The organism is Enterococcus sp. 2201sp1_2201st1_C11_2201SCRN_220225, from assembly GCF_040925905.1.
Lineage (GTDB): Bacteria > Bacillota > Bacilli > Lactobacillales > Enterococcaceae > Enterococcus_C > Enterococcus_C asini_A.
This window is the reverse complement of record NZ_JBCOJC010000014.1, coordinates 1-52,683: the sequence shown is the minus strand read 5'-3', so window position 1 is coordinate 52,683 and position 52,683 is coordinate 1. Positions and strand designations below refer to the sequence as shown.

44 protein-coding genes, 1 other RNA gene and 2 pseudogenes are annotated in these 52,683 nt (G+C 40.6%); 14 read left to right on the top strand and 33 right to left on the bottom strand.

Annotated elements, in window-relative coordinates; translation table 11 throughout:
- Positions 1-340: 340 nt before the first annotated feature.
- Both AB5754_RS05650 and AB5754_RS05645 read right to left on the bottom strand, forming a co-directional pair.
- Complete coding sequence (locus AB5754_RS05650) at positions 341-703, bottom strand: hypothetical protein (protein WP_311834263.1); 363 nt, start codon at positions 701-703, stop codon at positions 341-343.
- A gap of 63 nt (positions 704-766) precedes the next feature.
- Positions 767-1,147 carry a CvfD/Ygs/GSP13 family RNA-binding post-transcriptional regulator gene (locus AB5754_RS05645; protein WP_311834264.1) on the bottom strand — a complete coding sequence of 127 codons (381 nt, stop codon included), beginning with the start codon at positions 1,145-1,147 and terminating at the stop codon, positions 767-769.
- 230 nt (positions 1,148-1,377) lie between these two features.
- Here AB5754_RS05645 and AB5754_RS05640 point away from each other — a divergent pair, with 230 nt between their 5' ends.
- Positions 1,378-2,547, top strand: a complete 1,170-nt coding sequence (locus AB5754_RS05640; RefSeq protein WP_368250797.1) for a MalY/PatB family protein — start codon at positions 1,378-1,380, stop codon at positions 2,545-2,547.
- Between the two features lie 86 nt (positions 2,548-2,633).
- Here the strand turns inward: AB5754_RS05640 and AB5754_RS05635 are convergent, their stop codons facing one another.
- Entirely contained in the window at positions 2,634-3,221 is a 588-nt protein-coding gene (locus AB5754_RS05635; RefSeq protein ID WP_368250795.1) for a peptidylprolyl isomerase, read from the bottom strand.
- 138 nt (positions 3,222-3,359) lie between these two features.
- Between AB5754_RS05635 and AB5754_RS05630 the strand changes: the two genes are divergently transcribed.
- On the top strand, positions 3,360-4,331 hold the full coding sequence (locus AB5754_RS05630) for an NAD(P)/FAD-dependent oxidoreductase (protein ID WP_368250793.1): 972 nt from the start codon (positions 3,360-3,362) through the stop codon (positions 4,329-4,331).
- Between the two features lie 69 nt (positions 4,332-4,400).
- Entirely contained in the window at positions 4,401-4,910 is a 510-nt protein-coding gene (locus AB5754_RS05625; RefSeq protein ID WP_311834268.1) for a phosphatidylglycerophosphatase A, read from the top strand.
- A gap of 426 nt (positions 4,911-5,336) precedes the next feature.
- Here the strand turns inward: AB5754_RS05625 and AB5754_RS05620 are convergent, their stop codons facing one another.
- Both AB5754_RS05620 and AB5754_RS05615 read right to left on the bottom strand, forming a co-directional pair.
- Positions 5,337-6,821, bottom strand: coding sequence for a glycoside hydrolase family 1 protein (locus tag AB5754_RS05620; RefSeq protein WP_368250791.1), 1,485 nt, complete (start codon positions 6,819-6,821; stop codon positions 5,337-5,339).
- Between the two features lies 1 nt (position 6,822).
- A pseudogene (locus AB5754_RS05615) lies at positions 6,823-7,961 on the bottom strand (PTS sugar transporter subunit IIC).
- Between the two features lie 210 nt (positions 7,962-8,171).
- Here AB5754_RS05615 and AB5754_RS05610 point away from each other — a divergent pair.
- Positions 8,172-9,053, top strand: a complete 882-nt coding sequence (locus AB5754_RS05610; RefSeq protein WP_368250789.1) for an AraC family transcriptional regulator — start codon at positions 8,172-8,174, stop codon at positions 9,051-9,053.
- A gap of 319 nt (positions 9,054-9,372) precedes the next feature.
- On the opposite strand, the gene yicI is transcribed toward AB5754_RS05610, so the two are convergent.
- From yicI to AB5754_RS05590, 4 genes are read right to left on the bottom strand one after another with little or no spacing between them, the layout of a single operon-like run.
- Positions 9,373-11,625 carry an alpha-xylosidase gene (yicI, locus tag AB5754_RS05605; protein ID WP_368250787.1) on the bottom strand — a complete coding sequence of 751 codons (2,253 nt, stop codon included), beginning with the start codon at positions 11,623-11,625 and terminating at the stop codon, positions 9,373-9,375.
- A 12-nt stretch (positions 11,626-11,637) separates the two neighbouring features.
- Positions 11,638-12,462: a carbohydrate ABC transporter permease gene (locus AB5754_RS05600; protein WP_368250785.1), complete on the bottom strand. Its 825-nt coding sequence runs from the start codon at positions 12,460-12,462 to the stop codon at positions 11,638-11,640.
- On the bottom strand, positions 12,462-13,328 hold the full coding sequence (locus tag AB5754_RS05595; protein WP_368250783.1) for a carbohydrate ABC transporter permease: 867 nt from the start codon (positions 13,326-13,328) through the stop codon (positions 12,462-12,464). Before AB5754_RS05595 ends, AB5754_RS05600 begins: the two co-directional genes overlap by 1 nt.
- A gap of 55 nt (positions 13,329-13,383) precedes the next feature.
- The gene (locus tag AB5754_RS05590) at positions 13,384-14,658 is read right to left on the bottom strand and encodes an ABC transporter substrate-binding protein (protein WP_368250781.1); all 1,275 of its coding nucleotides are present in this window, start codon (positions 14,656-14,658) and stop codon (positions 13,384-13,386) included.
- Positions 14,659-14,786: 128 nt separating this feature from the next.
- Between AB5754_RS05590 and AB5754_RS05585 the strand changes: the two genes are divergently transcribed.
- Positions 14,787-15,728, top strand: coding sequence for an AraC family transcriptional regulator (locus AB5754_RS05585; RefSeq protein WP_368250779.1), 942 nt, complete (start codon positions 14,787-14,789; stop codon positions 15,726-15,728).
- Positions 15,729-15,808: 80 nt separating this feature from the next.
- Here AB5754_RS05585 and AB5754_RS05580 read toward each other — a convergent pair whose 3' ends face one another.
- The 5 genes from AB5754_RS05580 to AB5754_RS05560 all read right to left on the bottom strand — a co-directional run bounded on the left by AB5754_RS05580 (position 15,809) and on the right by AB5754_RS05560 (position 25,533).
- Positions 15,809-16,474 carry a TIGR01906 family membrane protein gene (locus AB5754_RS05580; protein WP_368259501.1) on the bottom strand — a complete coding sequence of 222 codons (666 nt, stop codon included), beginning with the start codon at positions 16,472-16,474 and terminating at the stop codon, positions 15,809-15,811.
- Positions 16,467-17,237: a TIGR01457 family HAD-type hydrolase gene (locus AB5754_RS05575; RefSeq protein ID WP_368259500.1), complete on the bottom strand. Its 771-nt coding sequence runs from the start codon at positions 17,235-17,237 to the stop codon at positions 16,467-16,469. The genes AB5754_RS05580 and AB5754_RS05575 overlap by 8 nt, the downstream gene beginning before the upstream one ends.
- Before the next feature lie 5 nt (positions 17,238-17,242).
- A complete protein-coding gene (locus AB5754_RS05570; protein WP_368250773.1) occupies positions 17,243-18,043 on the bottom strand; it encodes a YutD family protein in 801 nt (266 codons plus the stop codon).
- Between the two features lie 37 nt (positions 18,044-18,080).
- Positions 18,081-19,457 carry a bifunctional UDP-sugar hydrolase/5'-nucleotidase gene (locus tag AB5754_RS05565; protein ID WP_368250771.1) on the bottom strand — a complete coding sequence of 459 codons (1,377 nt, stop codon included), beginning with the start codon at positions 19,455-19,457 and terminating at the stop codon, positions 18,081-18,083.
- A gap of 439 nt (positions 19,458-19,896) precedes the next feature.
- Entirely contained in the window at positions 19,897-25,533 is a 5,637-nt protein-coding gene (locus AB5754_RS05560; protein WP_368250769.1) for an LPXTG cell wall anchor domain-containing protein, read from the bottom strand.
- 291 nt (positions 25,534-25,824) lie between these two features.
- On the opposite strand from AB5754_RS05560, the gene AB5754_RS05555 reads away from it, so the two are divergent.
- The gene (locus AB5754_RS05555; RefSeq protein ID WP_368250767.1) at positions 25,825-26,286 is read left to right on the top strand and encodes a hypothetical protein; all 462 of its coding nucleotides are present in this window, start codon (positions 25,825-25,827) and stop codon (positions 26,284-26,286) included.
- A gap of 117 nt (positions 26,287-26,403) precedes the next feature.
- Here the strand turns inward: AB5754_RS05555 and ffs are convergent.
- From ffs to AB5754_RS05540, 3 genes are all read right to left on the bottom strand, one after another.
- Positions 26,404-26,488: signal recognition particle sRNA small type (ffs, locus tag AB5754_RS05550), an RNA gene on the bottom strand.
- A 59-nt stretch (positions 26,489-26,547) separates the two neighbouring features.
- The gene (gene tadA, locus AB5754_RS05545) at positions 26,548-27,108 is read right to left on the bottom strand and encodes a tRNA adenosine(34) deaminase TadA (protein WP_368250765.1); all 561 of its coding nucleotides are present in this window, start codon (positions 27,106-27,108) and stop codon (positions 26,548-26,550) included.
- A 98-nt stretch (positions 27,109-27,206) separates the two neighbouring features.
- The gene (locus AB5754_RS05540) at positions 27,207-27,644 is read right to left on the bottom strand and encodes a MarR family winged helix-turn-helix transcriptional regulator (RefSeq protein WP_368250763.1); all 438 of its coding nucleotides are present in this window, start codon (positions 27,642-27,644) and stop codon (positions 27,207-27,209) included.
- 181 nt (positions 27,645-27,825) lie between these two features.
- Here AB5754_RS05540 and AB5754_RS05535 point away from each other — a divergent pair, with 181 nt between their 5' ends.
- Entirely contained in the window at positions 27,826-29,655 is a 1,830-nt protein-coding gene (locus AB5754_RS05535) for an ABC transporter ATP-binding protein (RefSeq protein ID WP_368250761.1), read from the top strand.
- Positions 29,656-29,766: 111 nt separating this feature from the next.
- Positions 29,767-30,057 (top strand): hypothetical protein, encoded by a 291-nt coding sequence (locus tag AB5754_RS05530; RefSeq protein WP_368250759.1) that lies wholly within the window; start codon positions 29,767-29,769, stop codon positions 30,055-30,057.
- Positions 30,058-30,169: 112 nt separating this feature from the next.
- Here AB5754_RS05530 and AB5754_RS05525 read toward each other — a convergent pair whose 3' ends face one another.
- From AB5754_RS05525 to AB5754_RS05500, 6 genes are read right to left on the bottom strand one after another with little or no spacing between them, the layout of a single operon-like run.
- Positions 30,170-31,630 (bottom strand): family 1 glycosylhydrolase, encoded by a 1,461-nt coding sequence (locus AB5754_RS05525; RefSeq protein WP_368250757.1) that lies wholly within the window; start codon positions 31,628-31,630, stop codon positions 30,170-30,172.
- A gap of 11 nt (positions 31,631-31,641) precedes the next feature.
- A complete protein-coding gene (locus AB5754_RS05520) occupies positions 31,642-32,727 on the bottom strand; it encodes a tyrosine-protein phosphatase (RefSeq protein ID WP_368250755.1) in 1,086 nt (361 codons plus the stop codon).
- 12 nt (positions 32,728-32,739) lie between these two features.
- The gene (locus AB5754_RS05515) at positions 32,740-34,095 is read right to left on the bottom strand and encodes a PTS sugar transporter subunit IIC (RefSeq protein WP_368250753.1); all 1,356 of its coding nucleotides are present in this window, start codon (positions 34,093-34,095) and stop codon (positions 32,740-32,742) included.
- On the bottom strand, positions 34,092-34,403 hold the full coding sequence (locus tag AB5754_RS05510; protein ID WP_368250751.1) for a PTS sugar transporter subunit IIB: 312 nt from the start codon (positions 34,401-34,403) through the stop codon (positions 34,092-34,094). Before AB5754_RS05510 ends, AB5754_RS05515 begins: the two co-directional genes overlap by 4 nt.
- Positions 34,400-34,735, bottom strand: a complete 336-nt coding sequence (locus AB5754_RS05505; protein WP_311834283.1) for a PTS lactose/cellobiose transporter subunit IIA — start codon at positions 34,733-34,735, stop codon at positions 34,400-34,402. The genes AB5754_RS05510 and AB5754_RS05505 overlap by 4 nt, the downstream gene beginning before the upstream one ends.
- A 44-nt stretch (positions 34,736-34,779) precedes the next feature.
- Positions 34,780-36,702 carry a transcription antiterminator gene (locus AB5754_RS05500; RefSeq protein WP_368250749.1) on the bottom strand — a complete coding sequence of 641 codons (1,923 nt, stop codon included), beginning with the start codon at positions 36,700-36,702 and terminating at the stop codon, positions 34,780-34,782.
- A gap of 362 nt (positions 36,703-37,064) precedes the next feature.
- On the opposite strand from AB5754_RS05500, the gene AB5754_RS05495 reads away from it, so the two are divergent.
- Positions 37,065-37,475 carry a hypothetical protein gene (locus tag AB5754_RS05495; protein WP_368250747.1) on the top strand — a complete coding sequence of 137 codons (411 nt, stop codon included), beginning with the start codon at positions 37,065-37,067 and terminating at the stop codon, positions 37,473-37,475.
- 12 nt (positions 37,476-37,487) lie between these two features.
- Positions 37,488-38,915: a flotillin family protein gene (locus AB5754_RS05490; RefSeq protein ID WP_368250745.1), complete on the top strand. Its 1,428-nt coding sequence runs from the start codon at positions 37,488-37,490 to the stop codon at positions 38,913-38,915.
- Between the two features lie 78 nt (positions 38,916-38,993).
- Here AB5754_RS05490 and AB5754_RS05485 read toward each other — a convergent pair whose 3' ends face one another.
- A complete protein-coding gene (locus AB5754_RS05485) occupies positions 38,994-39,665 on the bottom strand; it encodes an HAD family hydrolase (RefSeq protein ID WP_368250743.1) in 672 nt (223 codons plus the stop codon).
- A 131-nt stretch (positions 39,666-39,796) separates the two neighbouring features.
- On the bottom strand, positions 39,797-41,266 hold the full coding sequence (locus AB5754_RS05480; protein WP_368250805.1) for an aldehyde dehydrogenase family protein: 1,470 nt from the start codon (positions 41,264-41,266) through the stop codon (positions 39,797-39,799).
- Between the two features lie 254 nt (positions 41,267-41,520).
- Here AB5754_RS05480 and rsxC point away from each other — a divergent pair, with 254 nt between their 5' ends.
- From rsxC to AB5754_RS05465, 3 genes are read left to right on the top strand one after another with little or no spacing between them, the layout of a single operon-like run.
- Positions 41,521-42,858, top strand: a complete 1,338-nt coding sequence (rsxC, locus tag AB5754_RS05475) for an electron transport complex subunit RsxC (RefSeq protein ID WP_368250740.1) — start codon at positions 41,521-41,523, stop codon at positions 42,856-42,858.
- Positions 42,845-43,855: an RnfABCDGE type electron transport complex subunit D gene (locus AB5754_RS05470; protein ID WP_368250738.1), complete on the top strand. Its 1,011-nt coding sequence runs from the start codon at positions 42,845-42,847 to the stop codon at positions 43,853-43,855. Before rsxC ends, AB5754_RS05470 begins: the two co-directional genes overlap by 14 nt.
- The gene (locus tag AB5754_RS05465) at positions 43,852-44,430 is read left to right on the top strand and encodes a hypothetical protein (protein WP_368250736.1); all 579 of its coding nucleotides are present in this window, start codon (positions 43,852-43,854) and stop codon (positions 44,428-44,430) included. The genes AB5754_RS05470 and AB5754_RS05465 overlap by 4 nt, the downstream gene beginning before the upstream one ends.
- Before the next feature lie 382 nt (positions 44,431-44,812).
- Here AB5754_RS05465 and AB5754_RS05460 read toward each other — a convergent pair whose 3' ends face one another.
- From AB5754_RS05460 to AB5754_RS05430, 7 genes are all read right to left on the bottom strand, one after another.
- Entirely contained in the window at positions 44,813-45,634 is an 822-nt protein-coding gene (locus AB5754_RS05460) for a MurR/RpiR family transcriptional regulator (protein ID WP_311834291.1), read from the bottom strand.
- 27 nt (positions 45,635-45,661) lie between these two features.
- A complete protein-coding gene (locus AB5754_RS05455; RefSeq protein ID WP_368250734.1) occupies positions 45,662-46,552 on the bottom strand; it encodes an ROK family protein in 891 nt (296 codons plus the stop codon).
- Positions 46,553-46,610: 58 nt separating this feature from the next.
- Complete coding sequence (locus AB5754_RS05450; protein ID WP_368250732.1) at positions 46,611-47,945, bottom strand: extracellular solute-binding protein; 1,335 nt, start codon at positions 47,943-47,945, stop codon at positions 46,611-46,613.
- A gap of 44 nt (positions 47,946-47,989) precedes the next feature.
- Positions 47,990-48,826, bottom strand: a complete 837-nt coding sequence (locus AB5754_RS05445; RefSeq protein WP_311834294.1) for a carbohydrate ABC transporter permease — start codon at positions 48,824-48,826, stop codon at positions 47,990-47,992.
- 12 nt (positions 48,827-48,838) lie between these two features.
- Complete coding sequence (locus tag AB5754_RS05440) at positions 48,839-49,735, bottom strand: sugar ABC transporter permease (RefSeq protein WP_311834429.1); 897 nt, start codon at positions 49,733-49,735, stop codon at positions 48,839-48,841.
- Positions 49,736-49,842: 107 nt separating this feature from the next.
- Complete coding sequence (locus tag AB5754_RS05435) at positions 49,843-50,550, bottom strand: N-acetylmannosamine-6-phosphate 2-epimerase (protein ID WP_368250729.1); 708 nt, start codon at positions 50,548-50,550, stop codon at positions 49,843-49,845.
- A gap of 15 nt (positions 50,551-50,565) precedes the next feature.
- A complete protein-coding gene (locus AB5754_RS05430; RefSeq protein ID WP_368250727.1) occupies positions 50,566-51,435 on the bottom strand; it encodes an N-acetylneuraminate lyase in 870 nt (289 codons plus the stop codon).
- A 266-nt stretch (positions 51,436-51,701) separates the two neighbouring features.
- On the opposite strand from AB5754_RS05430, the gene AB5754_RS05425 reads away from it, so the two are divergent.
- The gene (locus AB5754_RS05425; RefSeq protein WP_368250725.1) at positions 51,702-52,166 is read left to right on the top strand and encodes a YhcH/YjgK/YiaL family protein; all 465 of its coding nucleotides are present in this window, start codon (positions 51,702-51,704) and stop codon (positions 52,164-52,166) included.
- 64 nt (positions 52,167-52,230) lie between these two features.
- On the opposite strand, the pseudogene AB5754_RS05420 reads toward AB5754_RS05425, so the two are convergent.
- Positions 52,231-52,683: pseudogene (locus AB5754_RS05420) on the bottom strand (diaminopimelate epimerase); the annotation flags it as partial.

Sequence of the window (52,683 nt, the reverse complement as noted above, 5' to 3'; positions counted from 1 at the left end):
GCTGTTTTCCAAAGTTGTTTTCTCACTTGCAACGTTGTCTAATTTATCATTTCTTAAGAAGTTGGTCAAGGGTTTTGGGTAAGTTTTTTTCCTCACTATTTTAGAATAATTGCATTAGGCATGACACAATGTTCGCTGTTCTCTACATAAAACGATATAAAAACCCAATATCCAATAATTTGCAAAAGAAAAGCGAACGTTATTTCTGGAAATTCGCATTTTCGATTGGAATTAAAAAAATTATTTCCCAGTAATTCTATGCACTTTTTTATTCATCTTTGTAAAAAAAACCGCCTGTACAGCCCCTTGACTGGTCAGACGGTTTGGATTGAACTTCTTTTTAAAAGAACGGCATACCTTCAATATCGTAGTTACGAATAATTTCTTGAAACTTTTGAGCTTCCTCCCAATAGTACCCATCAGGCAATACGCTTTTTTGCGCTGCTTCTTCCGCTTCAAAGACAAACATGGGAACATTTTCCTGGTTAATCTGACCATTTGTTAGTTCCACTAGGTCAATCTTTTTCACATCAAGCTGGACAGTGCCTTTTAACAGCTCCAAAATATTGGCCAGTCCGGTTTTGCCTTCTGAAAAGTCCGCATAGGCGAGCTCCAGTGTACTTCCGGTTGAATGCAACAAAAAACGTTTGTCTCCGTCTTGCAAATGTAGCATGACGATTCCCGCGACTTTTCTGTTTTCCAAGGTACCACCTCTTATCTCTGTTTCATGTCCATATTCTATCATGATTTCAGAAAATGTACATAACTATTTTCTTAAGCTTTCATTATGTAGATTTTCTAAGGCTTCTTCAATCCAGGTGGGCAATTGCTGGGCGATACTGCGAAAGCCAATGCGTTTGTTTTTATTGGTAAAGTATCGCTTTCTAAAGTTGCGATGTTTCTCATAAACCGTCTCTAATGAGCGCTTGGATAAACTGATCTTTTGGGAATATTCATCAATGTCGATGATTTGAACGGTGACTGCTTCGCCGATTTTTACCACATCATTGATATTTTTCGTATAGCCAGACTGGATTTCTGATACGTGAATCAGTCCTTGGGTGTGTTCGTCTAAAGCTACAAATGCGCCATAGGGTTGGATACCAGTAATGGTCCCTTCAATGGTTTGGCCGATTTGATACGTCATGTCATTTCTCTCCTCTACCTTTCATATTATACTGTAAGTTTTTTATGAAGTCACCTTGAATCAACAATCCTCATCAGACAGCTCTTTTTCAATTGAAAAATTCAGGATGTAAAAACCTTTCTTCTATCCTAATGACTCTTTCTATCAATCTTTTTCGTTTTTGATTATACTGAAATAAAAATCATCGGCATTTTAAGAAAATCGCTTAAAAGGCCTAAGGAGGACGTAATATGCAATCTTTTGACCAAATTTTTCCCCGTAAAAATACCAATAGCGTAAAATGGGACAGCATTAAAGTCACCTACAATAAAGAAGATTTACTGCCATTATGGGTGGCAGATATGGATTTTATGACGCCTCAGCCAGTCATTGACGCCTTGGCTACCTACACTCGCCAAGGGATTTTTGGTTATTCTGTGGTGCCCGAAACCTTATACCAAGCCATTCAAGACTGGGAACAGACTCACTATAATTACCAACTGACAAAAGAAGACATTCTCTTTTCTCCCGGCGTTGTGCCTTCCATTGGCGTGGCCATTCAAGCTTACACGAAAGCTGGCGAAAGCGTGTTGATCCACGATCCGGTTTATCACCCTTTTGCCAATATGGTGAAAGCCAACCAACGCAACTTGGTCACCAGCTCCTTAAAAATTAAAGACGGCCACTTTGTCATGGACTTAGTTGATATGGAAGAAAAAATTAAAGACCAGCACGTAAAAATGCTGATTTTATGTAACCCTCACAATCCAGGAGGTCGAGTTTGGACCAAAGAAGAGTTAATTGCCTGTGGACGCCTTTGCCAAAAATACGGTGTCATTGTCATTTCCGATGAAATTCACCAAGATTTGATCTTTGCCCCTCACCAACATCATTCTTTCCATACCCTGGATCCGGAGTTTGCTGAGTTTTCGATTATTTTAACGGCAGCCACCAAAACCTTTAACCTGGCGGCGGTGAAAATTTCCATGGTGTATATTAAAAATCCCGCACTGAAAAAAGCCTTCCAAGCCGTGCAAAATGCCACGGAGCAAAATACGATTAACACTTTTGGCTATGTGGCAACTGAGGCAGCCTACCAAAAAGGGGAAGCTTGGCGTAAAGAGCTGCTTCGTTATCTAGCAGAAAATATTACGTTTACCCAAAACTTTCTCCAAACCCATTTACCAAAAGTCAACGTCATGATTCCAGAAGGGACCTATTTAATGTGGTTGGATTTTCGCGCCTATGGTTTATCTCCAAAAGCACTCGAAGATAAATTGATCCAAGAAGCTGGCGTGGTCTTAAATAACGGAGCGATCTTTGGAGAAGGCGGACGAGGTTTTATGCGCTTGAACGTCGCTTGTCCTAAAGAAACGTTGACAGAAGGGTTGGAACGGATTAGGGGAGTGTTTGGTGAATAGCTTCTTACTTTCCTACTAACTAGAAAAAAGACCAGACAGACGAAATCGTCTAGCTGGTCTTTTTTACTTTCTTCTATTAGTATTACTTATTCCGTAATCTCAATTCCTTCAATCACTACATCGTGAACCGGGCGATCTTGTGGTCCTCGTTGCACGTTGGCGATTTCATCTACCACATCCATGCCTTCTAGGACATGACCGAAGACTGTGTGACGGAAATCCAACCAAGGGGTGCCGCCTTCTTTGTAGGCTTCAATGACTTCGCTGGGATAGCCCGCGCCTTCTAATTGACCGAGCATATTTGCTGGTACGTTTTGGTTATTGACGATAAAGAATTGACTGCCATTTGTATTTGGACCGGCATTGGCCATGGAGAGTGCGCCACGAAGGTTAAACAATTCTTTTGAAAATTCATCTTCAAAAGTTCCGCCAAATGAGCTTTCTCCTCCCATACCGGTACCAGTAGGATCGCCACCTTGAATCATGAAATCAGGAATCACGCGGTGGAAAATCACCCCATCGTAATAGCCTTTTTTGGCTAAGGTTTCGAAATTTTCAACCGTACGAGGTGCAAGTTCTGGGAAAAGTTGTACCAAAATATTGCCCCGGTTGGTTTTAATCAATGCTTGGTGACCTGTTTGGGCATCCAAAGTAAGCTGTGGAAATTGAGACATAGTTGTCCCTCCTTTTTCTTAATAGGTTTATGATAGCAGAAAAATGGCTTTTTGCCACTTCTTTGTTATAATGCCCCTAGCTGATTGTCCATCAGCCTGAATAAGAAATTCGACAGTTTAAATAGATGAGGTGGAACCATGGAAGTATATGATATAACCATTGTAGGATCCGGTCCCGTGGGCTTGTTTGCGGCTTTTTACGCGGGGATGCGCCAACGTAAAATTAAGATGATCGACAGTCTGGATCAAATTGGGGGGCAGTTGGCAGCCTTGTATCCGGAAAAAGTAATTTACGATATTCCGGGACAACCGAAAATTGCCGCCGGAACCTTAATCAAAAATTTAAAAAAACAAGTGGCTGCTTTTCCGGTGACGTATTGCTTAGGTCAAAAAGTGATTGATTACCAAGTCAAAGAAGAATTGATTGTCATTGAAACAGATCAAGGGCTTCATTACACCAAGACGGTCATTTTAGCCACAGGGCAAGGTTCTTTTCTTCCCCGAAAACTAAATGTGGCCGGCAGTGAAGACTTCGAAGGCCGAGGTATCTCTTATTTTGTTTCTGATTTAGCCAGTTATGCCGGCAAACAAGTCTTAATCGCCGGTGGCGGTGATTCGGCTTTGGATTGGGCCTTATCCTTGGAAGAAGCTGGGGCAAATGTGGGCTTGGTTCATCGTCGGGATCAATTTCGCGCTCACGAACACCAAGTGACGAACCTGAAAAACTCCACAGTCAACTGCTACACGCCTTATGTGATTGCGGGGTTTGCTGGAGATGATCGTCTGCGCCAAGTGACACTGATCCATAAAAAAACAGGAGAAGAAGTAACCCTTTTGGTGGACGAGCTACTGGTCAACTACGGCTTTCTCACTGACCGGAAAACCCACTGGCCACTAGATCAAGATGCCCAAGGCTTTACCGTAACTAGCAATATGGCTACTAGCCTTGCAGGCGTTTTTGCTTGCGGGGATGCAGCCAGTTATCCCGGTAAAGTCAACTTAATTGCCACAGGCTTTGGGGAAGCGGCTACTGCGGTAAACAATGCCGTCGCCTTTTTAGACCCGGATAGTCGTCGCCAACCTGCTCATAGCACCAGCCTTTTTGCCTAATTTGCGCCAGTTAATCCTCAGTGTGTTATCATGGTTATAGAAGCATTTACACAGTTTGGAGGAAGCAAAATGGTTATTGAACAAAAATCACTGGAAGAAAAAGCCCGGGAACTATTGACTAGTCGCGGGGTAACCTTAAAAGATATCGGCGAATTGGTGTACTTTTTGCAAAAAGACTACATTGAAGATATCACGTTGGCAGAATGTATCGAAAGCGTGGACTCGGTTTTAACAAAACGAGAAGTTCACAACACGATTATCACAGGCATTCAACTGGATATTTTAGCGGAAAAAGGCGAACTTTTGCCCCCATTACAAGAAATTGTAGCAGAAGATGAAGGTCTGTATGGCATTGATGAAATCCTTGCCTTGTCCATTGTCAACGTCTATGGCTCCATCGGCTTTACCAACTACGGCTATATCGACAAAGTCAAACCAGGAATCTTAGCTAAACTTAACGAACACAACGGCACAGATGTCCATACATTTTTAGATGATATCGTCGGTGCTATTGCGGCGGCGGCAGCTAGTCGCTTGGCCCATGCCAATCCAGGAAAATCACGGCATATTGTGCAGTAACTTATTACCCACTCGTGAAAACGGGTGGCTTTTTTATTCTAATAAAATGTATTGACACTTGCTCTCCTTTAAAAGTTGTTTTAATACCGCCAGCTGCTCACTTACTTCTCTTCATTTTTTTATAGATCTACGCACTCCTTTTTGCTTATACTACCCCCAATATATCAACTTTTTGTTCACCAATACATTTCTCAATTATTTTTTGATTCAATGCTACCACACTAACATAATATTCTTTTACCAAAGGGAGTCGTTTCCATACTTATATTTATTTAAGTTTCGTATGTTATTTATGGATTAGTACGTCACTATGATCTTCAGTTATCTTAATAAGCTGAGAGGATCACTTCTAGTGGCGCTCGGACAAGACTTTCCCTAATTTCTTTGTAAAATTTATTCGATTCTCTTAATCATTTCGATTCTCTATTAAAACTCATAAGAATCATTATTTTTCTCTGAGTCTATTAATCCATTGCGAGAGATAACTTGTTGATACCAATAGAAACTCTTTTTCGGGATACGTTCCAAATTCTGCTCATTTTCATCATCCTGATTAATATATACAAAACCATAGCGCTTTTTGTAGCCATTTAACCAAGAAAGTAAATCTGTAAAGGACCAGGCACAATAACCAATCACTTCAACTCCATCAGTAATCGCTTTTTGCATTTCTCTAATATGAGCATCCAAATATGCAATTCGATAATCATCATGAATCTGGTTTTCCTCAGTTAATTCATCAAAAGTACCTAAGCCATTTTCTGTGACAAAAATTGGCAACCCATAATCACTGTACACTTTTCGCAATGCGTAGCGGAATCCCACAGGATCAATTTCCCAATTCCAAGCATTTTTTGTCAAAAAAGGGTTGTCAATATGGATGAACATCTCCTCTTCTAGTTTTTCAGAATCGGACTTTGGTTGCATCAAATAAGGATCTGTAGACGAAAAATCTTTTTCCTTGACTTGCTGACTTTCGTATTTATTTCTTTGAACGGTCCCACCATGATAATAGTTAATACCCAAAAAATCCGGTCGAGCAGCTTTTAGAAGTTCCATGTCCCCCTCTTCAACTACTGGGGCCAGACCTTTTCTTTGAAGTTCCTTAAATATGAAAACTGGATATTTTCCTTTACAATAGATATCCAACCACCAGCGATTATTAAACTCATCAGCATTTTGGGCAGCTAAACAATCAGCGGGATCTGCTGTAGCGGGATAAACTCCACCATACCCGAAACTAGGACCAATTTTCCCTTGAGGTACTAATTCCTTAAAACGCAGAATCGCCCGCGCGTTCGCTAAATTCACAAAATGATTGGCCTGATACATTCTCTTAAGATCATTAACTGCAGGTGGATGAGTCTCCCAACGATAGCCCATGGGAATAAAAACATTTTGTTCATTCATGGTAACCCAATAAGTAACTTTTTCACCAAAATGTTTGAAAAGAATTTCAGCATATTTTTCAAAAGCAGATACTGTTTTACGACTTTCCCAGCCCCCATAACGTTTCTGTAAAGCTAAAGGCAAGTCCCAATGGTACAAAGTAATTATTGGTTGTATGTTATTAATTAGCAATTCATCAATTAAATTCTCATAAAATCGTAAACCGGATTCATTGATATATCCTTCCCCTTCCGGCAAAATACGACTCCAAGAAACACTAAAACGATATGCTTTTAGTCCCGCTTTTTTCATCAATGCCACATCTTCTTTAAAACGATGATAATGGTCAACGGCAATATCTCCGTTTGTACCTTTATATGTCTTACCAGGTACATGTGAAAATTCATCCCAGACAGACAATCCTTTCCCATCTTCATTCATTGCTCCTTCAACCTGGTAAGCAGCTGATGCAGCTCCCCAATAAAAGTTTTCTGGAAAGCTATCTAATTTATTGTGATACATCCTATTCTCCCGCTTCCTTTGCTAATGCATCTTTGTCTAATTTTAAGAAGAAAGGAAGATAACCAATTACGGCAACAACAACCTCAATTCCTTGCCACACGGCTGCCCGCCAGTCTCCCCCAGTAATCAAGAAACCTGCTATTACAGGTGGGGTTGTCCAAGGAGCCGACGCTACAATATGACCAATAATGTCAAATTTCATTAGAAAATAAGTAATCCCCTGCAAAATCAAAGGAATCCCAATAAAGGGAATTGCCAAAACGGGGTTTAAAACTACTGGTACGCCAAACATCAATGGTTCGCTAATTCCAAAAATAGATGGAAACAATCCGACTTTCCCCAATGTTTTGTATTGTTCACTTTTGGCAAACATCAAACTAATTGCTAATCCAATAATGGCTCCGGTTCCACCTAAATTCATACCAAAAAGCAAGAAACCGTCTGCTACAATGTAAGGTGGATTTTGCCCCTGACTGACAGCTTCTATATTGCTAGCTAAAAAATTCAAAAAAATCGGTGCTGAGACACTTCCTACCACATTATTTCCATGGATTCCCAGTGTCCATAGTGCACACATTAAGAAACAAACAAATAAAATCCCAGGAAATGAATTAACACCAACAACTAATGGTGCAAATAATTTTGTAACCAAGTCATTAATATTTATGTGTAGCACCACCCGAATCACCCAAAAGATTAGTAGCGTGAGTCCTCCCGGAATTAGCGCAGAAAATGACTTCATAACAGCTGGTGGTACACTATCGGGTAATTTTACCGTCCAATTTTTCTTATAAAAAAGTTTAGCAATTCCCCCGCAATCAAAGCGGTCAAAATAGCAGTAAACATCCCAGCAGATCCAAAACTTGAAGTATCGATTTCAAATTTATCTGACAGCATCAATAAGATAAAAGCAATTACAGAAATTGCCACTCCACTCACTTCATCATTTTTATTTAATGATGCCATTTGATAACTTATACCCACTAAAACAATTAATGATAACAATCCAAAAGTTACATTAACAACTGGGTTCAACATTCCACTAATTGGTGCAATTAATTCATTCCAGCCATTAAAAGGTAAATTATTAAATATTAGAAAAATACTACCTATAATTGTGAAAGGAACAGTAATGACCATTCCATCCCGCAAAGCCACTAAGTACTTATTTTGGCTAATTTGTGCTACTTTTTCTAAAATTACGTCTACAAACCTTGTTGAATCCGCGTTCATTTTTTAAAGTCCTCCTTTTTATTCTTGCTTCATCAGTAGTATAATATGTTCAACGAATTAACAATTTCACTATATTCACCTAATCATTCTACTTAATTAACTTCGGGAGGCAGAATTATGAATCCAATCTTTTTGAAAGAGCTCGCCGTTCATGGAGATGATCATTTTAATTTTTCTCTTTATTCCCTATCCTATCATGACAATAGAACTACTTTAGTCCACAATCACTGGCATGATGAAATGGAATTTTTATTTATTGAAAAAGGAAATGCCCTACTCAAAATGAAGGATTACAATCTGCCATTAACAGAAAACACACTAATTTTTCTTCCGGGAAAAGTAGCCCATAAAGTAATCAATACTTCTGACGAGGAAAAAATCATCTACTCATTTGTCTTTGGAGAAGAGTTAATACGCATCCCTGGTAATCAACAATCATTTTTCAATTTATCTGAGCTGAATACTTTGCAAATGGCTATTCTAGATCAAAGTGCTAACCAAGAAATTTTAAAGATTATCTATCAAATTATTGATGTCTACATCGAACATAAAAGTGGGACTGAATTTTTAATTCGTGGTAATCTCTTCTTAATGTTTTATTACTTATTCCAGCAATTAGAGACTACTAAAATTCCCCGACTAGTAAAAGAGGATACTTTGGATTACCGTTTTAAATGTTTAATTGATTATGTAAGAAAGAATTACCAAGAAACAATTACTTTAGACGATGCTGCACAATTACTAAATCTCCATCCAGGCTATTTCTGTAAACTGTTCAAAAAAGAATTCGGTTGTACTTTTTCTACCTATGTCCGTCGCTATCGTTTAAGTAAAGCCAAATTACTTCTACGCACAACCCAATTGTCAATTATTGACATTGGTTACGCCTGCGGTTTTACTTCTAATCAGTATTTTTCAACGGCTTTCACAAAAGAATTCCAGCTGTCCCCTAGTAATTACCGTAAAAAGTATCATCTAACAAAACGTGCCATCTCATGACCATTTCGCGAGATTAGCTAAACTCTAAGCATTCAGGACAATAAACGAATTATACTGAATAGCCTGCCAATACCTCATAATTTGATTGAACCCTGGTCAGTTAAGCTCAATTATCTTTTGATTCGATGTACTCATGTAAACTCCCTTTGAACAAAATAGTTTTTTATCAACAAAACACCTTCGTCTTCGTGTAGAAACGTGCGGTTTTCTTGCGTCTTGCGACAAAATTGACTGAAACTAGTAAAAAAAGAGTGATTCAAAGGGTGATTAACCACCTTTTGAATCACTCTTTCATTTTTTAGGCTATTAAATAATTTGCCTATACGTGATACAACGAACCTAACTCATGCTCTTTCATACCATCAATTTTTTTATTTCTAAATACCACATCAACATTTTTTAGATTTTTAATTTCTACCTCGTAACTATCTTTTGCAGGGGTAATGGTAATACTTCCTAACAACTCACCATGAACATCATATACATCAGTAGTTGTTTCTTTGTTAATTTCAAATGCGTGAACAATTAGATTTGTACTGTAATCATAGCTTGCAGTATCTTCTATAATACCTTCAACAATAATACTGTTTTCTCGAGCTAAAAATGGCAGGGTCAGATAATCGTATTGTTCTTGATACCATTTGCCACCTTCAAATATTTTATTGTCTAAATAATTCGTCCATCTTCCTTCAGGGAGATAGAAAGAGACAGTTCCCTCTTCATTAAAAATCGGTGCTACCATTAAATTTTCACCAAACATATACTGTTTATCGATAGTATGAACAGTATAGTCCGCTTCAAATTCAAGAATTAAGGGCCGCATCATTGGTACTCCAGTTTTCGAAGTCATGACTGCTTCTTTATAAATGTAAGGCATTAAGCGATTTTTTAACTTAGAAAATTTTTGTGTTACTTGAGTTGCTTCTTCTCCAAAATTCCAAGGCACACGGTACTCGATATTTCCGTGGTAACGGCTGTGAGTAGATAACAAGCCAAATTGAGTCCAACGTTTGTAAAGATCGTTAGTAGTATTCTCCTCGAAGCCACCGATATCATGACTCCAAAAACCAAAGCCAGAAAGGACAAAGGATAATCCCCCTCTTAAGGATTCAGCCATTGAAGCATATTGTGAGATATTGTCACCACCCCAATGCACAGGGAATTTTTGTGAACCGACCGATGCAGATCTAGCAAAAACAACGGCTTCTCCTTCCCCTTTAATTTCTTCTAAAAGCTCAAATACGGTTTCATTGTACAAATATGCATAGTAATTGTGCATTTTATTAGGATCAGAACCATCATAATACACTGCGTCTGTGGGAATCCGTTCACCAAAGTCGGTTTTAAAAGCATCGACTCCCATATGAACCAAGGTTCGTAATTGTTCTTTATACCAGGCTCTCGCTTCTGGATTCGTAAAATCAATAATCCCTTGACTAGCTTGCCACATATCCCATTGCCATACTTCGCCGTTTTCTCTTTTGATGAAATAACCTTTCTCCTTACACTCTTGAAAAGCCTTGGCTTTCTGACCAATATAAGGATTAATCCAAAGACATACTTTTAATCCCTTATCATGAATTCGCTGAAGCAAACCTGCTGGATCTGGGAACATATCTTTATCCCATTCAAAACCACACCATTCAAATTCCTTCATCCAAAAACAATCAAAATGGAAAACATCAAATGGAATCTTCCGTTCCTGCATACCATCAATAAATTCCATGACCGTTTTTTCACTATAATCCGTAGTAAATGAAGTTGATAACCATAGTCCAAATGACCATGCCGGTGGCAACGCTGGTTTTCCAGTTAAATCAGTATAGCGAGACAATATTTCCTTCATAGTTGGGCCATAAATAATGAAATACTCTAAAGATTCACCTTCTACACTAAATTGAGCCCTTGAAACATTTTCAGAAGCTATCTCAAAAGAAACTTTTTCTGGGTGATTAACAAACACACCATAACCACGATTCGTAATATAAAAAGGGATATTTTTATAGGCTTGTTCGCTTCCTGTACCGCCATCTTCATTCCAAATATCGACGGTTTGGCCATTTTTAATGAAAGGGGTAAAACGTTCGCCCAGTCCGTAAACAAATTCATAGGGATCAAGAGAAAGTTGCTCACGCATATAATGCTTTCCAGTACTATCCGTTATTTCCGCTTGAGCCCGTGGCTTTGATGAAGTTAGCAGCCGATCATTGCCATAAAATTCTAATGTAAAAGGTCCTTCTTTGGGGATTCTAGCTTTTAGATTCCCTGTTTCAAACAGATAATCATCTTCAGTATCAATGATAATTTGAGGTTGTTCCTCTTTAACAGCAAAGCTAGGTGTTGCTGGCATTACATCATTATGAATTAGTCTTACTTTGATAACATTTTCTTGAGGAGACTCTAAACGCAGCGTTGTTAATCCGATATTTAAAGTATCTCCTCGCTGTTCAATATTCTTGTAGGGTAAAAACAATTCTAAAGCTTGACCGTCACTACGATAGTCAACACATTCTCTTGGATGATTTAGCGTAACGCCTTTTTTCGACATCCAATATCCATTTGTGAATTTCATATAGTCCTCCTTTTATTTTACAGCACCGTCTGATATTCCTTTTACTACATGCTTTTGTAAGATAACGAACAAAATGATAATAGGTAAGATAACAATTACTAGGGCAGCTAAGGCAAGATGCCATTGTTTGTTGAATTCACCAAAGAAATAGAACATCTTCAATGGGATTGTGTACATTCCTTCTTTGTTAACACTTAATGAAGGCAAGAGGTAATCGTTCCAGAACCACAGTGAATTTAGCACAATAATGGTCACGGTTGTTGGTTTTAGTAATGGGAAAATAACTTTCCAATAAATTTGAAAAGTACTTGCCCCATCAATAACTGCTGCTTCATCAAGGGATTTAGGAATTCCTCGCAAAGCTCCATAGTACATAAACGTTGCCATACTAGTTGCTAAGCCCAAATACATAATAATTAAACCTGGTCGATTCAACATACTCACTTTACCGAATAAAGAAATCAATGGAATCATAATCCCTTGAAAGGGAATTAATAAACCAATTGCAATCACAAAATAAATAACTCCGCTTATTTTGCTCGTATTTCTTGATAAAGCGTAGGCTGCCATCGAAGAAACAAAGATAATCAGGATTAACGCCCCTATGGTAATTAACAGCGAGTTGGTAGCGCTACGTACAAAATCTAATTTATCCAATGCATTGGAATAATTATCGAAGTTTATACTTGAGGGCAGATCCAGTGTATTTTGAAAAATTTCTGATTTCGTTTTAAAAGAATTGATTACAATTAGAAAGAAAGGATAGAACCACAACAATGAGGTAACAATCCCCAAGACAACTAACAATATTTTTCGATTTTTTCTTTTTGTTTTCATTAGGCACTAATCTCCTTTTTACGGGTCATAGAAATTTGAATCACGGAGATAATCACAATAATTACCAGAAAAATTACTGCTTTTGACTGAGCATAGCCCATCTTTCTCATAGCAAAGGCTTCATTATATATATTCATCGCAGCCATTTGGGTGGAATTATATGGTCCACCTTGTGTTAAGGCTAAGTTTTGATCATAAATCTTAAAGGCATTGGATAAAGTAAGGAACAACGTCACAGTAAAGGCCGGCATTAACATGGGTAATTTGATTTTGAAAAAGATCTGGAATGGGGATGCACCATCCATATCAGCAGCCTCGAGTATTTCTTCAGGAATGTTGTTTAAAAACGATACGTAAATCAACATCATATAACCGCTCATTTGCCAGACAAATAGAATTACTAACCCCCAAAATCCTGTTTCAGGAGTGCTCAACCACCCCTTAAAAAATTCCAACCCCGTTATTTCTCCGATGCTTTCAAAAGCTTTATTAAAAATAAATTGCCAGATAAAGCCTAGAATAATACCACCAATCAAATTGGGCATAAAAAAGATTGTTCTAAAAATGGTTGTCCATTTACCCAATTTTTGAGTTACTAATGTTGCCAGTAAGAGTGCAATAGCGTTAATTAAAATCACACACACAATGGAAAATTTAGCTGTAAATAGCAGGCTATCGATAAAAGCCTTATCTTTAAATGCCCGAAGATAATTTTCAATCCCGATAAAATTCCCAACGGTATTGCCATTCCAGTCAGTTAAAGAGTAATAGGATCCCACAAGTAAAGGGATAAATAACACTATTGCTAAACCAAGTAATGCTGGTAGCAGTAATAGCCAAAAAGATTTTGATCTGTTTGTTAGCATGAATAGGGTCCTCCTTCAAGAATGCAAAAGGGAGGGGGTCACCCTCCCAGGTAAACTATTTTCGTTCTTCTTTCCATGTATCAGTTAATGTTTTAGAAAAATCATCCCAAGATAATTGATCTGCAGTATAAGCTTGTACTTGTACACCGATGACATTTTGGCCAAATCCATCTGGATAAGAATTATGAGCCCATGGAACTGTTTTTCCATCACTTAAGTAAGAATAAATTTTATTAGAAAGTGGATCCGTAATGTCATCACTTGAAAAGTTTGTATAAGCTGGAATAAAATCAAATTCATTGATAATCGCATCCATTGCTTCTTCATCGGTATACATCCAATTTAGAAATTCAATCCCTGCATCAATTTTTTCTTGATCTTTATCTTTGTTAACACCCCAATACCAAGCAGGACCGGCAACAATTTTTCCTTCAGTTTCACTTTCTACAAACATCGGAATAATATCTAATTTTTCCTTTGCAAAAGATTCATCTAAACTGTTTAATGTTGGTACAATCCAGTTTCCTTGATGTACAATTGCTGCTTTGCCACCAGCGAACAATTCTTCCACAGAAGTACTATAGTCCATTGATTCCAATGGCGTAGCATTATATTCTGCAGCTAAATCAAGATACTCCTTCATTTGATCGCCATAAGTCATTTGAAGTTCTTTCGCTTCATAAGTTTTTACCAAGCTATCGTCAAACTCCGGAGCAATAAAATTAGAACTAAATTGACTAGTAACCCAAGTTTCCCCACCACTGAATGCAAACACACCACTTAAACCTAGCTCATCTTTCTTGCTGTCAAGTTCTTTGACTGCGCTTTCAAAATCGGCAAAAGATTTGATATCCTCTACATTAATACCAGCCTTTTCAAAAATTTCTTTATTCACTAACCAGCCATAACCTTCAATGTTCATTGGTACGCCAAGTACTTTGTCGTTTAGGGTAGCTCCTTCAAGAGTCCCATCAATGGCATTCTTAGCTAAATCCGTGTCGGTTAAATCATAAAGCTTGTGTTCCCAAGTTTGAGTATCAGCAAGTCCACCTAACATAAAGACATCAGGTTCATCCCCTGAAGAGAACTTCGATTGCATAGCAGCAGTTGCATCCGTACCACCACCAACCGTTGTCATATTGACTTTAATATCAGGATGGCTTTTTTCAAATTCTCCTACTAAGTCATCCATTTGTTCCGCTGTCTCCGTCTTAATATTAAAGACCTCTAAAGTTGTTTTGTCTCCTTCAGATGAATCATCACCACTACTACAACCAGCAAGACCAACTACTGCCAACGCAGCCGCAGTTAAAAACAGGATTTTTTTCATTGTTATCCTCCTAAAACTTTATTTATAAGACTCTTTCATTATATTGGCAATCATGCTACTATGTAATCGCTATCTTAGTATAAATACATTAAAATATTGATATTTTTTTTAGAAAGGAACTATCTTCATTGAGCAATTATATATTTACGCCAAATCCTAGTGAAAAAGATATAAACCAACAATTAAAAGAAATTTCCGAACACGGCAATAGCTTATTTCCCTTCGCTGTGCATTTTACGCGTCACCAAACAGAACGAACCATAGCCATTCACACTCATTGGCACCGAGAAATGGAAATTCTCTATATCTTAAATGGTGAACTAGAAGTAACCGTAGAAAGACGACGTTTTCTTGCTGAAGAAGGAGATATTTTATTTATCCCGCCCAATCTCATTCACGGGGCGACGAAGCATCAAAAATCAAACTGTGCCTTTTTTGCTCTTGTTTTTGATCCTTACTTTATTGAAAGCCACCTTTCAGATACGATTCAACAATCTTATTTTGATCCTATTATTAACCATAGCTCCCAACATATCATACATGCCAATCGTGAAACTCCTAATATCGAGGCATTAAGAAACCATGTTTCAGAAATGATTGAAAGTTTTGCGCTTAAAGAAAATCATTTTGAGTTAAGTTTAAAGGCTCATATGTTTTTTTTCTTTAAAGAACTGTACAGTGAAAAAGATTTACTTTTTCGCTATGACCACAGCCAAGAAAGAAAAAATGAAATTACTTCTTATAAATGCAAAAAAATATTATTGTATATGGAAGAAAATTATCAAAAACGGATTACGCTTAACGATATCAGTGAATATATGGGGTATAGTCGAGAACATTTTTGCCGCTTTTTTAAGAAGAATTTTAAAATGTCCTTTTTTTCTTACCTCAATATAATGCGCATCCGAAAAGCCGAGTATTTACTATTGAATACTCAGTTAAAGATTATTGACATTGCTTTAGAATGCGGATTTGAAGATCCGAATTACTTTACAACCGTGTTTAAAGCGGAAACCAATTTGACTCCCAGCGCTTACCGCAATACACCAGACACCTGGACACGCCTTTAAAACTATAACGATACATCTTATTTCTTTCCAATTAAAAAAGACTATCTTTTCAGGATAAAATCTGAAAGATAGCCTTTTATTTATACGATTTTACGCACCGAACGCCGCCCCACAACAACCATCCCAAAGAAAAAGACTTCAACCAACACAAAGGCTAAGATAAAGCAATACATAAAAAAGCCTTCTGGTAAAACGTTGATAATGGGATCTGTGGCTGGATCAAAAAGCCAATCGTCATTAGAAAAGAACAGCTCGTGGAATTTTACAAAAAAGGTATCGAAACCGGCTGCCATGACAAAACCTAAAACCACCGGTACCCCCATGCCCCATTGGAAAGGTCGTACCAATTTCCACAGACGGGCACTTTTATGCAAATGACGCAAATAAAACATGGCGGGGATAAAGGTCACTAGTAGCACACCGTAATTCAGTAAGAAGAGCTTTTTCACATCTACAAAATGACCATAACCCGCTTCTGACATGGGAAAATCCGGTAAATTCATGGAGGTTAGCCAAGGCTTGTTTAAAAAGTCCATGAGTTGGTCGAAGTTGTCCAAAAGCGTGGCCTTGTCCAAACCGGAAATCAACAATAAATCAAAGCGGTCAATGGCCAAAAGATACAATGGCCGAAAGTTAATGGTCACGGTAATCACCAAGGTAATCAAGAAGAAAAATAGGCAAATAAGGCCGAGAACTTCTAAAATACGGCTTTTTCTGGGGGTGATTGCCACTTGTGCTTCAGTCATTTTCAAACCGCCAGTCATCTAAGGAATCTAAAACATAGGTGGGGGCAATGGGTAAATCCGCCACTTGCTCTTTTTGGGTAAAGCCAGTTAGCACTAATAAAGTATCCAAGCCATTGTCAATCCCAGCACGAATATCCGTCAAATAATTATCTCCTACCATGATGATTTCTTCTTTCGCTAGGCCTAGTTTCGCTATGGCAGCTTCCATAATCACTGCTTCTGGTTTGCCGATAAAAATTGGTTCAGTTTGGGTTGCGGTAGCCACAAAGCTGATCAAAGCGCCCGCTCCCGGCATTAAGCCTCGTTCGGTGGGGATATTCTTATCAGGATTCGTGCCGATAAAGGTCGCCCCTTTTTGAATGGCCATCGTAGCTAAGACAAATTTTTCATAGGTCACTTCATTGTCCAAGCCTACCACCACATAATCAGGATTGCTTTCTTCCCAAACAAAGCCTGCCGCAAGCAACAGATCAATCAAGCCCCCTTCACCAATGGCAAAAAAGCTCTTGCCACCGTGGGCTTTCATGTAATCAATCGTCGCCAAGGTCGCGGTGTAAACCGTCTCTGGCCCTACATGAATGTCAAATTCATTAGCCAAACGCGCTGCCACGGTCTCTGGCGTGCGGGTAGTATTATTGGTCACAAATAAAAAAGGAATCTTGCGGGCTTGCAAAGATTCCACAAAGCGTTTTCCCGCTGGAATCGGGTCCACGCCTTTGTAAATCGTACCGTCTAAATCAATTAAATATCCTTTATATTTCACGTATTCTACTCTTCCCGTTGTTTAATCACAAAGCCTCGTTTGCCACCTTTTTGAGGTGTTTTGGCTTTGACTGTTGCATTGGTTTCTTTTTTTGCTTCCGTTGGTTTGTCCTCACGTTTTGTAATCACTGGTTTATGACGTTTGGACAAATCTTCCCGCCGCTCTTTAATATGAGCACTGTTTTTCCCAGATTTTCCTTGGGCTTTTATTCGTTTGTTTTCGCCACTCGTTGCAGTTGGTTTGTTGTTTTTTCCTGCTTTACTCGCTTCTTGGGCAGGATTGCGTTTTGGATGACGTCGGCGATTCGAAGTCTTTTCCCGTTTGCCACCAATGCGTTTAATCACAAAATAAGCACAGCCAAAGTTGCAAAATTCGTATAGATAATCTTGTAACGTGTCAATTCGTTGATCCGGTTGGGCGCGACGATCATCCGCTTCAAAAAAGCCTTTTAAGCGTAATTGTTCGTACCCCCAGTCTCCTACCACGTAATCGTAACGGGCTAAGACCTCGCTGTAGCGTTCCCCCAGTTTTTCGGCATCAAAGCCTTCCCGGTGATTGGCCACCAGTTTATATTCCCGCTCACCGATTAAAAGGTCTGTCTCATTTACAAAAGAGACCACTTCTCCTTTGACCGCTTTACTAGCACCACTGTCGTCTGTTGTCGCTTCTTCAATAGCCGCCGTTAGTTCTTGGTCTAGTGTTTTTTCTTCATTTATGGCTTCAGCTGGTTTTTTGCCGTTTTTAGGCGTTGTTTTGGCTTTAGCCTGATTGTTTGAATGCGTTGTTTGGTTTTGTTGATTGGTCATTTTTTCACCACCTGTCCTCCATTATACCTTGTTTTCACTACATTGGATAGTGAGTCTCTAAATAGCGTCCCAAGACGGAACGAATAAATTCTGGAAACAAAAATTCATTTTGGCCCATAATTTCAATCGTTGGAAAAAAAGGCACAAACATAAAGTGATCCACCGTAGTAAGACGGTATTCTTGCTCAAAGTCTAGCTCGGCTCCTTGCCACAACACTCGCCGATTCACCGGATCGTAATCAATGCCGTCATAGACAATTTCTCCAAAGATTTTCCCGCGAAAGCCCATGCCATAAACGGGAAACTGGCGCAAGAAAAAGCGGTTCTTTTCCATTTCCAAAATCAAGCGATACAGATCCGCCCCTTTTAAGGTTACCCGAATCAAGTGCATGGGATGAGGCAGGCATTCATGAAGCTGGTCAGCATCCACCACGCCAGCTGGTATTTCCGTTAAAAACAACCCCGTATTTAACACAGCGGCTTCGGTTTGCCCCCGTTCTTTGACCGCTTTAAGGGTTTCTCTAATCAATGAATGCTCTGAACTTAAGTCTTGTTTTAAGGTAAAAGGCAAGTCAGCCACTTGTTGGGCGTGTAGTAAGTTATGTCCTTTATCCAAATAGCCTTGAATTTCTTCTGCATCTTCGGCAAAAGTGGTCAATTCTTCCGTATCAATAGTATAAGCTTGAGCAGCTTTGACTCGATGTTCTTCATCTAAAAACAGCTGCACTTCGCCAATATGCTGGCCAAATTTCCCCGCTGCAGCTAACAAGACCCCGTTTTCCACTCGACCTTCTGGCAAGAGGTGATGAGTATGAGAACCTAAAATCACATCCAGTTGCGGCAAGTCTTGGGCGATGCGCAAATCCGCAGACAACCCCAAATGACTCATTAAGACTAAAACGTCCACTTGTTTTCTCAAACGGTTGACCATCGCCGGTAATAGTTCCATAGGTTGACGAATATCCCAGCCATTGGGCCCATAAGTCAACGGAAAAGGCGCGGTCATAGCGATTAAACCAACTTTTGTTCCCGCCTTTGTGGTCAAAATTTCATAGGGACGACACCACTCCGGGGCACTTAAAGTCTTGGGATCATAGAGATTTGCCAAAAGCACTTTAAAATTCGCCTCGTCATACAGGTGATTCAGCTCTTCTTTAGCATTCCCAATTCCTTCATTGTTGCCAATGGTCACCACATCGTAATGGGCTTCATTCATCAATTGGATATTAGCACGGCCGTTTGTAGCTTCCGTTAAAGGATGCCACCGATCCACAAAGTCCCCCAAATCTACCGTGATGACACTGCCCTTTTTTGCTAACTCCCGCCGCCTAGAATCTAAATACCGGCGAATCTTCGGCCAATTTTCCAAGTGGGAATGCAAATCATTAGTATGGATGAATGTCAATTTTTCCATTACCCTCGCCTCGCTTTGCCTCCAGTCTACCATAGAAAGGACACTTTTCTCCTGGTTTTTCCCTCTATCTTTTTTGCCTTTTAAAGTTACGCCATAAGAAACGAGCTGTGACATAAGTATTCCCTAAATGATAAACAACGAACATTTAATTTTTATTGATAAAAAAGATTCGGATGATAAAAAATCGTGACAATTTTTGTGTCTTAGTCCGAAGAGAGAACATTACCATACGTGAAAAGAGAAAAAGCGAATTACGCTGGGCTTAGCTTGATGAAATCAAGGTTAGGCAGCGTTTGAGATTTTTAACAATGAAAAGAAGGCTATCTTCCCATGATTTTTAATGGAAGATAGCCTTCTTTTGCTTGCGTCTCACGTATGGTATTGTTCGGTTCGTAGGACGGGTGACTCAACTATTGTCACAGCCTGTTAATCCACTCCGCTAATCTTTGCGCCGTACTTTGACCAAAGTCACCCCGAGAACAATTAACAATGCACCTAAAATCACTTGCCAATGGCTTCTAATCTCGCCAGTCTTCGGAAGATTCCCTTTTGGTTTGCTAGTTTCTGGCGTTACATTTGCTTCATTTGTGCTAGTTGTTGTTTCCGTTGCTTCTTTTTCAAAGTAAGCCACCAGTTTGTGATTGCCTTGGATGTTTTCCAAGGTATATTGATTGTCTGCAACAGCAACCGCCTTACCATCTAGCTCTAATTTTGCCAAACGGTTTCCTGCCTCTGGTTTCATGGTAAAGACTTGGCTCTCTCCTGCTGCTAAAGTAATTTGACCATTTGGCGTAATGGTCCCGCCACCTTCTGAGGAAGCAGCCACTGTAAAACTGGTGACGGTAGGATCTGGTTCTGGCTCTGTCGGATCTACGTCGGGGTCAGTTTCGCCAGAATGAGCTAAGACTACTAAGTTGCCATAGTAATCCGGAGTCAAAGTATCCACGGCCTCAGTAAAGCTATTGTCCTTATGGTAGGTTCCTCCTAGGGAAACCCCACCATTGTAGACCTCACTTGCGGTATAGGTCAAAGGTTCTCTGATTTCTTCAAAATGCTCGTCTTTAAAGCGGATGGTATAGGTTTTCTCCTCCCATTTTGCAAAGTATTGCAAGTCTTTGGTTGGCTCTAACGTAATTTCTGTAGCTGGTATTGTCAGCCCTTCATCATGGTACCAACCGCCAAATTCATAACCCAATCGAGCCGTCTGACTCACCCGGATCCCTTCTTTTCCTTGCAACAATTCTTTGCCGATAAACCCTTCACTACCGTCTAAATTGTGGTAAGCCACTTGGTATTGTTTATCCTCAAAAATCGGTAACAACTCTAATTTTTGCGCTTCACCAACCGTGCGATTTTGTAGTTGAGGCATTAATTCCAACAATTTCTCATAAGACACTTGTTGCAATGGTTCATGCTCTACCCCATTAATGCACCAACCTTTAAAGATTTGGCCCAGACGTTCAATCACCGGCAGTTGTCGTTCTCCATCAAAAGGACTTAGCAATTGCAAAGGATCGGACACTTTAGGACTCACCAGTTGATAAAGAATTTGTTGGGCACTAGCTGAGCCTACCACATTTTCACCTTTTAGAGTAAAGGCTGGATAATAACCAGTCACTGGCTCATTTCCCATGCCGATATACTCTACAGAAATTTCTTGTTCTTCCTTCTGATAAGGGAGGCTGAAAGTCGCAACTCCTTGTTCAGCTAATTCATCAGTGTCCTTCAAAGTAACTTTGTCTTGAATTTCGCCGTTGACTCTCAAAATGACTGTTCCTTCTGTTACTCGAACATTCTCTTTATCAGTCACTACCCCTTGAACAGTAACCGTTTTTTCGCAGTCTTGATCGGTAACAACTTCACTAGCCAAATAACCTGATTTATCCTCTTCGCTAGTAGGGGTCACATGGATTGTGTCAGTACTTAAAACGTCTACCGCTACATTTACTTGTTGACTAGCAAGAGGATAGTAATTCGCAATATCAGAATAATTAAAGTAACAGTCATTTTGATTAAGTTTCAACCGATAACGAGTGATTTCACTTGGTTTCTTTACTAATTCTAATGAGATTAAATTCCCTTCTTTACTGGCGATTCCCTCTGTATTATCTAGTGAAATCCACTTGCCATCATCGGTCATTTTTTGCCACTGATAGTAAAGTCTATTGGGTTCATCAGAACTTTGGACCATTGCCGAAAAGATTGGATTAGTTGTTGGTTCTTGTTCCCAGTAAGGTTGCGGTTGGCTAAGAAAGACAGGATCGGAGTCGGTCAAACCATTCACGGTGATGGTTTGGCTGGCTACACTTTCTAATCGCACGTCACTGTTTATTTGGTTCACTGAAACCACTTTGTATTCTTTGCTCCTATCCGTATCTTCTAGTTCCACTACAACATAATTTTGATTTCCTGGAACTTTTAACACATCGGTACCATCGGTGGTCAGAGGGTTCCAGTCATCATCCGCACCACCTTTAAGTCGATTATAAATTTCATAATGAGTAGGCTGACGGGTTTCATCTGTAGGTAAATCCCAAGCTAAGGTAGCTAAAACCCTGGTCTTAGATTTCTGCTCTGTGCCACTTGGAACGTATTTACGATCGTAAATACGGAGATTAGTCGGCAAGGCTGGTGGCACTGAATGATCTGCTACGCTTCCGGCAATGGGTGCTCCGATTTCGTAGGTTAAGACATAAGGCCTAGTCACCGATTCAGGATTCAATTCCATAGCTTCCATTTCTTTTTTGATTTCTTGATCCATGTCCTTTACATCATTGTTTTTATAAGCCGTAGTTCTAAACAAAGCTGGACCTGCTTTGAAGCTGTAATTGCTCTGTTGGATATCCGTGTTCGGAGCACCCTGATGTTTAAGACAAGGAATTGAAAATTTATAGGCTTCTCCATGAGTTTCCATGGTGGACCAGTTCGCTCCCCCAGATGCTTGAGCTTTGACAGCCACATCACGTCCTATAGCCCTAGCATGAATACCTACAGCAAAAGATAAGGAAAAACCAACAGAGCTCTTGTTATTCTTGTCTAATGACGCCGCTGCATCCAAACTTCCATTTAGAGAGATATCTTTATTTACTTTATAACTCACTGTATCAAAAATATTTTCCCCTTCTTTATTGGCATACTCACTAACTTTTTCAGGAAATGAAAAAGGATTACCAAATTGATTAGATTGATCCTTATTTTCCACCTTACCGTGAGCGGTGATTGCTTCCATATCAATTAGCTGGATTTTTTTCTTATCCGCCAAGTTCCTATTCGCATTTTGGACATTTTTGTTAAATTCCCAAACTGGTTGAGTAGTTAAAAGCGGGGTGCCGGTTACTTCTGAGGTGACCTCAGAAATAAAATTCTTAATCACATCACCTTCTTTTAATTCTAACTCGTCTGATACTGAGTACTCCCCTGATCCGCTCTTATCAGCATTAGTTGTAGATTTTAAAAATTCTTTGGTAATGATTTTTCTTGGCATATAGCGTTTATACTTGTAGACAGTTTTTGGTGTAGCAAATAAAATCACCTGATCCGTTGAGCCTAGAGGGGTCATGGTAGAAGATATAGTGGTGGAAGTACCTTGCGCCCATGTTCTCGCAAACGTTGCAGCTCCCTCAGCTACGTAAATTAGTCCTTGGTAGTTGATGCCAGCACCTACAGAAACCGTTCCCCCAATTTCTGAACCCGTGCCATTCGATACAGTATAACTAATGCTAGGATGATCTATAGAGGTGTCGCCGTATTCAAATTCTTTCCACATCGGCGCTGCTGGAATAATCGACATGACAGTAGGTTTTGACCAACCGGCTTCTTTGCCGATATATTTATAAAAGGTCGTATCCCGATCCACATTCAAAGGTCGGAAAGTAAGGAAAGTACCATCATTTTCTTCATCTTTATTGTTCAAATAATCGTCTTGGATGCAATCATAGGTAATCTTATCCTTTTCATTTACGCCGATAATGGAAGGATGGATAGTAATATTATCTCGCTCAGTATCTGCATTCGAATGAACGACCATAATTTTTTCTTCCAAAGAGTCTTCAGATAACTTGGCAAAATAAGCGGAGTGATAGGTTAATTCCGCATCCCCCTCGTATCGATTGGTATCCATTTTATCTAAGTTTTCTAACTTGTAATCCGTCAACTCGTCCTCATTATTTTCAGGATATTTCTCCGGATCATGACGAGCTAGAGCGCCATTGGCAAAAAGATACTCAGGAACTGGTGTCGTTAATTCAGGATTGTAATTCATCACCCCCATATCTAAAGCCACCGGTGGCATTAAATTCCGATCATCCTCTAAATTATTAATCTCAATTTTATTAAATCCCTTATCAAAAGCATGAAAGGTGATGGAACGGTTAATACCATCTTTTTTCTCAGCTTCGGTCTCTTCTTGTTTTGGATCATTTTGTTCGAAAACTTGCAAGTAAAGTTCCGTGTCATGAATTTTCCCGTATTTGAATTTATCCCCCTCAAAATCGGTTTCTTTATAGCCCACTACGACTAATTCTTGATCACCATCGCCATCTAAATCACCGTCTGTAGCCGCCGCATACTGCATGCGCACATCGTCTTTTTTCTCTTTTCCCGGTGAAGTTAGCTCAAAGGTGCCACAAATGGGTGCCATCGCATCATTGTTTTCTGGTTTATAGTCATAAATCGTCATTAAACTTTTATGACTTTTATTTTTATAAGAATCAGATTTAACCCGCGGCAAAGTGGCATTGATTACCAATTGGTCTTTGCCGGCAACTTTAGTGGTATGCAAGTGAACAGAAGGCATGTACTCTCGTTCCCAACTACCACTTTCCGAAACGACGCCATCTTTGCGGACTTTCATCCCAAATTTTGGATCCATGTCTTCTAGTTTAATTAATCGAGTTTTATTAGTATTGGGCCAAATTTTTTCTTTTAATTGTCCATTACGAATCTCAAAAAAGGCGATATAAGGGCCTTTCGTTCCGGCATCAGGAAAATAAACTGCAACTTCTTCTTTGCCGTCTTTGTCGTAATCCCCTTTAGCCAAAGCCGTTAGCGCCATGGCGTTTTTGGCTTCTAATTTTTTTAAGTACTCTTTACCTGCAGTATTGCGAGAAGAATCCAGTTGTTTAGTATAAGGTTGACTTACCGGAACGTATTGTTGCTTTTCTTTATCCAGCTGGTAAGCAGTCAGGCGAATACCAGAGGCTGCTGTCTTCGTTCGTTTTGCCTGGGCTTCTTCTGTAGTTAAGCCACCGTTATAATCGCCATAGTACAAAGCGGTTTCAAAAATATACTGAGCTTGATCGTTGAAATAAAGGTCATCACTGTTTAATCGGCTGACTTGTCCTACTTCTTTGGTAGAATAATCATTATCATCAATTTTGACTTCCTCAATTGCGCTAAAGCCTTTATTAATCGCCAATTGTTCTTCCATAGACTGGATTTGTTTTGCCGAATCCCCTTTTAATTCGCTAATCGTTTCACTAATCCGGGTGCGCTGATCGCCCACAAAGCTAATCACATTTTGGGCTTTGTAGCTGATTAATTCCGGATCTCCTTCATGAAGCATTGGCGTATCCCCGATGCGCTTCAGATCCGATTTGGAAGTAACCACATCATTGCGCTGAATTTCCGCATCTTCATCTAATTCTACAGTTTCGTTATCCGGTACGATTAATTTGGGATATTCATCCAAGCCTGTATCAGAAATTTCAGCTTCGGTATTTAAGTTCTCTTTTACTGAAAAAAGACCCTTGTTTTTACCCTTTTTGTTCACATAACCAATGTACAGCTCATCGAAATAAGTTTGCGTCACTCCTAATAAAGGATTGTCACCATCATTCGCATCAAAGGTTTTCGGCGCATTCCCCTCTGTATCAAAGCCAAATGCTTTGTAATCAGCCGAATCAATATAATCCTCGGTTTCCACTGAGGTGAACTCCTCATTTGCCCTTGCAACTTGCTCTTGAAGGCCTTTATCTGCTCCTAGCGCTTCTTCCCCATGGGCCACCACTTGTCCCAAAGGCAACAAAGCTTGGGCACAAATCAACACCACGCCACACAATCTCCAAATCTTTTTCATCTCCCTACTCCTCCCTCATAACCAACCCACTTACACACTTTTTATTTTAACTATATTTTCATTTTTTAGCAATTGATTATCATTTATAAAAAAACAGTTCTCTGGGTTAATGTGCTTATAAAGCCTAAATAACTTACCTTTTTTCAAAAAGAAGAGGAGTTTTATTTCGTAAAGAAGTCAATGTAACTATTAGTTGACTATCATTTAAATAGCGATTATTATTAAAATATAATGATTTAAATTAGAAAAGTTTTTTTGCGAAAGCTTCATTCAACCAAGGAGGATAAATCGATGAAAAACAAATTCTTATTACTACTGGCTATCTTTAGCTTTAGTCTAGTTGGTTGTACCGCCTCCACGGATTCAACTGACGAAACGAGCCAGAGTAGCACTAGCCAAACCACGCTTCCGGATACTGGTTCAGATAGCACCTTCGCCAGTGAGGCAGCCAAAATAGCCGCCAATCAAGATTATCAAGTAGATAAAATCGAAATCAGCAACAGAAATGGTTTTGATTGGATTATGGTGCGAATGCAAGACAGTATTCACGATTTACCCAAAGAGGAGCAGCTAGCGATTTGTCAGGAAATCCATCCCCAAGTATTAACGGCTTATGAAGAATATTACGCCGATGAAACCGAAAGCATTCACCGGCCGATTGCTTCTTACTTCACGGAAGGATTTAATGAAATCGCCCGAACCGATCCCAATGCCTCTGACTACGAGCATATTATTTTGATGAATGAAGAGTGACACCCAACACAAAAGAGCAAAAAATCCTCCTTAGCTCACTTCGATTCGGTAAGCTAAGGAGGGATTTTTCTGTTATCACAAAAAAAGACGAGCCCGCAAGCTCGTCTTTTTTGATTCTATGTATCGGACACATGGCTGCAACTGCTTAGGGCTGCTTCCTTCCAGATCTGACCCACTTCACTGCCCAGCCATTGTCCTAGCCTTTCGGCAAAATCTAGTATACCGCACTTTTTTAGTGGACGCTAGTCTTTTGGAGAAATTTTATTTTTCCAAGTTTTCTTTGTGGACTTCTATCCCTTGCTTTTCCCTGCTAGACTGGGACAAAGCACGTTTTGCCTCTTTTTTCTTTTGGCGCAAATTACGGAAAAATTCCGTTAACAAACGGCCACATTCTTCGGCTAAAATTCCGCCTTCCACATAAGCCCAATGGTTAAAACGCTGGTCTTCTAGGATATTTAATAAACTCCCACAAGCGCCACCTTTAGGATCATAGGCCCCAAAGTAAACTTCTTCTACGCGGGCTAGCTGCATAGCCCCGCTACACATGGGACAAGGTTCTAAAGTGACAAAGAGTTGGGCTTTTTCCAAACGCCAACTTTCTAAATTTTTACAAGCAGCTTGAATGGCAAACATTTCCGCATGGGCGGTGGCGTCTTGATCTTGTTCTCTTAAGTTATGCCCTTGGCCGATAACTTGACCATCTAACACCACCACACAGCCAATGGGCACTTCCCCTAGTGCTTCGGCTTTTTTGGCTTCTTCAATGGCCAAATTCATAAATTCTGCTTTTTGGCTTGGGGTTAAGGTTGCTGTTTTTTCCACAAAAGCCCTCCTGCTTTTTTTCTTCAGTATAGCGAAAATCTACCGTTTCGCAACTGGAGGTGAATGGGTATCAATCGAAGAATCAACAACAAGAATCCTTATTCTTCTAGTAAGGATTCCGGTTGTTGGTTTAATTTCTCCAAGATTGCCAATAAATCTGCTTTTTCGGCTACTGTTAAGGATGCAAAAAAGGCCCCGCCTTGATCCCGGCGTTCCTGTTGTAAATTTTGGGCTAGATCTTTTCCGGCAGAACTTAAAAAATAGCGATTGCGGCGACGATCGGCTGGATCTTGTTCTTTTTCCAATAAGTTTTTTTGTTCCAACTTGGTTAAGACTTCACTTAAAGAAGCCGGTCGAATCCGCATGAAAGCGGCGAGTTCTTTTTGGCTACTGCCGCTGTGATGACTTAAAATCCGCAACAAACGAGCCTGGCTAGGGGCCAATTCCTGAGGTAAATCTGGAGTGGCTTGGGCGAGACTTCTGCGCATTTGCCGATGAACTTGTTGAAAGGCATCATACAAATCTTGATCTTTCATCTTAGTACTCCCTTTCTTAAAGCGTTACTCTCAGTCTATAAGATTTTCTTAACCGGGTCAATTAGTTAGGTACCTTTTTATTTACAAAAAAGTTTTCTGAGTTTATAATAGATAGGTACCTAACAATAATCCGCAAATCTTTGAAAAAGAGTTTGCCTTATCCATTAAAGGGGGAATTTGAATGCATCCACGACGTTTTGAACCAGCACCGAAAAATGTGCCTCAGTTAAGTGTTGCTTTTGTTCGTCGCATCGCAAGTTATTTCCGTCCATATCCCTATCGTTTTTTTGCTGTGATTTTCTTGATTTTAGCCAGTGCTGCCCTAGGTCTTGTGCCACCTTTATTGATGCAAAAAATTGTCGATCAAGCTTTACCTCAACAAAATATGAAACTTCTAGGGGCTTTAGTGGGCTTGTCCATTGGCGCTACCGTGTTGTTAAATCTTTTAGGCGTAGCACAAGGCTATCTCAGCACTTGGATTTCCAAACAGATCACATTGCGCATGAAAAATCAAATCTACCAAAAACTAACCCACATGCCTCAAAGTTTCTTTGCCAATTTAAAAGAAGGAGAAGTCTTAACTCGCTTAACCAGTGACGTAGACGGTATCCAACAAGTCTTTCAAACTAGCGTGGTCAACGCTTTAACCAGCGTGTTTGTTTTAGGCACCAGTTTAGTAGCTCTTTTTAGCCTCAATCCGCTATTGGCCTTAGTTGGCTGTGCTACGATTCCATTGTTTATCTTGCCTACGAAAAAAGTCGGCAAACTTCGCTGGCAAATTACTTCCCAAAGCCAGCAACAATTAAGCTCGTTAAACTCCCAAGTCCAAGAAAGCTTAAGCACTGGGGGCAGTCTTTTGATGAAACTCTTTACCAATGAAACACGAGCTTACGATGAATTTGCCCAAATTAACAAAGACGTCACCCGTTTGCAAATCAAAGAAAGTTTAGCCGGTCGCTGGTTCCGCATGGCAATGAGCGTCTTTACCACCATTGGTCCCATGTTAGTCTATTTGGTGGGAGGCTTTTTATTGACACAAGGTCAGATGACCATTGGTGGAATTTTGACGTTTGCGACTTTACTGGGGCGTATGTACAATCCCGTGACTCAACTCTCCAATATCCAAGTGGACTTTATGCGTTCCTTTGCTTTATTTGATCGGATTTTTGAATACTTGGACTTAGTGCCAGAAACAACCAACGACAGTGATACTACAGATTCCAACACAGCTGCCATTTCTAAAGGAGCCATTCACTTTGAAGACGTCAGCTTTGCCTATGGGGAAAAAGCAACTTTACAAAATATCCACTTGGCGATTCCTGCTGGGCAAACCACAGCCATTGTCGGACCTTCTGGGGCAGGAAAATCCACATTAACCAACCTTTTGCCTCGCTTGTATGCTCCCACTGAAGGGATGATTACCATTGACGGTCAAGACATTAGTCAGTTGAATTTAGCGGATTTGCGAAAAGAAATCGGCATGGTCAGCCAAGAAGCTTTCTTGTTTAATGGCACCATTAAAGAAAACCTTTTGTATGCCAAAGTCGATGCCACTGAAGAAGAATTAGTAGCAGCCTGCAAAGCGGCCTACATTCACGACTTTATCGCTACCCTTCCTGAAGGCTACGACACCCCTGTGGGCAATCGAGGCGTCAAACTGTCCGGGGGAGAAAAACAACGTCTAGCCATTGCCCGGGTGATTTTAAAAGACCCGCGGATTTTGATTTTAGATGAAGCCACGGCGGCCCTCGATGCCCTTTCTGAACACTATGTCCAAAAAGCCATGGATGATTTAATGGAAGGCCGCACCGCCATTGTCATCGCCCACCGCTTGGCTACCATTGCCAAGGCAGACCAAATTGTGGTGATGGAACAAGGCCAAATCGTCGAACAAGGAACCCACAAAGAATTACTTGAAACAAAAGGCTTATACGACAAACTTTACCGCACCCAGTTTCGCTTAGCCGCTGAAGGTGCCACACTTGCTCAAATAGAAGAAACTGCCGCTTAGAGAGTTTTTAACGCTCTAAGCAAAATAAGCTACAAGTCTTTCCTACTGTTATTTCTTTACTTTTGCATTTGGCGATTGCTATAATCGAAAAAAATGAAAGGAAGTTATGAGATGCTACTTCTAGGATTGCTTGCTGGGCTAGGAACACTCTTCAATTATTTTGCGGTTACTGCAAATTATTATCCGCTACTTTTTGCCATTGTCTTACAAGTTATACTCTTTTTACTGGCTACCTTTGCTTTAGTCCGTTATCAAGGGCGACGTCTGCGACCAAGCTATGACCGAGCTGGATATAACATTTGGACATTTTCATTTGCTATCATCCTGTTGTCTTTTATCGGAAATTTGGCCGTATTAGCGGTTTTTCTCCTTAATCAGTTTGGTTACCTTTCAGGATTTTAAAAAAATGTAGTCGCGAGTTTCTACCGCTTAAAGTGGTCTGCTTACTAAAAATACCGTTTTTCCAAGCTTTTATCGCTTGAGAAAACGGTATTTTTTAGTAAGAAGTTCTTTATTAATACGGTAATGTCACTTTTTTTACTAGAGGATCCAAAATTTCTCCATTACTAGCAATCACTCGCTGATACCAGTAAAAAGAGTCTTTTTTCAAGCGTTTAAAGCTCCCTTTCCCCCAATCATCTAAATCCACATAGATAAAGCCATAGCGCTTACTCATTTCCCCCGTAGAAGCACTGATCAAATCAATAGGAGCCCAGCTCAAATAGCCCAAACACTCCACATAATCTTCCGTCACTGCTTTTTTTACTTGTTCAATGTGCTTAGCTAAGTAGCTCATGCGATACTCGTCATGAATCGATCCATCCGCTTCTAGACAGTCCACTGCCCCTAAACCATTTTCAGTAATTAAAATCGGTAACTGGTAACGACGATAGAGATAGTTCATCACATAACGGATGCCCATTGGATCAATTCCCCATCCCCACTTGGACTGCTCCAAATAAGGATTTTGCACACCACCAAATAAGGATTCTGTTTCTTTTCTTTCAAACTCTGATTTGCTAACGCTGGATAAGTAATAGTTTAAGCCAATAAAATCTAGCTTACCGTTAGCAAAGGCGGTTTCATCAGCAATTTCTCTTTTTAGTTGAATATTCCAAGTTTCGTATTCCTTTATTTTATACTTAGGAAAATTCCCAAAACACATCGCATCACTTTGATAATAATCACGATCATTTTCTAAAAAAGCTTTTAAAATATTTTCAGGACGACAATCGTAGGCATAGATTGGATTGAAACCAAAGACACAACCAATCCGATTTTTGGGATTCAACTCATGGCCTAGAGCAACAGCTTTCACACTGGCTAATGTCATATTATAACCAATTTGTGCCAACTCTTGGACAGGTAACGCCATATCACTGTACTTCACACCAGCAATCATATAGGTAAAAATGTCTGACTGCTCACTTTTAGGATCCAGATGATTCATTTCATTAAAAGTGACCCAATAGTGGACTTTTCCATTAAAAAATCTCATCACCGTTTCACAATAATGCAGATACAAATCAATCACTCGGCGATTGCCCCAAGCACCATAGTGGTCCACTAAATACTTAGGCATTTCAAAGTGATACAACGTCACAATAGGCTCAATCCCATTGGCTAACAAGGTATCAATCACTTTTTCATAAAAAGCTAATCCCTCTTGATTGGGTACTTCTTCATCTCCATTAGGAAAAATTCGGGCCCAATCGATGGAAAGACGCAAGGCCGTAAAACCCATTTCTTTAAAGAGTTGGATGTCTGTTTCATATTGATTATAAAAATCGATGCCTTCATGGGATGGATAGTTTAATTCAGGCTGAATTTCTGAGGTAATTTGTCGCTCGCAATCGCGACTGCCTTTGGTCACCAGGTCCATAATTCCCGGGCCTTTATTGCCTACTTGCCAGCTACCTTCACATTGATGGGCGGCAATACTGCCGCCCCATAAAAAATCACTTGCTAATTCCATAGCATTACTCCTTAACTGGTTTTAACTGTTTCCAAAGAGCTAGCCACCCCGCTATCCAAGTAATACTCTCGTAGTCGAGTCAGTTCTTCAGAAGTCATTTTCATAACTTTTTCCAAATATTGCTCTGGATTGTCTGCTAGTTTTCTCATCTCTTCAAAAGCCGCATCAATGTATAGTTTTTTGGTTTGCATCAGGCCGGATAAGTAAGTTAATACTTGAGGATTATCCGTGTATTGACGGTATTCCGCCATGCGTTTTTCATTCCGGGTGGCCATCATTTCTTTGGTCAACATATAGTCTTCGTAAATGGCGGACTCTTCTACTCCGAGACAAAGAAGAATCAAAATTGCCGCAAAACCAGCCCGATCCTTCCCTCCTTTACAATGTTCTAGTAAAGGTGTCTTTTCTCCTGACAATAGCAATTCCAAATACTCCCGGTAGCGCTGATTGGCAATTTTAGTCGCAACCAGTTCTCTCATTTGCTCCGCCATTTCTTCCAAACGACTGGCAAAATACTCTTCTCCTTCCGGGGTTTTGGCAATGGCAACTAATTTGTGGATTTTCTCTTGGTCATCCACTAAATTTCCTGTAGCCAAAGCGGCAATATCCGCATTAGGATTCAAATAATAGTGGGTAACCCCTGGAATCCTTTGATCTGGGGCTGCTTCGATTTCCGTATATGAACGAAAATCAACAATCGACTTCAATCCGATGACTTCTTCCAGATAGCGAACATCTTTTGCCGTTAAATTATTCAAGGCATCGGAGCGATATAAAAGCCCCCACTTTGTATAGCGGCCATCTTTTGTGGGATAGCCCCCCAAATCGCGGCAGTTAAAAGTCCCTTCTAGCGGCAATACCCGCTGAGCGATAAGCTTTTGTTTGTCGCCAAATTGGTAAAGATAGAAATAGCGCTGTTCAGCAAAGTCTTCAGGCGGTAAAAAGGATAAATTTTCTTTCATAAACGTTCCTAGATAGACTTTGTTGGTCAGTGACATATCTGGTGTTGTTCCTTGGTAAACAGTCACTTGCATACCAGAGGGAATCTCTTCATCTTGAATGGTAACATACCCATTTTTAAGCAATAAGTTTGCCATAATTTTTCTCCTTTATTCCACTTCTTTAGAAACTTGATTGGCTACAGGAGCTGCTTCTTGCAGTACTGGTTCCGAGGCAGCTTTTTTGATAGCCGGTGTTTCTTGTGGTGCTTCTTCGGCCAATTTTTGTTTATCTAATAGACGTAAAAACGGTACATATAGTGCAATTACTGAGAAAAATTGAACAATTTGGACCATCATACCCGCAAAGCCTCCAGCGATAAAGCCGCTGATAAATGGTGGCATGGACCAAGGCAAATCTACGGCGACTCGTGGCAAGAAGCCAATTACCGTCGCAAAGTAAGCAATGGAAATACACACTACAGGAGCTAGAGCCATCGGCAAGAAAATCAGCGGTTGGAAGACCATGGGAATTCCAAATTTCATCGGTTCACTAATGCCGAAGAAACTTGGAATAATGGAGACTTTCCCCACAGCTTTTAGTTGTTTACTGCGAACTAGGAAAATCAAGAGACAAGCCAGTGCCAAGTGACGAGGGCCTTTGTAAATATTCAAAAAGTAAGAGTTCAAAATAAAAGGTAGACTTTCGCCACTAGCCAAAGCTTGGGTGTTGGCAATAGCTAAAGGCATGTACAATGTTGCGGTAATTGCAGAGGTCACGTTACTACCGTGAATGCCGAACCACCAGAAGACTTCCCCTAAGAAGCAAATCACCAGCATAGTTGCCAAAGAACTGCTAGCTCCTTCTAGCGGTTGTTGCAAGACTGTATAGATAAAGGAATGGATATCCCCATAGCTAGTGAAAGAAAATGCCACGTTGATACCGATAAAAGAAATCGCTACCACAATAAAAGAAATCAAAGACTCGAAAGATGAAGAAATCACCGGGGGAACCGCCGCCGGCATTTTGATCTTAACGCCTTTTTGCAATAACAAAACATAAAGACGAGTCGCCACAATAGCGGAAATCATCCCCACAAACATTCCCCGGGAACCTAAATAGGTCAAAGTAAAAGCTTTCACACTTGAACCTTCCACATCAAAAAGGGTAATCGGAGTAACAATGAAGAATGCCAATAAAGAAATGGCAATGGCATTAATTTGACTTTGTTTAAAATTGCGGGCCAATTCCGACGATAAGGCAGCCACTAAGTAAATGGAAATCAAACCATTGGTCATGGTATCCCCTAATGATAAGAAGGGTGCAATGCCGTAATCACTTAAAAATTGGGTATAGCCCTCAATGGGAATACTGGCAATCAAAGTCAAAATCGAGCCCACAATGGTAATCGGCAATAAACGAGCCATCCCATTGGCAATGGTTTTTACATAAACATTATTGGAAAAGGCGGTCACGCCGCGATTTAATTTTGGTGCTATTTTGTGGGTAACAGTGGTAAAGTTCATGATACTCCCTCCATTTCGCTGATTTTTTCTAAGGCAAAGCGTAAAACGTTTTCTCCATTCATGGTGCCATAATCAAAGGAATCAATCACCGCCACCGGAATATTGGTGACTTCCTTAATATCACTTAAACGATGGGCGATTTGCGGCCCTAAAAGAATCACTTCTACATCCAAATGTTCTTCAATGTCTGAATCCGCCACAGCATTAATCTCCGCAGGAATACCTAGGCTTGTGGCTGCTCCTTGCATTTTGGCTACCAGCATACTAGTAGAAAAACCCCCAGCACACGCTAACAAAATCTTTTTCATACTCTCGTTCCTCCTTCTAATTTTTGCAATCGCGCTTCTAAAGCACGAGTATTCAAAATTACTTCACCGGCTACATCGCGAATGGCCATAGCCGTCATTAAATGATCCTGGGCATGAACCAACAATAAAGAGACTTCCTGTTTATTTCCCCGCACTTCTTCTTGAATCAAATGGGTCTGACTCTTATGGGCTTGATTGACCTCCTCTTTAGCGCTCTCTAGTAAGGTTTCTGCCTGATCTAAATTTCCCAGACGATTTTCCCTTAAAGCTAAGAGACTCTTGCTACGAGCATTGCCTGCATGTAAGATAATTTGCATAATCACTTCTTCCATTTTCATCCTCCGATCTTTTATAGCGCTTTCATTTAATTCTTTATTTACTCTTTTTGTTGGACTTGGGCTAGATAGTGACAAAACTCGCCATAACTGCGGCTCTTGCTTAAATTTTGAACTAATTCCGGCCGCTCCATCACTTTGATTAACAACTCACTGATTTCTCGATGTAAGAAAAACTGTTTGGCTTTCACGTTGATCATAAAGATGGATTTGACGATTTTTCCTTCATAAATCAAAGGATTTGGCAGCACAATAACCGCCATACTATTTTGCTGGGCATCCTGACGCATACTGTGAGGTCCAGCGACTCCATTGTCATATACTGTACTAAAGCGTTGTTCCCGATTTAGCAGAGATTCCGGAAAATCCTCATTAGCAAATCCCAAGTTCACCATTTTTCTAGCATACTTGGCTAAGATGGTTAAATAGTCTTGTTCTTGTTCTTCTACGAAAAATAATTCTTCACAAAATAAATGTTGTAAGGGAATCGTTTTTTGATAGCTGTGACTTAAGTGCATCCCCAAAATATTTTTTAACTTTTGTAACTCTCCCTCATTAGGATTTTCCGAAAGAGTAAAAACCGGAACATCTGTAGCCACTTTCACCGGAATAGTGCTTAAAACTAAATCCGACTTGGAAATAGTTTCTGGCAAACTACTAACTGCGCTCACTTGAATTTCTGCTTGAGGAAAATGGTTTTCTAAACGAGCTTTCATCAGCAGTGAGTTGCTGCGCATTCCTTCCGTAACAAGCAAAATCTGCCGAATCTCTCTGATTTTTTGCTGATACTCCCGTTCTTGATGAGCTGCAAAATGTAAAGCCAAGTAACCAATCTCATCTCGGGAAAGTTGAAATTTGCTTAATTCTTCATGGTAATCAATAAACTGCAAACTGATCAAAAATGAATTGGAATACTGCACTGAAATTGAAGTAATCAATGAATTCTTCAGCTCCAAACCAAAAGACGTCCGTAATATTAAAGGATAGATATGGAGTAACAAGCACTCCTTTAGCAACTGATCATTGCTATAATTTGTGCCATGTTCTTGATCAATTCGAGCTAAGGCCGTAGCAATCATTTTTTTCATAGCTACTTGCCGTACTTCCGGCACTTCTACGCTAGTCGCTTTGCTAAAAATCTGGGAAGCCAAGAGATGGACTTCTTGTGGATCAAAAGCTAACTCAAATAGTTCTCCTAAAAAAACTAGTAAGTCTTGGGCCATTAAATATTTTTTTGATCCAATTAATTCTTGCGCCACAGTAACTTCTGCGATTTCATTACCATGGGATACTCGAAAGACTAAAATCTGTAAATGAAGCATCATGGATTCGATTCCAGTACGATTCATTTCGATTCTGTGATAGGCTAACAACCTCTTAAATTCCTCTTCCACTTGTTTAAATTGCTTTGCCAAAGTTTGCACAAAGGCAAAATATTCCGTAGTATCCTCTTCTTTTTGATTAATCTTTAAGGCAACTTCTGAAAATAACTTCCGAATCGCCAGCTCTTTTCCTTTTAGATGTAAGCCAAAATGTGGCTTAGAAATTAAGCTAATATGATTATCTTGCAAAATTCTTTTGACCACTTTTAAGTCACTGATTACTGTGGAGCGACTGACATCCAAAATATCAGCAATTTGTTGGATAGAAATGTAGCCTTTGTTTTGCAATAAAAGATACAAAATCAATCGCTGACGGTAATCTTTGTCACTAGCAGAGTATGGATTGACTTGGTTGAGACTCTCTTGATAAGATAGAAAACTTTCACGATTATGAATAATTAAATGATAGCCTTGCTTGGTGATTGTTTTGATTTCAAATCCTTTCGTCTCTCCTTCATCTCGCAAACCTTTAATGACTTCACGAATTTTTCTCTCAGAAAACTTTAACCTTTCTTTTAATTCATCAATAGATAATGTCTGGTGTTCATTCAACAGGGCGACGACTTGGCCAAAGTCTGTCATTTAATATCCCTCCTCACTCTTTCCATATACTCATTTTCACATAATTTTTTCCAAAATAAAAGTATAAATATTGCAAAAATCTTATGCAAAAGGACATTTAATATGAAAACGTGATTAGGACGCTTTAATTATTCTTGTTATTGTTTTTTTCGCGATTTTCAAAATAAAAAAACAACAATCATTCTATTGATTTTAGAAAAATCGTTATCTTTACACTAAGAAAAAAATTTTTTTAACAGTTTTCTTCCTATATTAATCCCATTTTTCTTTGTCTTTTCTGTTGATGAAGCGGACCGATTTTCCTTGAAGCGCCGGGAAGAATGGCATATGATGGGGGTAGCTTAAGAAGGCGGTGAAAAGAGATGGAACTGTTTGATTGGGTACATACACAACTACAAGGCTGGCCTTTTGCTGGACAAGTTTTGCTTTGGCTTATTTTGGCGGTAGTCGCCTTGGTGGTGTTAAGTCTCTTGTTTTCTTTGCTCTTTGCGCCTTTCATGTGGCTGTACAATCGTCTCACCGATGGCAATCAAAACAATGTCATGCCTGAGGCTGACTATGTCACAGGAGAGTTGACCGCAAAAATCCATGGCAAGTCCACAGGCGAAGTGATGGAAACCAGTTCTAGCGGGGGTTCAGTCCATCCTGCCCGCCTCTTTGACGAAGACGAAATTGCTAAAGATACTCTTTATCCTGTTGGTACCAAGGTCCTGATTATCGCTTTTGATGAATCAGGAATTGCATTAGTTGTCCGTAACAAACAATTTATTTAAGGGAGTGAAAATATGTTTAACGTTATTTTAATCGCAATTCTGGTCATTTTTTTCCTGATTTTTCTCATGGTGCGCTACCGCATCGGCAAACCAGACGAGGCTTTAATCGTCACCGGCTCTTTATTAGGTAGTGAAGGCATCAAAATTTTGAAAAACAGCGGAACTTTTGTGATTCCGATTATCCAAAAAGCCCATACCTTAAGCCTTTTGACCCATAAATTGGAAATTGGCACGCCAGAAGTTTACACCGAACAAGGGGTACCCATTAAAGCTTCTGCTACCGTCTTGGTGAAGATTGGCAACTCCACAGAAGCCATTAAAACCGCGGCGGAACAATATTTAGGCAAGTCCACCGAAGAATTAGAAGACGAAGCCAAAGAAGTTTTGGAAGGTCATTTGCGGGCGATTCTCGGCACCATGACTGTAGAAGCCATTTATAAAAATCGGGATGACTTTGCCGAACAAGTCCAACAAGTGGCCTCTACCGACTTGAAAAAAATGGGCTTGGAAATCGTCTCTTTCACCATTAAAGATGTCTCTGATCCCAATGGTTATTTGGATGCCCTGGGACGGCCTCAAATCGCGGAAGTTAAGAAAAATGCGGAAGTGGCGGAAAGTAACGCCTTAAGAGAAACCCGGATTAAGCAAGCGGAAAATGAACAGTTGGCCCAACACGAAGAAATTCGCCGCAAAACCGAAATCGCGGAAGCCAACAAAGACATGGCCCTAAAACAAGCCCACTATCAACAAGAACAAGAAGTGGCTCAAGCCCAAGCGGAACAAGTGGCCGTAGCGGAAAAAATGAAAGTCAACTTAATCGAGCAAGATAAAAACATTGAAATTCAAGCCAAACAAGCTGAATTGACGGAAAAAGAACTCACCGCCACCCTTCGTAAAAAAGCTGAAGCCGATAAATATGTAGTAGAACAAAACGCTTTAGCGGACAAAGCCCGCCAAATCGCTCAAGCCGAAGCGGAAGCCGAAAAAGTCCGTCTCGCTACTCAAGCCGAAGCGGAACGGATCGAAAAACTGGGGAATGCCGACGCCGAAAAAATCACCAAAGTCGGTGTGGCAGAAGCCGAAAGTCGGGAAAAGATGGCTATTGCCTTGACCAAGCTAAACGAAGCCGGGATTTTGATGGAATTTATCAAAGTGCTCCCTGCTATTGCCAAAGAAGTCAATGCGCCATTGTCTAATATCGACAAAGTGGTCAGCTTCGGGGCTGGTGACGGCCTACCCGAAATGGGCCAAGCCGGACTAGCTCGTACTTTTGAAACCATTAAAGAAACCACCGGCTTAGATTTGGTCAATTTGATTAATGATTCTCTCTCCACTAGAAGTGGCAATCGGGAGTTGGTGGAAGCTGTAGTGAACCATCCTGAAGAAAAAGTTGCGGGAGAAGCCGGTGAACCGGTAGTTTTACCCGATACTGCCGAATAATTAATAACAATAAGACAACGAAAAGGAGCAAGCCCAACTATGCTAGGGTCTGCTCCTTTTTGGATTGCACAGTATCAATTAAAACAAGGTTTTGACTTCTTTTGCAAAATAATCCGGCACAATTACATCGGCAATTTTTAATGCCGCTAACGCTTTGCGATTATCGCCAGTTTCGATGGCGATGATTTTTTTGGCACCGGCATTTTCGGCTGCTAAGAGACCCGAGTGAGAATCCTCAAAAATCACCGCTTCTTTTGGGTCTACATTGATTTTAGCCGCCGCTTGTAAGTAATAATCCGGTGCGGGCTTGCTGTTCATATTGCCGTTGTCATAGACGATGGTCTCAAAATCAAACCAACGATCCAAGGCAAAAAATTCAAAATAGAAACTGACATTGCCAAAGCCTGCTGCGGTGGCGATATTTACAGGGATACCTTGTTCTTTCAAATGATCCAAAAATTCCGGTGCTCCTGGCATTAATTGCTGGGTGGCAGGAGTTTTGCGAACCATCTCCCGGTAAATGTCTTCCTTTTGCTCTCCTAACACTAAGGCTTCATCTTTAGTCAATGAACGCTCAAAGAGATATTCCAAAACTAAGCGATTGTTCTTGCCGTGGACGTTTTCTTGAAATTCTGCCGGCGTTAAGAGCTTGCCCGCTTTGGTTTTGGCAAATTCCAACCAGGCTGCCTCATTTTGCGGCGAATCTGGCAAAAGCGTACCATTAAAATCAAATAAAACTGCTTTACACATGGAGCCACTTCCTTTTTTGTCTTTATGGTAGCACAAAGACTAAAAAAGGAACATGAAAACAAAAACCAACTTGCCCAAGCATTTTGCAGGCAAGTTGGTTTTGACTCCTTTCCTATTTTCTCCAAGCAGACTTATTCCAACTTCAAATAAATATTTTTCGTCTGACTGTAGGCATCTAAAATCGTCTTGTAGGTTTCCCGTCCAATCCCGGATTTCTTATAGCCCCCAAACGGTGTGCCTGCGGGTAATTCTCCATAAGTATTGATCCACATCGTCCCCGTCTTCACCGCTTTGGCAACTCGAAAAGCTTTGTTAATATCTTTGGTGCACACCCCGCCAGCTAAACCGTAGTCAGAATCGTTGGCTAGGGCAATCGCTTCAGCTTCATCTTCAAATTTCTCCACCACTAACACTGGACCAAAAATTTCTTCTTGGGCTACTCGCATATCATTGGTAACATTGGTTAAAATCGTCGGCTTCACAAAGGCACCTTTTGCTAAGTCTCCTTCTTCATAGCGTGTCCCTCCACACGCTACTTGGGCGCCTTCTTCTTTGCCAATTTTGATGTAATCTAAAATTGTTTCGACTTGGCCTTCGTTAATCTGAGCGCCCATCTCCGTGTCTTCTTCCCAAGGCAAGCCAACTTTGACGGCTTCAAAGCTCGCCACTAACGCCTTCAAAAACTCATCGTAAATACCTGATTGTACCAAAAGGCGACTGCCTGCTGAACAAACTTGACCTTGATTGGTCAAAATACCGCTGCGAGCCAATTTTATTCCTTGGTCAAAATTGGCATCGTCAAAGATAATATGAGCAGATTTGCCTCCTAATTCCAAAGTGGCGGGAATCAAGTTTTTGGCTGCTCCTTTGGCTACTACATAGCCCACCTCCGTAGAACCAGTAAAGGCCAATTTGTTAAAGCCGGGATGAGTCAGCATGTAATCTCCAGACTCAGAACCTTTACCAGTGATTACATTTAAGACTCCTTTTGGCAATAAAGGACCGATGAGTTTCGTAGCTTCCAATAAGCTTAAGGGTGTGGCAGAAGAAGGATGAATCACAATGGTATTGCCTGCCGCTAAAGCAGGAGCAATCTTCCAAGCCGCCATTAACAAAGGAAAATTCCAAGGAACGATTTGGCCCACTACTCCAATTGGTTCTTTTAAAACCATGGTCAATGTCTTATCATCTAATTCTTTAATAGCCCCTTCTTCAGAGCGCACCAACGCTGCAAAATAACGAAAATGGTCAATCGCTAAGGGAATATCTCCTTCTAAATTTTCGCGAATTGGTTTGCCATTGTCATAAGTTTCGATTTGAGCTAGGCTCTGAAGATTTTCTTCCAAGACATCCGCTATGGCCAATAAAATGCCACTGCGTTCAATGGTGCTAATTTTACTCCAAGTATCAAAAGCCGCCCGAGCAGCATCCACCGCCTGATCCACGTCTTCATTGGTGGCATTGATAAAACTGGCTAAATCCTCTCCATTACTAGGATTAGTCGACATTAATGTAGCCCCTTTTGTCCCCTTCGTCCACTGACCGTCAATGTACAAGCCGTATTCTTTGTCCAAAAGTTCTGCTGGTTTTTTCACAAAAATCCCTCCTATTTTAATTTACGTCACTTTCAGTATAGTAGAATTACTCCTTTGCACCAAAGATTTTGCATACGCTTTCAAAACTAATCCTATTACCTCTTTGTTTTCAAAGGAAACGAACCCGTCTTTCCCACTTTAAAGTAATTTGTATAAAGTTTTTCTAAAGAAACTGCCCTCTTGGAGGTGAGTTATCGCTTTTGTGAATTTTCTCCTTATGTTACGATAAAAATAAAGCGTTTTCAAAAGGAGGGAGATTGATGAAATTACACACTTTTTCGGGAGGAATTGATTTTGATCCCAGTATGAGAAAATTGAAGCAACGATTCCATGTAAGAAAAAAAGACGTCGCTTATTTTGAGCCAACCCAAGTGGCCATCCCCTTAACTCAACACATCGGCACCCCAAATGAAGCTGTGGTAGCTGTAGGGGATCAGGTTGTAGCCGGTCAAGTTATCGCCAAAAGTTCCGCCTTTGTCTCAGGGCGCGTCCACGCTTCGATTAGCGGAAATGTCACTGGCATTAAAGAAGTTCCCGCTTTAGGTGGCGGTGTGCAAAAGGCCATCCTCATTGAAAGAAATTCGTCAGAAAAGACAGCAGAAAGACTGCTACCAGAAAACTTAGCTCCTCTTGAAGCAATTCAAGCAGCGGGGATTGTGGGCTTAGGGGGCGCCACATTTCCCACCCATGTAAAACTCAGTCCTCCTGATCATCAAAGCATTGAATACGTGATTTTAAACGGCACTGAATGTGAACCCTTCTTATCTTCTGATGATTATTTAATGCAAAAAGAAAGCCAAAAAATTCTTCAAGGTGGGGAAATTGCCCGAAACATTTTAGGGGCCAAATATTTGTTGGTCTCAGTGGAAGAAGACACTCCAGAAGCTTTTGCCGTTATGAATCAAACTGCTAAAGAACTGGGTTTACCCCATTGCAAAGTCCTTTCTGTCCCCATCACCTATCCTCAAGGTGGCGAAGGGCAATTAGTCCAAACTTTATTAGGTCGAGAAATTCCCTTTGGCGGTTTACCGGGAGATGTGGGGGTGGTGCTTTTAAACGTGGCCACAGCTTTTGGAATTGCCCAAGCAGTCAATGAGCGAAAAGCCTTGACCCGGCGTTTTATTACTGTAACAGGTACGGTCAACACGCCCCAAGTGGTCTCTTTTCCTTTTGGCACCATGGCTAAAGATTTACTAGCCTTTTGTGGCGGAACAAGTTCGCAAGCGGTCAAAATTCTCCAAGGTGGCCCCATGATGGGTCGAACCCTCCCTGATTTAGACACTCCTTTAACGAAAGGTGCCAATGGTTTATTGGTATTAAGCGACGGTGAAGTGTCCGAAACTTGCGAGCAGCCTTGTATTCGCTGCAATCGCTGTGTGGAGGTCTGTCCCGTAAACATCGAACCGCAAAATATTGACCTAGCTTATCGGGCAGAAGATTTATTCACTTGTGAGCAACTGGTGGCTACTCGTTGTATTAATTGTGGTTGTTGTACCTATGTTTGTCCTGCTCGGCGAAATTTAGCCAGCAACATCACCAAAGCCAGCAATAAAATCAAACAAATCAAAAAGGAGTTGGCCGACAATGACAAAAACTGACTTACAGCTCGCCGACTCGCCCCACTTAGTCGGTGATACCACCACTAGAGAGATTATGAAATGGGTGCTTATTGCCTTAACGCCGATGGTCTTACTAGCTGGATATTTATTTGGCTGGCGGGTTTACCTCTTATTTTTCATTGCCGCAGCTAGCGCCCAAATTTGTGAAGTGCTTTGGTTCAAATGGCGTAACCAAGCTTTGACTTGGGATTTAAGTGCTGTGGTAACGGCGGTTTTATTGACTATGAATTTGCCCCCCTCTGCTCCTTGGTATTTTCCAGTAATCGGCTCCTGTTTTGCCATTATTGTGGTGAAAGAATGCTTTGGCGGGATTGGGTATAATTTTTTAAATCCCGCCTTAGCTGGTCGGGCGCTGTTGGTAGCATTATTTTTTGAAGAAATGTTCAAAATCAGCTGGCCCAATCCCCCCTTTGCTAAAATTGCCCCTGATGTGGTAACGAAAGCTACTCCTTTAGCTCAAATGAAGGCCGGACAAGCTTTAAGCGGTGAAGAATTGTGGCAAGCTTTTCTCGGCAACACCGGGGGACGGATTGGGGAAACCAGCAGTTTGTTACTGATTCTTGCCTTTGTTTTATTAGTCTATAAAAAAATCATCCAACCTCAGATTCCTTTGATTATTGTGGGCACAGTGGCAATCGGCGCTTGGCTTTTTGCTGAAAGTGGCAGTTTAGCTAGTCTTAAGATGGTTTTAGGCCATGTATTCGGCGGCGGGTTATTATTAGGGGCGATTTTTATGGCAACGGATTATGCTTCTAGCCCAACTACTCGATTTGGTCAATCCTTATATGCGCTAGGAATCGGTCTTTTGGTGCTCCTCTTCCGCTTTTTAGGCGCGACTTACGAAGGCGTCAGTTATGCCATTCTCACCATGAACTGCGCTACCCCGTTGATTGACCGCTTAATACGCCAGCGAGTTTTAGGAGAAGAAAAGACCTTGGGCAATTTTAAAATCAAAGGTTGGGGGGAATCAAAATGAGTGTACCAATCCGTCTCGTTTGTTTTTGCATTATTTTACTTGTGGATTACCAAGCCCAGAAAACACCCAGTCAAATCGGCAAAAAAACCACTCCTTTTAGTAAAGGCGTGGCGACTAGTTTTTTAATTTCAGTAGCGGCTTTATGGGGCTTCGCTGTCTTTTGGCTCGTAAATTTCGGTATTGCAATTGGCGGAAATGCTGTAGTCTTAGCTCCTTTTTTACTAAGCTTGATTACGTTGTTTTTTAGTGGGGAGCTTTTCTACCTCACCAGAAAGCGTCTAGCAAAAGACATGCAGGGAGCTTTACTGGTCTTGCCAATAGTAGTAAATCTGGCTTTATCTTGGCAGTTGGATTTGGCAGACAGTAGCCTGCAAGGTCATAATTGGCTGATGTATGGGGTCGGCATACTTTTCTTCTTTGTTTGTTCCTTGTTATATTTTGGGATTAAAGAACGCTTGAAGCTTTCCCCCATACCAGACTTCTTACAAGGCTTACCGATTCAACTAACGGTGCTGTTTTTAATTTTCCTCAGTTTATCCTTTTTCCAAGGAGTCTTTTTCGGAGAGTTGTTTTAAAGTATAAAAGGATGTGCCATAAGTCATTTCCAAGTGATAAATAGTAAATATTCTAACATACTTCTCAAGGAAATATATGATGTCAATCGTTGTGTCATAGTCCGCAGAGAGAACATGACCATACGAGGTTACTACGCTCCTTTCAGTCGCCTAGTACAGTTGAACTAAGCAAAAATCGCTAAGTTCAACTAGCAATTACGCTGACTTAGCTTGAGAAACACAGATTAGTTAGCGTTTGAGATTTTTAGCTATGAAAAGAAGACTATCTTCCAATGATTTTTAATGGAAGATAGCCTTCTTTTGCTTGCGTCTCACGTTTGGTATTGTTCGGTTTGGAGGACGGTGATGGGACGATTGTCACCATCCTTTTGTATTCCTAAATTCACGTAGGTTTGGCATAGCGATTGCGTCTGGTCATCATATCGTCGGCTTTATCGTAATTTAAGGTGTAGTTCTCATCTTGGTTCATTAAAATAGTGGTGATGATATCCAGCAGATAGATGATGGCAAACTGGGTATTGACGAATTTCTTTTCATCGGCAAATTTACTACTAAAGACCACCAAGGAAATATCGCTGATTTCGGAAATATAACTATCCGCAAACGAAGTGATGGAAATAATCCCCGCCCCTCGCTCTTTACAAATATCCAATGTCTCCACGATTTCATCGGTGCCTCCAGAAGAAGAAATGGCAATCACCAAATCGTCTTCGGTTAAAGTGGCACTCCCAATGAGCATCAAGTGGGTATTGGTTAAACAACGGGCGGTGATGCCCATCTTCAAAAAGCGCAAGTTCAATTCTTCGGCGGTAAAGCCCGAACTGCCTAAGCCGTAGATGTAAATCCGCTTGGCTTCTTTAATTTTTTTAATGGCGTCATAAATCAGTTGTTTGTCCAAGCTTTTATTGGTCATGTCGATAATTTTATTGTAATAATAAAAGATTTGGTCAATATGATCGTCGTGTTCCACTTCGATTTTATTGGACAACGAATTGATTTTCATCTTCATATCCACATAGGATTCTGCCCCCATTTTCCGGCAAAAGCGGGTAATGGTGGAAGGAGAAGCCCCAGTGATTTGAGACAGATTGGTAATGGTCATGTTTTGCAAACTACGGTCGTTTTGAAGTACATAATTCGCAATTGCCTGTTCTTTGTCAGACAGCTTGTTGTATTGATGTTGAATCGTTTGCAGAATATCCATCTATGTACCTCCTGCTTATCCCTAAGACTAAGCTTGCTGTTTATTTTTTGAAAGGAAATGATACAAGGCTCCTACCATCCCCGCCCGATTGCCGAGTTTGGCAAAATACAAAGGACTTTGCCCAAAGAAAGGATCAATGACTTGTTCTTGAATTTTAGCTTCTAGTCGTGGTTTGATAAACGCCACTTGTTCCATAATGCCCCCACCGAGAATGATGGTTTCTGGGTTTAAGAGATACATCAATGAAGTGATCCCCTTGGCTAAATCCGTCAACCACTCATCTAACAAGGCTAGCATTTTTTTATCGCCAGCTTGAGCCCGTTCCATAATGAGCCGACCGTTTAAATCACTCTCAGAAAATGTCCCTTGGGCTTTTTTAACCAATGCACTGGTGGAAGCCAAGTCTTGGAAATAGTGACCGTCCACATTTAAATAGCCGATTTCACCGGCTGAATAATTCCGCCCCCGGACTAAATCGCCATTTTGATAGACCGCTCCGCCGATACCGGTGCCGATGGCCAGACAGACTAAATTATTTTTAGCTAAAAGTTGTCCCCGCCAGGCTTCTCCTAATAAAACTGCATTGACATCATTTTCCACTTCACAGGGAATATTAAAGCGCTCTTCTACGGCTTGTTTAAAGTCGGTGCCTTGAAAGTTAGGAATCGTATAACCAGCGTAAAGGACTTGGCCTTTAGAAGGATCCATCACTCCAGAGCTTGAAATCGCTACACCAATTATCTCATATTCTACTGATACTTGTTCGACTAAGTCAAGAACCGTACTTAAAATACGATTTTCATTAGGCGTATTCTGGCAAGGTACTGCCGGCTGGTCTTTGATTAACTGGGCATTTTCATCATAGACCCCACTTTTAATGCTGGTGCCTCCCACGTCGATACAAAAATAATAAGCCATTTGACTCGCTCCTTTCATCACAACCAGCCGACCCAAAAGGTATCGGCTGGTTGTTGGTCTACTCAATCGCTTTTGAACGACGGAGGCCTTTTTCAATTACTTTATTACTGGTTTTGACAAAATTATCCAATGCTTCTTGGCTAGTCTTTTCTCCTGTCATCACTGCTTGTAATTCAGGATACAACGCATTCCTCATTTCCGCATAGCCTGGGGTGTTGTTAGAGAAGTTCACCACGTATTGATTGTTGGCTAAATAGGCATCCCAAAATGGCAATGTGGCTTTGTGAGCGTCAGCTACCGTGGTGCGTACCGGCAAGAAGTTGGTACTGGCTTGAATCAATTCTTCATTTTCCGAATAGAATTTCACAAAGTCTTTGGCTAATTCTTTGCGCTTGTCCCCGTTAGTATTAAAGACACCAGAACCTAAGACGTAGGTAAAGGAAGTTGGAACTTCTTCTCCCGGCACATTGGCTAGGCGAGCATCAAAAGGGGCCACCGTACCAGCATCCATACTGCTTAACATGCCGTTAAAGAGCATGGCGTTGGAAAAACTTACAGCAACTTGCTGGTTTTGGAACATGGCGTTGACATCGTTACTGACCAAGGATTCTGGTCCGGCTGCCATCAGTTTTTCGTCTTTGAGTTTTTCTAAAAAGTCTAATGCTTTGACGCCGGATTTTTCATTGACGATCAAATCTCCTGCTTCATTGAAGAATTGATTGCCAAACATCCGCAAATACATCATATTCCAAGTGTCCCCTTGGTTGTTTTTACAGAAAAAGCCTAATGGGGCCACTTTGTCATTGGCGGCTTTTAACTTGGTCAAGATTTGATAAAAATCATCCACGCTCCAAGTGGCGATTTCGTGTTCTCCGGCGATGTATTCTTCCAGACCGGCTGCTTTAAACATATCCGCATTATAGGCTAATGTGCCGGGATTTTGAGCAAAAGGATAAAAATAAGTCTTGTCGCCGATGCTCACATTGTCCCAAATTTGCTCAGAGATATCGTCTTTACTGCTGCTGTCGATCACATCATCCAATGGATCCAATAACCCTTGGTGGGCATAAGCCGATAAGACGAAGGTAGAGTCAAAGAAGACATCTGGCAGTGTATTGGTTTGGGTTGCCACACTCATCTTGCTGTCCCGTTCATCCCCGGGAATCACTTGGACATTGATTTTCGCATCGGGATGTTCTTTTTCGTACATTTTAGCTGCGGTTTTCAAAAAGCTGTCGTAATCGGCGCCTTTTTCATCAGCGCTATAGGTTCCTTTCCACTGGGGTGTCAACCAGACATCAATTTCATTTTGTGCTTTGGCATCGGCCTTGCCACAGCCGGCAAGCCCCAATAGTGTCAGTCCTGCTAATAGGACTAAGGATAGTTTCTTCATTAGTCGTTGCCTCCTTGTTTCCTACTTGAATTGTGAATCTCTGGCTATTCTTTGACTGCACCAGCCGTCGCACCTTTAGTGAAATAGCGTTGGAATAAAATAAAGATAATCAACATTGGCAAGGCCGCCACAGCAGCTCCGGCAACCCGTAACCCGATATTCGGGTTGATGTCTTGTTGCAAACTCGCAACCCCAATGGTCAATGTTTTCATTTCTTTACTGCGAGCCATTAACAATTGCCACAAGTAATCATTCCAAGCAGTGACGAAGTTCAAGATGAACAAGGCCCCAATCCCTGGTTTTACAATGGGTAACATCAGTTTGTAAAAGATGGTCCATTCATTGGCTCCGTCTAGTTTTGCGGATTCTCGCAATGATTCAGGAATGTCTTTAAAGAAAGAGTACAACATAAAGGTCCCAAATCCGGTAGCCAAGTTCGGTACGATCATGGACTGGTAAGTATCGATCCAATCTAAGCCAATAATCACATCAAACAGTGGCACGATAAAGGTTTCTTTGGGCACCATAATCGAGGCAATCACCACTACAAAAAGCACCGTCCGACCTTTAAAATGCAATTTGGCAAAACCATAAGCGGCTAAAGCAGAGATAATCACGCTGAGTAAGCCGGTGAGAAACGAAACGATGAAACTGTTCCAAATCCATTGCAAAGCCGGTTGTCCTTGGAAGAGCTCTTTTAAATTGCCAGTAAACCATTTATTGGGCAAAATATCCGGTGGCATTTTGTAAATTTCAGGAGAGGTCTTAAACGTATTGGTCAACAGCCAAAAAAGGGGTAGTAAAAAACAAAGAGCGAGAATAAAAACGATTACATTTGTTACTAAATCGAATTTTTCCATGCGTTTTAATTTCGTAAGCACGTGAATAACCTCCTATTTATCTGACTTCAAGAATGATTTCAACTGGGGCAAGCTAAAGAGCATCGCAATCACAAACATCAAGACCCCAATGGCAGAAGCCGCACCGGTATTGTTGTAAATAAAGGCATTTTGATACAAGTAATACATCATAGTCACCGAAGCGTTGTTTGGTCCACCGCCCGTTAATAATTGAATTACGACGAAGATTTTCAAAACCGCAATAATGTTAATAATCGTCAAGTAAATCGTAGTTGGACGCATTAAAGGAATCAAAATATGGCGGATGCGTTGCCATCTGGTGGCACCGTCTAATTGGGCCGCTTCAAAGAGATCTTCCGGCAAACCAATCATCGCTGCGATGTACAAAATAATTGCTTGGCCCACATTTCCCACAAAGGTTACAAAGATGATCACCGGCATAACTGTGCGGGAATCACCTAATAAATTCACATCTTCAATGCCCACATTATTCAAGAGATAACTGATCAAACCATTGGATGGATTTAATAAGAAGTTCCAAATGATACTCATTACTACCATGGAAACAATTACCGGTAAATAATAGCTACCTCGAATAAAAGACACATATTTGGGATTTTTATCGTAGACCGTGGTGGCCACAAAAAGAGCAAAAACAATGGTGGCAATCACAATGGCAACTACAAAGAAAATCGTATTAAAAATTGATTTTACAAAGATCGGATCTTGAAACAGGTCAATGAAATTTTGTAAGCCGACGAAATATTTATCCATGCCGTACACTTCATAAAGGCTCATCTTAAAGCCTTTTATCACAGGATAAACAATGAAGACTAACATCAGTAAGACTTGTGGCGCAATAAACAAATAGCCGCTCCAGGGATTATCAATGCCCCGAAATTTTTTGCGGACTTTGGTTTTGTTTGCCACATCAAAAGATTCGGTTTTTTCCAATTATTTCTCCTCCTTGTAACATACTGACAACTGAGGAAAGCGCCTATTTTCGGCACTTTCCTTTTCTCCACAGTTGCCTTTGACTACTTGTCAACGCCAGCGACTGCCTCTACAAACTTTTTGGCAATCAATTGTGGTCTGGTAATTGCGCCCCCCACTACCACAGCATAAGCGCCTTTTTCTAAAACTCGTGCAGCTTTTTGGGGGGTGTTGATATTGCCTTCCACAATAATTGGCTTGTGGATGACTTTTAGCATTTCCTCTAATAATTGAAAATCATTGTCGGCAATATCTTGGCCGCTGGTTTCTTCCGTATAGCCGTGAAGGGTGGTGGCGATGATATCAAAATCAAGTTTTTCGCAATAGATGGCATCTTCTAATGTGGAGCAATCTGCCATCAACAATGTTTCTGGATACTCTTGTTTAATGGTGGCAACCACTTCAGCTAAGTCTTCCCCATTAGGCCGAGGACGTAAGGTGCCGTCTAAAGCGACTACTTCACAACCAATGCTACACAAGGCCCGGACTTCTTTTAACGTCGGTGTGATAAACACAGGACAATCCCCGTAGTTTTGTTTGATAATGCCGATTACCGCTGTATCATTGGCATCTTTAATGCACTGAATATCCACGATGGAATTGGCCCGAATTGCCGCAGCGCCTGCTTCTAAAGCGGCTTTAACCATGCGACTCATAATAAAAGGACTGTGCAATGGTTCATCGGCTAAGGCTTGGCAAGAAACAATCAAGTTCCCTTTGACTTCTGTTAAAAAATCATGCTCTTTTGACATGGCAACTTCCCCCTACTACATAAAATCCTTCACTAATTGTTTGGCTACTGCGACTTGTTCTGGTGAAGCAGCTTTCATTGGCAAGTGGCAATTGCCCATAGCCACACCTTTTTCTGTCAGCATTAATTTCAATGTGTTGTACAAGCCATTTGCTAACACTTTTTGAATCAAATCGTTGGTTTCCGATTGCAAAGCGCGGGCTTTGGCTAAATCCCCAGCTTCCATAGCATCTAAAATTCCCCGAGCTCGCTTGGCATTCACGTTGAATGTGGAACCAATCGCTCCATCAATGCCGACCGCTGCTGCTGGTAATAGCATTTCATCAAAGCCTGAGAACATCAATTTGTCAGGGAAGCGAGAGCGCAAACGTTCCATTAAGTAGAAGTCGCCGGCGGTATATTTCACTCCGGTAATTTTTGGATTGGCAAACAATTCGCCAAATTGTTCTTCGCTGAAATCAACCCCAGTTAACGCTGGAATCGAGTAGACGATCATTTCCGCATCCACGTCTTTCACGATTTCAAAGTAGTAGTTTTTGATTTCTTCAAAGTCAAATTTGTAATAGAAAGGTGTCACTGAAGAGATCACTTTGTAGCCCAATTCATTGACCACGTAATCGGCTAATTCTTTGGCTTCGTAAATATTCAATGAACCCACTTGGGCGATTAAGTCGATGCGGTCCCCCACGGTTTCTTTGACAATTTTGAAAATCCGTTTTTTAGTAGCCGTATCCAACATGAAGTTTTCCCCGGTACTGCCCCCAACGTATAAACCGTCGACTTTATTTACGGTAATGTTGTATTCCACAACTTGCTTTAAGCCTTCTTCTTGTAATGCTCCTTGTTCGTCAAATGGTACCAATAATGCAGAAATAAGTTTTGTCATGATAGCGCCTCCATTAATTTATGAACTCACTATACTACGATAATTATTTTCTTGCATTATATTTTGATGAAAATTATTTTACACAGGAGTGCTTTAACGAAAATCCTCGCGGGCTTTGAGGAATCCACCATCTAAAGAAAATAATTTTCTTGATTTAAACCATTGATAAAATCATTTTCTTGAGCTATAGTAAAAACGGTTTCAATATTGAAACAGCAGAAAATTATCATTAAAAAATTTTAATAAAAAAGGAGAAGAATTATTTTATGTTGATCACAAACCACAAAGATTTTAACAAATTGGCCCAAATTGCTCCTCAGATGCAAGTTGTAAGAGACTTTCTTATGTACTGGCAACAAAATCCGGTTGATTTTAAAGAAAAGCGCTTATCAGAGCAAGTACTAGTGCGTTTATTAAATTATGAGACTGCTAGTTTTGAAGAGCGAAGTTGGGAAGCCCACAAACGGGAAATCGATCTTCACGTCATATTAGAAGGAGAAGAACGGATTTATTTAGCCGGCGAGGAAGCTTTAGTTGCCGGAGAGTACCATCGTGAGGATGATTATTATCTATTAGAAGGAAATAGTGAGCGCTTTGAATTGTTAGCTGCTGATTCCAAAGATAAATCGAGCCATGATATGATGGTGCTTTGGTTGGATGAAGCTCATAAAACCGGAGTTAGCCATACATCTGGTGCGGTTAAGAAATTTGTGTTTAAGATTTTGCCGTAACCCAACATGATAAAAAAAGCCTCTTGCTAGTGATTATCCGCTAGCAAGAGGCTTTCATTTTATCTTACAAATCTAAATCTTCATCCACCAAAATTCCTTTGACCACAATATTTGTCGGGCCAATTAAATCCAGCTGCTTCCCATTGACCGCCACCACTAATTGTCCGCCTAAAACATCAATCACAACGGGCGTATCGCCAGCTGTCAGTCCTCTTTGTACAAGACTATACGCCACAGATCCCGAACCCGTGCCACAAGCCAATGTGAAATCTTCCACTCCCCGCTCATAGGTGCGCACCATGATTTGACTAGCTGAGTTAATTGAAGCGGATGAGTTATTTTCCACAGAATCGGTGCTCTTTTTCTCAACTGCCGGCAAGTCCTTTTGCGCTACTTTTGTAGTAGACACAAAGTTCACATTGGCGCCTTTTGGTAAAGCCGACCAATGGCGTAAGTATTTCGCCAAGGGAGCTAACTGGGCTAAGTCGGTTTCTTCCAATTGGGGATAGCCCACCAC

Excerpts from the sequence above, each read along its gene's own strand:
- AB5754_RS05525 (WP_368250757.1), bottom strand. The coding sequence starts at position 31,630 with ATGGAATTAGCAAGTGATTTTTTATGGGGCGGCAGTATTGCCGCCCAT.
- AB5754_RS05570 (WP_368250773.1), bottom strand. The coding sequence starts at position 18,043 with ATGACCAATCAACAAAACCAAACAACGCATTCAAACAATCAGGCTAAA.
- AB5754_RS05640 (WP_368250797.1), top strand. The coding sequence starts at position 1,378 with ATGCAATCTTTTGACCAAATTTTTCCCCGTAAAAATACCAATAGCGTA.
- AB5754_RS05490 (WP_368250745.1), top strand. The coding sequence starts at position 37,488 with ATGTTTAACGTTATTTTAATCGCAATTCTGGTCATTTTTTTCCTGATT.
- AB5754_RS05540 (WP_368250763.1), bottom strand. The coding sequence starts at position 27,644 with ATGAAAGATCAAGATTTGTATGATGCCTTTCAACAAGTTCATCGGCAA.
- AB5754_RS05580 (WP_368259501.1), bottom strand. The coding sequence starts at position 16,474 with ATGACTGAAGCACAAGTGGCAATCACCCCCAGAAAAAGCCGTATTTTA.
- AB5754_RS05620 (WP_368250791.1), bottom strand. The coding sequence starts at position 6,821 with ATGTATCACAATAAATTAGATAGCTTTCCAGAAAACTTTTATTGGGGA.
- AB5754_RS05645 (WP_311834264.1), bottom strand. The coding sequence starts at position 1,147 with ATGACGTATCAAATCGGCCAAACCATTGAAGGGACCATTACTGGTATC.
- AB5754_RS05560 (WP_368250769.1), bottom strand. The coding sequence starts at position 25,533 with ATGAAAAAGATTTGGAGATTGTGTGGCGTGGTGTTGATTTGTGCCCAA.
- AB5754_RS05520 (WP_368250755.1), bottom strand. The coding sequence starts at position 32,727 with ATGGCAAACTTATTGCTTAAAAATGGGTATGTTACCATTCAAGATGAA.
- AB5754_RS05470 (WP_368250738.1), top strand. The coding sequence starts at position 42,845 with ATGACAAAAACTGACTTACAGCTCGCCGACTCGCCCCACTTAGTCGGT.
- AB5754_RS05555 (WP_368250767.1), top strand. The coding sequence starts at position 25,825 with ATGAAAAACAAATTCTTATTACTACTGGCTATCTTTAGCTTTAGTCTA.
- AB5754_RS05510 (WP_368250751.1), bottom strand. The coding sequence starts at position 34,403 with ATGAAAAAGATTTTGTTAGCGTGTGCTGGGGGTTTTTCTACTAGTATG.
- AB5754_RS05590 (WP_368250781.1), bottom strand. The coding sequence starts at position 14,658 with ATGAAAAAAATCCTGTTTTTAACTGCGGCTGCGTTGGCAGTAGTTGGT.
- AB5754_RS05535 (WP_368250761.1), top strand. The coding sequence starts at position 27,826 with ATGCATCCACGACGTTTTGAACCAGCACCGAAAAATGTGCCTCAGTTA.
- AB5754_RS05425 (WP_368250725.1), top strand. The coding sequence starts at position 51,702 with ATGTTGATCACAAACCACAAAGATTTTAACAAATTGGCCCAAATTGCT.
- AB5754_RS05460 (WP_311834291.1), bottom strand. The coding sequence starts at position 45,634 with ATGGATATTCTGCAAACGATTCAACATCAATACAACAAGCTGTCTGAC.
- AB5754_RS05500 (WP_368250749.1), bottom strand. The coding sequence starts at position 36,702 with ATGACAGACTTTGGCCAAGTCGTCGCCCTGTTGAATGAACACCAGACA.
- yicI (WP_368250787.1), bottom strand. The coding sequence starts at position 11,625 with ATGAAATTCACAAATGGATATTGGATGTCGAAAAAAGGCGTTACGCTA.
- AB5754_RS05505 (WP_311834283.1), bottom strand. The coding sequence starts at position 34,735 with ATGGAAGAAGTGATTATGCAAATTATCTTACATGCAGGCAATGCTCGT.
- AB5754_RS05565 (WP_368250771.1), bottom strand. The coding sequence starts at position 19,457 with ATGGAAAAATTGACATTCATCCATACTAATGATTTGCATTCCCACTTG.
- AB5754_RS05430 (WP_368250727.1), bottom strand. The coding sequence starts at position 51,435 with ATGACAAAACTTATTTCTGCATTATTGGTACCATTTGACGAACAAGGA.
- AB5754_RS05515 (WP_368250753.1), bottom strand. The coding sequence starts at position 34,095 with ATGAACTTTACCACTGTTACCCACAAAATAGCACCAAAATTAAATCGC.
- AB5754_RS05450 (WP_368250732.1), bottom strand. The coding sequence starts at position 47,945 with ATGAAGAAACTATCCTTAGTCCTATTAGCAGGACTGACACTATTGGGG.
- AB5754_RS05625 (WP_311834268.1), top strand. The coding sequence starts at position 4,401 with ATGGTTATTGAACAAAAATCACTGGAAGAAAAAGCCCGGGAACTATTG.
- AB5754_RS05495 (WP_368250747.1), top strand. The coding sequence starts at position 37,065 with ATGGAACTGTTTGATTGGGTACATACACAACTACAAGGCTGGCCTTTT.
- AB5754_RS05600 (WP_368250785.1), bottom strand. The coding sequence starts at position 12,462 with ATGAAAACAAAAAGAAAAAATCGAAAAATATTGTTAGTTGTCTTGGGG.
- rsxC (WP_368250740.1), top strand. The coding sequence starts at position 41,521 with ATGAAATTACACACTTTTTCGGGAGGAATTGATTTTGATCCCAGTATG.
- AB5754_RS05530 (WP_368250759.1), top strand. The coding sequence starts at position 29,767 with ATGCTACTTCTAGGATTGCTTGCTGGGCTAGGAACACTCTTCAATTAT.
- AB5754_RS05455 (WP_368250734.1), bottom strand. The coding sequence starts at position 46,552 with ATGGCTTATTATTTTTGTATCGACGTGGGAGGCACCAGCATTAAAAGT.
- AB5754_RS05630 (WP_368250793.1), top strand. The coding sequence starts at position 3,360 with ATGGAAGTATATGATATAACCATTGTAGGATCCGGTCCCGTGGGCTTG.
- AB5754_RS05595 (WP_368250783.1), bottom strand. The coding sequence starts at position 13,328 with ATGCTAACAAACAGATCAAAATCTTTTTGGCTATTACTGCTACCAGCA.
- AB5754_RS05465 (WP_368250736.1), top strand. The coding sequence starts at position 43,852 with ATGAGTGTACCAATCCGTCTCGTTTGTTTTTGCATTATTTTACTTGTG.
- AB5754_RS05635 (WP_368250795.1), bottom strand. The coding sequence starts at position 3,221 with ATGTCTCAATTTCCACAGCTTACTTTGGATGCCCAAACAGGTCACCAA.
- AB5754_RS05435 (WP_368250729.1), bottom strand. The coding sequence starts at position 50,550 with ATGTCAAAAGAGCATGATTTTTTAACAGAAGTCAAAGGGAACTTGATT.
- AB5754_RS05610 (WP_368250789.1), top strand. The coding sequence starts at position 8,172 with ATGAATCCAATCTTTTTGAAAGAGCTCGCCGTTCATGGAGATGATCAT.
- AB5754_RS05485 (WP_368250743.1), bottom strand. The coding sequence starts at position 39,665 with ATGTGTAAAGCAGTTTTATTTGATTTTAATGGTACGCTTTTGCCAGAT.